This is a genomic window from Sphingomonas faeni, from assembly GCF_023195535.1.
In the GTDB taxonomy this organism is placed as follows: domain Bacteria; phylum Pseudomonadota; class Alphaproteobacteria; order Sphingomonadales; family Sphingomonadaceae; genus Sphingomonas; species Sphingomonas faeni_B.
This window is the reverse complement of record NZ_JALPNF010000003.1, coordinates 513,242-557,922: the sequence shown is the minus strand read 5'-3', so window position 1 is coordinate 557,922 and position 44,681 is coordinate 513,242. Positions and strand designations below refer to the sequence as shown.

47 protein-coding genes and 1 tRNA gene are annotated in these 44,681 nt (G+C 64.2%); 33 read left to right on the top strand and 15 right to left on the bottom strand.

The annotated features are described in order from the left end of the window. Positions 1–180: 180 nt before the first annotated feature. From rutA to dnaE, 6 genes are all read right to left on the bottom strand, one after another. On the bottom strand, positions 181–1,251 hold the full coding sequence (rutA, locus tag SPHN_RS09870) for a pyrimidine utilization protein A (protein ID WP_248522965.1): 1,071 nt from the start codon (positions 1,249–1,251) through the stop codon (positions 181–183). Positions 1,252–1,261: 10 nt separating this feature from the next. Then, positions 1,262–2,050 (bottom strand): pyrimidine utilization protein D, encoded by a 789-nt coding sequence (rutD, locus tag SPHN_RS09865; protein WP_248522964.1) that lies wholly within the window; start codon positions 2,048–2,050, stop codon positions 1,262–1,264. Then, a complete protein-coding gene (locus SPHN_RS09860; protein ID WP_248522963.1) occupies positions 2,050–2,433 on the bottom strand; it encodes a Rid family hydrolase in 384 nt (127 codons plus the stop codon). Before SPHN_RS09860 ends, rutD begins: the two co-directional genes overlap by 1 nt. Before the next feature lie 114 nt (positions 2,434–2,547). After that, the gene (gene rutB, locus SPHN_RS09855; protein ID WP_248522962.1) at positions 2,548–3,276 is read right to left on the bottom strand and encodes a pyrimidine utilization protein B; all 729 of its coding nucleotides are present in this window, start codon (positions 3,274–3,276) and stop codon (positions 2,548–2,550) included. A 341-nt stretch (positions 3,277–3,617) separates the two neighbouring features. Further along, positions 3,618–5,210, bottom strand: coding sequence for a long-chain fatty acid--CoA ligase (locus tag SPHN_RS09850; protein WP_248522961.1), 1,593 nt, complete (start codon positions 5,208–5,210; stop codon positions 3,618–3,620). 18 nt (positions 5,211–5,228) lie between these two features. Then, a complete protein-coding gene (dnaE, locus tag SPHN_RS09845) occupies positions 5,229–8,672 on the bottom strand; it encodes a DNA polymerase III subunit alpha (RefSeq protein WP_248522960.1) in 3,444 nt (1,147 codons plus the stop codon). Positions 8,673–8,823: 151 nt separating this feature from the next. Here dnaE and SPHN_RS09840 point away from each other — a divergent pair, with 151 nt between their 5' ends. Then, on the top strand, positions 8,824–9,417 hold the full coding sequence (locus SPHN_RS09840) for an HdeD family acid-resistance protein (protein ID WP_248522959.1): 594 nt from the start codon (positions 8,824–8,826) through the stop codon (positions 9,415–9,417). A 207-nt stretch (positions 9,418–9,624) separates the two neighbouring features. Here the strand turns inward: SPHN_RS09840 and SPHN_RS09835 are convergent, their stop codons facing one another. The 4 genes from SPHN_RS09835 to SPHN_RS09820 are packed head-to-tail and all read right to left on the bottom strand — an operon-like array spanning position 9,625 to position 12,675. Continuing rightward, complete coding sequence (locus tag SPHN_RS09835) at positions 9,625–10,104, bottom strand: glutathione peroxidase (RefSeq protein ID WP_248522958.1); 480 nt, start codon at positions 10,102–10,104, stop codon at positions 9,625–9,627. A 27-nt stretch (positions 10,105–10,131) separates the two neighbouring features. Beyond that, positions 10,132–10,722, bottom strand: coding sequence for a GNAT family N-acetyltransferase (locus tag SPHN_RS09830; protein WP_248522957.1), 591 nt, complete (start codon positions 10,720–10,722; stop codon positions 10,132–10,134). Continuing rightward, positions 10,719–11,432, bottom strand: coding sequence for an ABC transporter ATP-binding protein (locus SPHN_RS09825; protein ID WP_248522956.1), 714 nt, complete (start codon positions 11,430–11,432; stop codon positions 10,719–10,721). The genes SPHN_RS09830 and SPHN_RS09825 overlap by 4 nt, the downstream gene beginning before the upstream one ends. Further along, positions 11,425–12,675, bottom strand: coding sequence for a lipoprotein-releasing ABC transporter permease subunit (locus SPHN_RS09820; protein ID WP_248522955.1), 1,251 nt, complete (start codon positions 12,673–12,675; stop codon positions 11,425–11,427). The genes SPHN_RS09825 and SPHN_RS09820 overlap by 8 nt, the downstream gene beginning before the upstream one ends. Before the next feature lie 889 nt (positions 12,676–13,564). On the opposite strand from SPHN_RS09820, the gene SPHN_RS09815 reads away from it, so the two are divergent. The 9 genes from SPHN_RS09815 to SPHN_RS09775 all read left to right on the top strand — a co-directional run bounded on the left by SPHN_RS09815 (position 13,565) and on the right by SPHN_RS09775 (position 20,975). Further along, on the top strand, positions 13,565–14,716 hold the full coding sequence (locus SPHN_RS09815) for a tyrosine-type recombinase/integrase (protein ID WP_248522954.1): 1,152 nt from the start codon (positions 13,565–13,567) through the stop codon (positions 14,714–14,716). 131 nt (positions 14,717–14,847) lie between these two features. After that, positions 14,848–15,207, top strand: a complete 360-nt coding sequence (locus SPHN_RS09810; RefSeq protein WP_248522953.1) for a hypothetical protein — start codon at positions 14,848–14,850, stop codon at positions 15,205–15,207. Between the two features lie 361 nt (positions 15,208–15,568). Then, on the top strand, positions 15,569–15,733 hold the full coding sequence (locus tag SPHN_RS09805; protein ID WP_248522952.1) for a hypothetical protein: 165 nt from the start codon (positions 15,569–15,571) through the stop codon (positions 15,731–15,733). Beyond that, the gene (locus SPHN_RS09800) at positions 15,726–16,283 is read left to right on the top strand and encodes a hypothetical protein (protein ID WP_248522951.1); all 558 of its coding nucleotides are present in this window, start codon (positions 15,726–15,728) and stop codon (positions 16,281–16,283) included. The genes SPHN_RS09805 and SPHN_RS09800 overlap by 8 nt, the downstream gene beginning before the upstream one ends. Further along, positions 16,280–16,714, top strand: a complete 435-nt coding sequence (locus tag SPHN_RS09795) for a hypothetical protein (protein ID WP_248522950.1) — start codon at positions 16,280–16,282, stop codon at positions 16,712–16,714. The genes SPHN_RS09800 and SPHN_RS09795 overlap by 4 nt, the downstream gene beginning before the upstream one ends. A gap of 705 nt (positions 16,715–17,419) precedes the next feature. After that, positions 17,420–17,584, top strand: a complete 165-nt coding sequence (locus tag SPHN_RS09790; RefSeq protein ID WP_248522949.1) for a helix-turn-helix domain-containing protein — start codon at positions 17,420–17,422, stop codon at positions 17,582–17,584. Between the two features lie 127 nt (positions 17,585–17,711). Then, the gene (locus SPHN_RS09785) at positions 17,712–17,987 is read left to right on the top strand and encodes a hypothetical protein (RefSeq protein WP_248522948.1); all 276 of its coding nucleotides are present in this window, start codon (positions 17,712–17,714) and stop codon (positions 17,985–17,987) included. A gap of 295 nt (positions 17,988–18,282) precedes the next feature. Then, positions 18,283–20,352 (top strand): AAA family ATPase, encoded by a 2,070-nt coding sequence (locus tag SPHN_RS09780; RefSeq protein ID WP_248522947.1) that lies wholly within the window; start codon positions 18,283–18,285, stop codon positions 20,350–20,352. A gap of 197 nt (positions 20,353–20,549) precedes the next feature. Further along, positions 20,550–20,975 carry a hypothetical protein gene (locus SPHN_RS09775; protein WP_248522946.1) on the top strand — a complete coding sequence of 142 codons (426 nt, stop codon included), beginning with the start codon at positions 20,550–20,552 and terminating at the stop codon, positions 20,973–20,975. A gap of 171 nt (positions 20,976–21,146) precedes the next feature. Here the strand turns inward: SPHN_RS09775 and SPHN_RS09770 are convergent, their stop codons facing one another. Then, positions 21,147–22,145 carry a hypothetical protein gene (locus SPHN_RS09770; protein WP_248522945.1) on the bottom strand — a complete coding sequence of 333 codons (999 nt, stop codon included), beginning with the start codon at positions 22,143–22,145 and terminating at the stop codon, positions 21,147–21,149. Between the two features lie 179 nt (positions 22,146–22,324). Between SPHN_RS09770 and SPHN_RS09765 the strand changes: the two genes are divergently transcribed. The 10 genes from SPHN_RS09765 (at position 22,325) to SPHN_RS09720 (ending at position 29,000) form a co-directional block, all read left to right on the top strand. Continuing rightward, the gene (locus SPHN_RS09765; RefSeq protein WP_248522944.1) at positions 22,325–22,819 is read left to right on the top strand and encodes a hypothetical protein; all 495 of its coding nucleotides are present in this window, start codon (positions 22,325–22,327) and stop codon (positions 22,817–22,819) included. 37 nt (positions 22,820–22,856) lie between these two features. Then, positions 22,857–23,489, top strand: coding sequence for a hypothetical protein (locus SPHN_RS09760; protein ID WP_248522943.1), 633 nt, complete (start codon positions 22,857–22,859; stop codon positions 23,487–23,489). 140 nt (positions 23,490–23,629) lie between these two features. Further along, positions 23,630–24,055 carry a hypothetical protein gene (locus SPHN_RS09755; RefSeq protein WP_248522942.1) on the top strand — a complete coding sequence of 142 codons (426 nt, stop codon included), beginning with the start codon at positions 23,630–23,632 and terminating at the stop codon, positions 24,053–24,055. Beyond that, entirely contained in the window at positions 24,048–24,482 is a 435-nt protein-coding gene (locus SPHN_RS09750) for a hypothetical protein (RefSeq protein WP_248522941.1), read from the top strand. Before SPHN_RS09755 ends, SPHN_RS09750 begins: the two co-directional genes overlap by 8 nt. Further along, on the top strand, positions 24,475–24,717 hold the full coding sequence (locus SPHN_RS09745; RefSeq protein ID WP_248522940.1) for a hypothetical protein: 243 nt from the start codon (positions 24,475–24,477) through the stop codon (positions 24,715–24,717). The genes SPHN_RS09750 and SPHN_RS09745 overlap by 8 nt, the downstream gene beginning before the upstream one ends. A 172-nt stretch (positions 24,718–24,889) precedes the next feature. Further along, entirely contained in the window at positions 24,890–25,180 is a 291-nt protein-coding gene (locus SPHN_RS09740; protein ID WP_248522939.1) for a hypothetical protein, read from the top strand. Further along, complete coding sequence (locus SPHN_RS09735; RefSeq protein ID WP_248522938.1) at positions 25,177–25,392, top strand: hypothetical protein; 216 nt, start codon at positions 25,177–25,179, stop codon at positions 25,390–25,392. The genes SPHN_RS09740 and SPHN_RS09735 overlap by 4 nt, the downstream gene beginning before the upstream one ends. 327 nt (positions 25,393–25,719) lie before the next feature. Further along, positions 25,720–26,124, top strand: a complete 405-nt coding sequence (locus tag SPHN_RS09730) for an HK97-gp10 family putative phage morphogenesis protein (protein WP_248522937.1) — start codon at positions 25,720–25,722, stop codon at positions 26,122–26,124. A 3-nt stretch (positions 26,125–26,127) separates the two neighbouring features. Beyond that, positions 26,128–28,731, top strand: a complete 2,604-nt coding sequence (locus SPHN_RS09725) for a tape measure protein (protein WP_248522936.1) — start codon at positions 26,128–26,130, stop codon at positions 28,729–28,731. 11 nt (positions 28,732–28,742) lie between these two features. Then, the gene (locus tag SPHN_RS09720; protein WP_248522935.1) at positions 28,743–29,000 is read left to right on the top strand and encodes a hypothetical protein; all 258 of its coding nucleotides are present in this window, start codon (positions 28,743–28,745) and stop codon (positions 28,998–29,000) included. On the opposite strand, the gene SPHN_RS09715 is transcribed toward SPHN_RS09720, so the two are convergent. Together SPHN_RS09715 and SPHN_RS09710 are read right to left on the bottom strand one after the other, a co-directional pair. Continuing rightward, the gene (locus SPHN_RS09715; protein WP_248522934.1) at positions 28,990–29,586 is read right to left on the bottom strand and encodes a hypothetical protein; all 597 of its coding nucleotides are present in this window, start codon (positions 29,584–29,586) and stop codon (positions 28,990–28,992) included. The two genes, SPHN_RS09720 and SPHN_RS09715, sit on opposite strands and share 11 nt — an antisense overlap. A 191-nt stretch (positions 29,587–29,777) precedes the next feature. Continuing rightward, a tRNA-Ser gene (locus SPHN_RS09710) sits at positions 29,778–29,867 on the bottom strand. A 155-nt stretch (positions 29,868–30,022) separates the two neighbouring features. On the opposite strand from SPHN_RS09710, the gene hspQ reads away from it, so the two are divergent. The 4 genes from hspQ (at position 30,023) to SPHN_RS09690 (ending at position 32,034) form a co-directional block, all read left to right on the top strand. Next, positions 30,023–30,418 carry a heat shock protein HspQ gene (gene hspQ, locus SPHN_RS09705; RefSeq protein WP_248522988.1) on the top strand — a complete coding sequence of 132 codons (396 nt, stop codon included), beginning with the start codon at positions 30,023–30,025 and terminating at the stop codon, positions 30,416–30,418. Between the two features lie 244 nt (positions 30,419–30,662). Then, positions 30,663–31,010 (top strand): 50S ribosomal protein L21, encoded by a 348-nt coding sequence (gene rplU / locus SPHN_RS09700; RefSeq protein ID WP_248522933.1) that lies wholly within the window; start codon positions 30,663–30,665, stop codon positions 31,008–31,010. A 13-nt stretch (positions 31,011–31,023) separates the two neighbouring features. Further along, positions 31,024–31,314, top strand: a complete 291-nt coding sequence (gene rpmA, locus SPHN_RS09695; RefSeq protein WP_132738101.1) for a 50S ribosomal protein L27 — start codon at positions 31,024–31,026, stop codon at positions 31,312–31,314. 174 nt (positions 31,315–31,488) lie between these two features. Beyond that, the gene (locus tag SPHN_RS09690; RefSeq protein ID WP_248522932.1) at positions 31,489–32,034 is read left to right on the top strand and encodes a GNAT family N-acetyltransferase; all 546 of its coding nucleotides are present in this window, start codon (positions 31,489–31,491) and stop codon (positions 32,032–32,034) included. A 269-nt stretch (positions 32,035–32,303) separates the two neighbouring features. On the opposite strand, the gene SPHN_RS09685 is transcribed toward SPHN_RS09690, so the two are convergent. Further along, the gene (locus SPHN_RS09685; RefSeq protein ID WP_248522931.1) at positions 32,304–33,173 is read right to left on the bottom strand and encodes a metal-dependent hydrolase; all 870 of its coding nucleotides are present in this window, start codon (positions 33,171–33,173) and stop codon (positions 32,304–32,306) included. A gap of 63 nt (positions 33,174–33,236) precedes the next feature. Here SPHN_RS09685 and SPHN_RS09680 point away from each other — a divergent pair, with 63 nt between their 5' ends. From SPHN_RS09680 to lptG, 9 genes are all read left to right on the top strand, one after another. Then, positions 33,237–33,836, top strand: a complete 600-nt coding sequence (locus SPHN_RS09680) for a TetR/AcrR family transcriptional regulator (protein WP_248522930.1) — start codon at positions 33,237–33,239, stop codon at positions 33,834–33,836. Positions 33,837–33,913: 77 nt separating this feature from the next. Further along, complete coding sequence (obgE, locus tag SPHN_RS09675) at positions 33,914–34,960, top strand: GTPase ObgE (RefSeq protein ID WP_056055836.1); 1,047 nt, start codon at positions 33,914–33,916, stop codon at positions 34,958–34,960. Between the two features lie 118 nt (positions 34,961–35,078). After that, positions 35,079–36,176, top strand: a complete 1,098-nt coding sequence (gene proB, locus SPHN_RS09670) for a glutamate 5-kinase (protein WP_248522929.1) — start codon at positions 35,079–35,081, stop codon at positions 36,174–36,176. Positions 36,177–36,210: 34 nt separating this feature from the next. Beyond that, positions 36,211–37,122: an NAD-dependent epimerase/dehydratase family protein gene (locus SPHN_RS09665; RefSeq protein WP_248522928.1), complete on the top strand. Its 912-nt coding sequence runs from the start codon at positions 36,211–36,213 to the stop codon at positions 37,120–37,122. A 58-nt stretch (positions 37,123–37,180) separates the two neighbouring features. Next, positions 37,181–37,426 carry an acyl carrier protein gene (locus SPHN_RS09660; protein WP_031394130.1) on the top strand — a complete coding sequence of 82 codons (246 nt, stop codon included), beginning with the start codon at positions 37,181–37,183 and terminating at the stop codon, positions 37,424–37,426. Between the two features lie 125 nt (positions 37,427–37,551). Next, positions 37,552–38,814 carry a serine palmitoyltransferase gene (gene spt, locus SPHN_RS09655; RefSeq protein WP_248522927.1) on the top strand — a complete coding sequence of 421 codons (1,263 nt, stop codon included), beginning with the start codon at positions 37,552–37,554 and terminating at the stop codon, positions 38,812–38,814. Between the two features lie 216 nt (positions 38,815–39,030). Next, positions 39,031–40,995, top strand: a complete 1,965-nt coding sequence (locus tag SPHN_RS09650) for an ATP-binding protein (protein WP_248522926.1) — start codon at positions 39,031–39,033, stop codon at positions 40,993–40,995. 87 nt (positions 40,996–41,082) lie between these two features. Next, positions 41,083–42,288 (top strand): LPS export ABC transporter permease LptF, encoded by a 1,206-nt coding sequence (lptF, locus tag SPHN_RS09645; protein WP_248522925.1) that lies wholly within the window; start codon positions 41,083–41,085, stop codon positions 42,286–42,288. Further along, positions 42,285–43,385 (top strand): LPS export ABC transporter permease LptG, encoded by a 1,101-nt coding sequence (gene lptG, locus SPHN_RS09640; RefSeq protein ID WP_248522924.1) that lies wholly within the window; start codon positions 42,285–42,287, stop codon positions 43,383–43,385. Before lptF ends, lptG begins: the two co-directional genes overlap by 4 nt. Positions 43,386–43,471: 86 nt before the next feature. On the opposite strand, the gene SPHN_RS09635 is transcribed toward lptG, so the two are convergent. Continuing rightward, the gene (locus tag SPHN_RS09635; RefSeq protein WP_248522923.1) at positions 43,472–44,569 is read right to left on the bottom strand and encodes a fatty acid desaturase family protein; all 1,098 of its coding nucleotides are present in this window, start codon (positions 44,567–44,569) and stop codon (positions 43,472–43,474) included. Positions 44,570–44,681 lie beyond the last annotated feature (112 nt).

Genomic DNA, 44,681 nt, shown 5'->3' with positions numbered 1-44,681 from the left:
ACCAGCCTCGGCCTCCTTCAGGATGCCGATGATCTGCTCTTCCGAAAACTGCTTCCGCTTCATCTGTCCGTCCCTTTCCGGGGTCGGACTCTAGCTCCAACTGGAGGAAAAAACGGGGGTCACGTCATGGGTCCCCGCGTTTGCGGGGAAACAGGCTTTTTTGCTGGTCCTCGACGCTGCCTAGACCTCCAAGTTCTCGCGGCTTTTCATCAGTGGCTGGATGCGGGTGCCGAATGCCTCCACGCCCTCGAGAAAATCGTCGAAGGTCAGCAACACGCCGCCGGTGTTGGGGACCGCGGCCATCTCGTCGAGCATGCGCGCGACGCTTTCGTACGAGCCTACCAATGTCCCCATATTGATGTTCACCGCACCTTCGGGGGCGGCGAGTTGGCGGACGTTGGTGTCCTTGTTGTGCGTGTCCTTCGCGCCCTGGTCCATCAGCCAGGTGATCGCGTCGACGTCGACGCCGGCGTTGTAGTGCTGCCATTTCGCCATCGCCTCTTCGTCGGTTTCGGCGGCGATGATCATGATCAGGACGAAGATCTGCACGTCGCGGCCCGTCTTCGCGGTCGCAACGGCTAGGCGTTCGTTGTTGAACGCAAAGGCGGTCGGGGTATTGACGCCCTTGCCAAGGCAGAAGGCATAGTCCGCCCATTTGGCCGAGAACGCCAAGCCGTCGTCGGACGATCCAGCGCAGATGATCTTCATGTCGCCGGTCGGCTTGGGCCAGACGCGGCAGTCGGTCATCTGGTAATAGTCGCCCTTGAAATCGGATGTCCCCTCCTCCCACAGCTCGCGGAGGATATGGGCGTATTCGTCGAGCATCGTGTAGCGATTGCGGAAATGCTCGTCGCCGGGCCACATCCCCATCTGCGTGTATTCGGGCGGCTGCCAGCCGGTGATGAGGTTCAGCCCGAACCGACCGTGGCTAATCGAATCGATCGTGTTGCACATTCGCGCGGCGTAGGCGGGCGGGACGAGAAGCGTCGCGCAGGTCGCGTAGATCTTGATGCGCTCGGTGACGGCGGCGAGCCCGGCCATCAGCGTGAAGCTTTCCAGCCCGTAATCCCAGAACTCGGTCTTGCCGCCGAACCCGCGCAGCTTGATCATCGACAGCAGGAAGTCGAGGCCGTGCTTCTCCGCCGCCTGCGCGATCGCCTTGTTGAGATCGAAGCTCGGTTTGTACTGCGGCGCGTTCTCGCTGATCAGCCAGCCATTGTTGTTGATGGGCACGAAGACGCCGACCTGCATTTTATGCCCCCTATTCGCCGTCGAGCCAGTCGAGCAGCCACATGTTGAAATGCTCCGCGCGCGTCACGTTGCAGGCGTGCGCCCCCGCCGCCATCCGGGCAAGCTGCGCGCCGGGGATGCCCGCGGCAAGCTTTTCGGACGCGGACGGCGGCACCAGCATGTCGTCGTCAGAGGCGACCAGCAGCGTCGGCACGCGGATCTCGTCGAGTCGACCGGCGATGTTGAACCGCCGGACCGCGGCCACGCGACGCTGGATCATTTCCGCGCCGGGGAAATGCGCGAGCATGTCCTCTTCCTCGTCCTGGAGCCGGTCGTGGTGGTCGGAAATCCATTGCGGCGGGTAGAGGAACAGCGGTTGCGCGTGGAGATATGTGCGGGGGCCGCTGTCGCTCAGCAACGCGAGCCGCGTGTCGAAGCAGCGCGCGGTGTGCGGGTCGAGCTTGGCCCAGCCGTTGATGACGACAAGGCGGTCGAGGCGTTCGGGCGCGGCCAAGGCGAGCGCGAGGCCGATATGGCCGCCGAGTGCGTGGCCTATGAAGGTGCAGCTTTGGAGGCCGATCGCGTCCATGAGCGCGACGACGTCGGCGGCCATCGCGTCGACGGTGAGGTCGCCGGGGACTTGGCGCTCGGAGCGGCCGGTGCCGCGGTGATCGTAGGTGATGACGCGGTGGCTGGCTCCGAGGGCGGCGAGGTTGGGCTGCCAGTAGCTGCCGGAGCCGCCGAGGCCGCTCGACAACAGGATCGCGGGGCCTCCGGGCTGGCCGTGCTCTTCCCAGTGGATGCCGCCCGCGATTGCCATCAGGCGAGGTGGGCGATGCTGGCGATCTCGACGAGGCACTCGGGCTTCACGAGTTCGGTCTTGATGCAGTAGCGCGCGGGCTTGGGGCCGGGGAAATACTCGGCGTACACGCTGTTGAAGGCGGCGTAGTCCGCGAGGTCTTTCAGGAAGATGTGGTTGAAGGCGACATCGGCCAGCGTTGCGCCGGCGGCTTCGAGTGTGGTCTTGATGGTGTCGAGTACTGCCCGCGTCTGCGCGGCGGCGTCGCCGGGGTGGAGGACGATGCCGCCTTCGCCCAGTGCCAGCACGCCCGAGACGTAGACCGTGTTGCCGGCTTTCGCGGCGGCGGAATAGGGCGCGATCGGGGTGGGGAACTGGGGTGGGTTGATGGCTTCGAACGGCATTGTCATCCTTTCAGGTCATCACCGTTCCCCCGCGAAAGCGGGGGTCCAGGGTCGCAGGCATCCTCGTTCGTGATCCTGGGCCCCCGCGTTCGCGAGGGAACAGAAGGATGCCGGTCACTTCGGCAACTGCCCGAACGAACCGCAGAAATCGCGGACCGTGCTGACCCAGCCGAAGAACTTCTCGACATTATAGACGGTCGCCGACTGCATCTCGGGCGGGCCGAGATGGTGCGTCGCGTCCTCCAGCATCACGCCGAAATATTCGAGGTGGAAGCCGTCGCGCAGCGTGCTCTCGACGCAGACGTTGGTGGCGATGCCGACGAAGACGATGTTGCGGATGCCTCGACTGCGCAGGATGCTGTCGAGCTGCGAATTGAAGAACGCGCTGTAGCGGGTTTTGTGAACACGGATGTCGCCAGGTTGCGGTTTCAGCGCGTCGACGATCTCGTAGTCCCAGCCGCCGCGGGCGAGGAACTGGCCGTGGAGTTCGGGGCGAGCGCGCATCGTCTTGAGCGCGTTGGACTTGTGCCAGTTGGGCGAGCCAGGGCCGCCGGCCTCGACATAGTCGGGGTCCCAGCCGTTCTGGAGGAACACGACCGGCATTTTTGCTGCGCGGGCGGTGTCGAGGACCTTGGCGATCTGGGCGATCGTGGCAGCCGAGCCGGCGATGTCAAAGCCGGCCGTGTCGACGTAGCCGCCGGGGGAGGCGTAGGCGTTCTGCATGTCGATCACCACGACCGCGGTTTCGGCAGGGTCGAGGCGCAGCGCTTCCGGCCGTGCGGGCAGCGTGACGGCGTTGGCCTCGTTCGCGCCGGTTCGGATGATCGGTGGGGCCGCTGTCATGTGCACAAGCTGCCGGATCGTAGGAATTGTGCAAGTGCGAAATGAATTGGCGTGTTGGGTAAGGGTCCAGATCCCTTTCGCGGCAGAAACCTTGTTTCCCCGGCGAAGGCGGGGATCCAGACTGGGCTCCCGCCTTCGCGGGAGAACAAGGGGCGTGGGCCGTTGGGCATTTCACGAATCGATGGGAAATGCGCTCCGTTGTTGCGTGGCGCGCTTCCCCCCTGGAAGGGAGGGGTTGGGGGTGGGTCGGGTTCCGCATGCTCGGACGTTCGGGCTCAGGCGGGCCGACCCACCCCCGGCCCCTCCCTTCCAGGGAGGGGGGAAGTAAGACGATGGGGACGTCAGGCGGCGGCTAGTTCGAAATCTTTGAAACGTTCTCGCAGGGCCGTCTTCAGCAGCTTGCCCGTGGCGGTGTGGGGCAGGTCTTCGACGAAGACGATCGCGTCGGGGAGCCACCATTTGGCGACGTGCTTCGCGAGGTGCTCGCGGATCGCGGCCTCACTCACGTCGCTGCAGGGCTTGCGGACGACCAGCAGCAGCGGGCGCTCGTCCCATTTCGGGTGATGCACGCCGATCGCCGCCGCCTCCGCGACGCCCGGACAACCGACCGCGGCGTTCTCCAGGTCGACTGAGCTGATCCATTCGCCGCCGGACTTGATGACGTCCTTCGAGCGATCGGTGATCTGCATCGTGCCGTCGGCGTGGAGCATCGCGACGTCGCCAGTGTCGAACCAGCCTTCCGCGTCGACCGCATCCTCGTCGGCGCCGAAATAGCGTTGGACGACCCAGGGGCCTCTCACCTGCAACCGGCCGGCGATCGAGCCGTCGCGGGGCAGGACCACGCCTTCGTCGTCGATGATGCGAAGTTCGATACCGAAGGGGACGCTACCTTGCTTGCCGACTAGGTCGAGCTTTTCGTCGTGCGTCATGTCGTCCCAGTGTGGCGGGGCGAAGCCGGCGGTGCCGATCGGCGAGGTCTCGGTCATGCCCCAAAGGTGCTTGACCGTGGCGCCCATGCCCATGATCCGCTCGATCATCGCGCGGGGGGCTGCCGAGCCGCCGATCGTCACCTGCTTGAGGTGGCGCGGGGCGTCGCCGGTCGCGTCCATGTGGCCGAACATTGCCAGCCAGACGGTCGGCACACCGGCGGAGTGCGTGACCTTCTCGTCGTTCATCAGGCGGCATAGCACGGCGGGATCGTTGACCGCGGAATAGACGACCTTCGCCCCCGACAGCGCGCAGGCGAACGGGAGGCCCCATGCGGCGGCGTGGAACATCGGCACGACCGGCAGCACGACCGCGTTGGGCGAGAGATCGAACACCCAGGGCGCGACTTCGGCCATTGCGTGGATCATCGTCGAGCGGTGCGTGTAGAGGACGCCCTTCGGATTGCCGGTGGTGCCGCTGGTGTAGCAGAGCATGCACGGGTCGCGCTCGGGGCCTTCGACCCACTCGTAATCGCCGTCCTCGGCGTCGAGTATCGCCTGGAAACCGTCAGGGCCGAGATCGTCTAAGCAGATGTAATGGCGGATGCTGGTCCACTGGCCGCGGAGGCGATCGACGAGCGGCTGGAACGCCTTGTCGTAGAGCATCACGCGGTCTTCGGCGTGGTTGGCGATGTAGACGAGCTGTTCGTCGAACAGCCGCGGGTTGATCGTGTGGATCACGCCGCCCATGCCGATCGTGCCGTACCAGGCGACGAGGTGATGCGCGTGGTTCATCGCCAGCGTCGCGACCCGGTCGCCGGGGGCTACGCCGAGCTTTTCGAGCGCCTGTGCGAGTTTGCGGGCGTCGCGGGAGATGCCGGCCCAGTCGGTGCGCGTCTCGCGGCCATCGGCCCAGTAGCTGACGAGTTCCCTTGCGCCGTGTTCGCGTGCCGCGTGGTCGATCAGGCGGGGAACACGAAGCTCGAAATCCTGCATTCCACCCAACATTCTCGCTCTCCCAAGCTGCTATCCGACCAGAGCGAGCCTCGTTTCCGAGGTCTTCATCTCCACCTTGGCGACACCGTGCAACGACTCGATGTGCTCGACAAGCTCTCCGTCGAGCAGGAAGTCGCGGCCGAGCAGGATGCAGACCTCGCCTTCGGGCATTGGCGCGCGGACTCGCACCTCGCCGCGGGCGCCGCGATGTTCGGCGAGCAGCGAGGCGAGGCCGGCGAACGCAGCCATGTCGGAGATCGTCACGACCACTTGGAAGCGGGCGAGGTTGGCGAGGCCTTCGAACGGCTGGATGCGCTTGATGCTGACGCGCGGGGTGTCCTCGCCGGGTTTGCGATCGAGCTCGACGGTGATCAGGCCGCAGCCGCCGGCCTTGGCCGCCTCTTCGAGGTCGCGCGAGACCTGTTCGTCGAAGCAGGTCGCCATGAACTGACCGCTGGCGTCGGAGCATTGCGCCATCATGAAGCGCTTTCCGCGGGCCGACGTGCGGTAGCGGGCGTCCTCGACCAGCACGGCCATCGTCGCGCCGGCGCGGCTGCCGTCGTCGGGGATGTTGAGCTCGGACAGCGCGGTGTAGGCGCGAGCGCCGTGGCTGTTGGCGATGTGGCGGTGGCGATCGACCGGGTGCGCGGAGAAATAGAAGCCGAACGCCTCCTTTTCCTGGTCCATGCGCTGGCTGAGCGTCCAGCGGACCGAGGGGGGGAGCTTGATCGCGTCGCCGGCGGGCTCGGCGTCACCGAAGAGACCGCCCTGCCCGCTGGTCTTCTGTTCGTGCGTGCGCGCGGCGATCGCTAGGATCGTTTCGGCGGTGGCGTGGATGCCGGCGCGGTTGGGCTCGAACGAGTCGAACGCGCCGGCGGCGGCGAGCGTCTCGAGCTGGCGCTTGTTGAGCAGGCGCGGGTCGACTCGCTTGGCGAGATCGTCGAGGCCGGCGAACGGGCCGTTCTGGACGCGCTCGACGATGAGCTTCTCCATTGCGCCTTCGCCTACCGATTTGAGCGCCCCGAGCGCGTAGCGGACGGCCAATTCGCCATCCTTCTCCTCGACGTCGAACTCGGCCTGGCTCGCGTTGATGCAGGGCGGCAGCGCCGTGATACCCAGGCGGCGCATGTCGTCGGTGAAGATCGCGAGCTTGTCGGTCTGGTGGAGGTCGTAGCACATCGAGGCGGCGAAGAATTCGTGCGGGTGGTGCGCCTTCAGCCACGCGGTCTGGTAGGCGAGCAGCGCGTAGGCGGCGGCGTGGCTCTTGTTGAAACCATAGCCGGCGAACTTGTCGATCAAGTCGAACAGCGCGTTCGCCTCGGCTTTCTTGATGCCGTTGACCGTGAGACAGCCCTCGACGAAGCCCGCGCGCTGCGCGTCCATCTCGGCCTTAACCTTCTTGCCCATCGCGCGGCGCAGCAGATCGGCGCCGCCTAGCGAGAAGCCCGCCAGCACCTGCGCGGCCTGCATGACCTGCTCCTGATAAACGAATATCCCGTAGGTCTCCGACAGGATCGGTTCGAGCAGCGGGTGCGGATAGTCGATCGCCTCGGTGCCGTTCTTGCGGCGGCCGAACGACGGGATGTTGTCCATCGGGCCCGGTCGATAGAGCGACACGAGCGCGATGATGTCGCCGAAATTGGACGGACGCACCGCGGACAGCGTGCGGCGCATGCCTTCCGACTCGAGCTGGAACACGCCGACCGTGTCGCCCTTTTGCAGAAGCGCGTAGACGCCCGCGTCGTCCCATTCGAGCGCGTCGAGATCGACGACGATGCCGCGCTTGGCGAGCAGCTGCACCGCCTTCTGGAGCACCGACAGCGTCTTCAGCCCGAGAAAATCGAACTTCACCAGGCCCGCACCCTCGACATATTTCATGTCAAACTGGGTAACAGGCATGTCGGACCGTGGGTCGCGATACAGCGGGACGAGCTGCGCCAAGGGCCGATCGCCGATCACCACGCCGGCGGCGTGCGTCGAGGAATGGCGCGGCAGGCCTTCCAGCTTCATCGCCAGATCGAGCAGCTTCCGCACGCCATTGTCGTTGGCGTATTCCTTGGCCAGCTCGCCGACGCCGTTGAGTGCTCGCTCCAGCGTCCAGGGGTCGGTCGGGTGGTTGGGGACGAGTTTCGCGAGACGATCGATCTGGCCATAGCTCATCTGCAGCACGCGGCCGGTGTCCTTGAGCACCGCGCGTGCCTTCAGTTTCCCGAAGGTAATGATCTGCGCGACCTGATCGCGGCCGTATTTCTCCTGGACGTAGCGGATCACCTCGACGCGGCGGGTTTCGCAGAAATCGATGTCGAAATCGGGCATCGACACGCGTTCCGGGTTGAGGAAGCGTTCGAACAGCAGACCGAGCTTGATCGGATCGAGATCGGTGATCGTCAGCGACCAGGCGACGACCGAGCCTGCGCCCGAGCCGCGGCCCGGACCGACGGGGATGTCGTGATCCTTCGCCCATTTGATGAAGTCGGCGACGATCAGGAAATAACCAGGGAAGCCCATCTGGACGATCACGTCGACCTCGAACGCGAGGCGCTTGCGGTATACCTCGCGCCAACCGTCCTCGCCTTCGCCGTGGAGTTCGGTGATGCGGGCGAGACGCGCTTCGAGGCCGGCTTCGGCGTCGTCGCGGAGGAGCTTGGCCTCGCCCTCGATATCGCCGGCGAGGCTGGGGAGGATCGGTTTGCGGTACGGCGCCATCACCGCGCAGCGCTGTGCTACGACGAGCGTGTTGGCGATCGCCTCGGGCAGGTCGGAGAACATCTCGTGCATCATCGGCGCGGGCTTCATCCAGGCTTCGGGGCAGCTGCGGATGCGGTCCTCGGTTTCGACATAGGTCGAATGCGCGATGCAGAGCATGGCGTCGTGCGCGTCGCCGAATGCACTCTCGGTGAAGCAGCACGGGTTGGTCGCGACCAGCGGCAGGTTGCGCTCATAGGCGATGTCGATGAGGTCGTTCTCGGCCGCCATTTCGGTGGCGTCGTTGCGGCGGGAGAGCTCGATGTAGAGGCGGTCGCCGAACAGGCTCTGGAGGCGATCGAGATAGGCGCGGGCGCGATCGGGCTGGCCTTCCGCGAACAGCCGGGCGAGACCGCCCTCGCCGCCGGCTGTCAGCGCGATCAGGCCGTCGGTATGGCGTTCGAGGGCTGCGAAATCGACGTGCGCGGGCATTTCGATCGGGCGGTCGAGATGCGCCATCGAGACTAATGCGCAGAGGTTGTCGTAGCCCGTCATGTTCTGCGCGTAGAGCGCGATCCAGTCGAACTGCGTCGCGACGCTGTCGGGCATGTCGGGGCGACCGACGCCGAGCATCACGCCGATGATCGGCTGCACGCCGTCCTTCTTGGCCGCGTCCGAATAGGCCATCGCCGCGTAGAGCCCGTTGCGATCGGTAAGGGCCGCGGCGGGAAACCCCAGCGCGCGGGCCTGCTTGGCGATCGCCTTGGGATCGATGGCGCCGTCGAGCATGGTGTAGCAGGAGAAAACGCGGAGGGGGACGTAACCGGAATGCATCGACCGGAGGTAGGCGCTGCCGCGTGATTCGACCAGCCGGGATGAGTCCGATCGGAACCCCGGACACGACGAGCCGTTGCGGCGGGGACTTCTGGGAGCTTTATTTATGACGGATCCACGCGGGCGCTTTGCCGAGACTGAAACCACGGCTGCAGGGACGCCTCGCGCGGGCGCTGGTTGGGGGTGGATCCTGGCATATGGCGTGTTGTCGGTGGTGCTGGGGGTGATGGCGTTCGCGTTGCCGTTTTCCGCGACTTATGCTGCGACGCTGGTGATCGGGGCGTTTCTGATTGCGGCGGGGATCGTGTCGATCGTGTCGGGGTTTGCCGGCAAGGGGCATGAGGGGCGCGGCTATGCGATCGGGTTCGGGCTGGTGTCGCTGGTGATCGGGCTGATCATGGCGTTCGAGCCGGCGACGGGGGCTATTTCGCTGACGTTGCTGATTGCGGTTTGGCTGGGTGTGCGTGGTGCGTTGGAGATCGGGCTTGGGGCGCGGTTTCGTCGGGGCAAGGGGCTGATGATTGCACTTGGCTTGGTGAACATCGTGCTGGCGGTGATCGTGCTGGCGACGCTGCCATGGTCGGCGCTGACGTTGCCGGGGTATGTTTTGGGGATCAGCTTCTTGTTTGGTGGGGTTACGTCGGTTGCTTCGGCGCTGGCGCACAAGAAGGGCGCGCCGGCTTTTTCGGTGATCGCGTAATTGGTCTCCCGCGAAGGCGGGAGTCCAGTCTGGGCCCCCGCCTTCGCGGGGGAACCAGCTTGCTCTTGGTATCCGCAGCCGGCCCCATACTACACCACCCCGGCGGAGGCCGGGGTCCAACTGGAGAGGTTGTAGTAACGGAGCGCAGCGGACTTCACTGCTGTCTCCCAATTGGGCCCCGGCCTTCGCCGGGGTGGGGGCAGATCGTTACAGCAGCTTCTCGATATCCTTGCGGATATCCTCGGGTTTGGTCGTTGGCGCGTAGCGATCCACAACAGCCCCATCCCGCCCGACGAGGAATTTGGTGAAGTTCCACTTGATCGCCTTCGACCCCAGCACGCCCGGCGCGTCGGATTTCAGGCGCTCGAACAGCGGGTCCGCCCCTGCCCCGTTGACGTCGATCTTCGCAAACACCGGGAACGTCACGTCGTACGTCAGCGTGCAGAAATTCGCGATCTCCGCCGCATCGCCCGGCTCCTGCCCGCCGAACTGGTTGCACGGGAACGCCAGCACCTCGAACCCGCGCTCGGCATAGATGCGGTGGAGCGCTTCGAGGCCTTCATATTGCGGCGTGAAGCCGCATTTCGACGCGGTGTTGACGATCAGCAGCACCTTGCCGCGATACGGCTCCAGCGACGCCGCGCTGCCGTCGGCGGTCTTCACGGTGAAGTCGGTGATCGCGGTCATGGGCGGGTCCTCAAGTCAGGCGGGCAGTCAGACGGGGTGTCGGGCCAGCAGATACGCAAGGTTCTGACGCACGCCCGGCCATTCGTGGCGGAGGATGCTGTAGACCACCGTGTCGCGCAAGCGGCCGTCGGCCATGACCTGGTGTCCGCGCAACATGCCATCGCGCTTTGCGCCGAGTCGTTCGATCGCGCGCTGCGAATTCTTGTTGAGCGAGTCGGTGCGGATCTGGGCGCATTCGCAGCCTAGCGAATCGAAGGCGTGGTTCAGCAGCATCAGCTTCGCTTCGGTGTTGACGCCGGTGCGCTGAACGGCCTTGGCATAGAAAGTGCCGCCGATCTCGAGCCGCTTGTTACTCTCGTTCATCCGCATGAACCGCGTGGTGCCGACGACCGTCCCGTCGGCGACCACCGCGAACAGCCGCGCGCGCCCGAAATCCTGTTCGCGCATCGCGGCGGCAAGCCAGCGGTCGGGCGCCTTCATCATCGACACGTTGGCGTAGAATGTGTCCCAAAGGTTGTCCGCCGACGCCGCCGCGACCAGCGCGTCCATGTCGTCGGCGACCAGCGGGCGGAGCGTGACGTGACGCCCGGTGAGCGTCGGCGTCTCGCCCCAAGTCATGCCAGCCGCCCCTCGTGCAGCCGCAGCACGCGGTCCATGCGAGCCGCGAGCCGCTCGTTGTGCGTCGCGACGACCGCCGCGGTGCCCTGTTCGCGGACCAGCCGGATGAACTCGGCGAAGACGATGTCGGCGGTGTGTTCGTCGAGGTTGCCGGTCGGCTCGTCTGCCAGCACCAAAGCCGGCTTGTTGGCGAGCGCGCGGGCGACTGCGACGCGCTGTTGCTCGCCGCCGGAGAGCTGGCTCGGGCGATGCGTAAGGCGGTGGCCGAGGCCGAGCTGGGTCAGCAATTCCGCCGCCCGCCGGTCCGCCTCGGCCCGCGTCGCGCCGTGGACGAGCTGCGGGAGGACGACGTTCTCGGTCGCGTTGAAGTCGGGCAGCAGGTGATGGAACTGGTAGACGAAGCCCAAGCTATCGCGGCGCACCACGGTGCGCTCATGCGCGTTCAGCTTGGCCGCTTCGGTGCCGGCGATCCTGATCGATCCCTGGAAGCCGCCTTCGAGCAGCCCGACGGCTTGCAACAGCGTCGACTTACCCGAGCCCGAGGGCCCGAGCAGCGCGACGATCTCGCCCGGTGCGATCGCGAGGTCGACGCCGCGCAGCACGTCGATGGTCGCGCCACCTTGCGTGAAGCTCTTGGTCAGTCCGCTGGTCTGGAGGACGTAATCGTCGAACTTCTCGATCTGGCGATCGATTTTGAGGCCTTCATTCATAACGCAGCACCTGCACGGGGTCGGTACTCGCCGCTTTCCAGGCCGGATAGAGCGTCGCGAGGAAGCTGAAGACGAGCGCCATCAGCGCGATCACGATGATCTCGACGGGGTCGGTCTTCGACGGGAGTTCGGTCAGATAGCGGATCGACGGATCCCATAAATTCTGGCCGGTGACGAGCTGGACGAAGTTCACGACCCCCTGCCGGTAGAACAGGAAGATGAAGCCGAGCCCCAGCCCCGCCAGCGTTCCCAGCGCACCGATCGTAGTGCCGACGACGATGAAGATCCGCATCATCGAGCCGCGCGTCGCGCCCATCGTGCGCAGGATCGCGATGTCGCGCGTCTTGGCGCGGACCAGCATGATCAGCGACGACAGGATGTTGAACACCGCGACCAGGATGATGATCGACAGCACGGTAAACATCGCGACGCGTTCGACCGCAAGCGCCTCGAACAGCTGCGCGTTCATCATCCGCCAGTCCTGGATGACGGCGCGCCCGCCGACCTTGTCCGCCAGCGGCTTGAGAATTTCACCGACCCGGTCCGGATCGACCGTATTGACCTCAACGATCCCGGCCGCGTCGCCCATCAGAAGGAGCGTCTGCGCATCCTCGATCGGCATGATGATATAAGCTTTATCATAGTCGTAGACGCCGATCTCGAAGATCGCGCCGACGGTATAGCTGACAATCCGCGGGACCGTGCCGAACGGGGTCGTTTGCCCCTGCGGACTGAACAGCGAGATATCCGAGCCGACCTGCGCGCCGAGCGACTCTGCCAACCGTGATCCGATCGCGATCCTTCCACTGCCCGCCGTGATCGACTGGAGCGATCCCATCAGCACCTTTTCGCGAATCGTCGAGTTGCGGCGGATGTCGTCGACGCGCATCCCGCGCACCATCACCGCCTCGGCGCGGCCGTTATAGGTGGCGGCGAGCGGCTGTTCGATCAACGGCACCGCGCTAGTCACGCCGGGGGTCGCCCGCGCCTGGGCGACGATCTCGCGCCAATCGGGCAGACGGCCGCCGACGCCCTGCACCACTGCATGACCGTTGAGCCCGACGATCTTATCGAACAGTTCGGCGCGGAAGCCGTTCATGACGCTCATCACGATGACGAGCGCGGCGACGCCGAGCATGACCGCGACCAGGCTGATCGAGGCGACGAGAAAGATGAACGCCTCCCCTTTGCCCGGCAACAGATAGCGACGGGCTATCATCCGTTCGTAGCGGGACAGGATCATGGGCAGCCGGGTTCGATCGTTAGGGAAACTATGCTCAGGCTCTAGGACGCGTCCCCGTGCGAGGCAACACATGCGAGACAGCCGCGCAAAGCAGCGCGAGCGTGGGGAAGCGAGCCGGAACGCGAGCCGGGATCGCGGCGTCATGGGCATGATCTTGCCCGATGGTTAGATTGGTATGTTGCGTAATCGCCACAGGGCTTATCCAATCGTGCCGCCAGACGCGCAAATACCGTGACAAAGCCCGCTCATATAACTAGCAAAAACCTTGCTGAGACACAGGCAACGGCCGTGGTTCGGGGACTGCTTTTACGCCGCACCAAAGGTGCTGAGCGAAAGCGCCAAAATGGGGGCTGACGAGCGATCGTCACGCAGGCGCCCGGGTCGGCAACGGCCCGGGCGTTTGCTTGTCCGGCTCGGTTCTTCCGACATTCTATGCTTTGGCTACACTATCCGGCGCGAGAGGTTGCAACTACCAAGTCACTCCGTTGCCTACCGCCAGTGACCGAACTCAAATAAAATCGCGCCTTGGAGCTCTGAAATCTGACAGTCGTACCGGCGACGCGATCGGGAGACGCGTGCAGGATCGACTGTCCAAGGCATAGTTCGATACACGCGCAATCGCGGCCGGGGACGGCCGCGCCCAAGGGGCAGTTTATATAGCGATGTCAGAAATAAATGGCGGAGAGGGTGTCCGCCTAACCTACGGCATCGGACGTTTGCTAACGGCCCTGCATGCCTCGGGAAACATGGGATTCTACGCCGCCATCGTTTGTGGCCGTTTGCCGATGTTTGTTGACAGCCCCACTGCGAAGTGTGCATATCAGTGGGTATGGAAACAGCGACCACCACCCGCCGAAAAGCTCCAGCCACCGTCCTAGAGGTGAACGCGATGCGCGAGCCCGGTCGGTATTCTGTTGGCGATGGTCTGTTGCTGGTCGTGAACACAGGCGGTTCGCGTTCATGGCTTGCCCGAGTTCGTGACGGCAACGGACGGCGCCGGGACATTGGCCTTGGTCGCTATCCCGAAGTCACGTTGAAGGAGGCGCGCGATCGCGCTGCCGGCCACCGTAAGATCGTCCGCGACGGGCTCGATCCGGTCGCCGAGAAGCGCAAGGCGAAACAGACGACGCCGACCTTCAAGGAGGCAGCGACCAGCGCGCACGACGAGCGCAAGGCCGGCTACAAGAATGAGAAGCACGCAGCTCAGTGGCTATCGACGCTTAAGGATTACGCGTTCCCGGCATTCGGCGCGCTACCTGTCGACCAAGTCACCGGCCCGATGATCGTTACGGCCATGAAGAAGATATGGCTTTCCAAGCCGGAGACGGCACGGCGGACCCTCCAGCGGATCGGCACGGTCATTTCCTGGGCGACCGCACACGGCTTCCGCGAGCATGACGCACCGATGCAGGCTATCCGGATGGGCCTGCCGCCACAGCCGCACGGTCAGAAAGGCCACGCTGCTATCCCGTACAAGGATGCCGCCGCCTTTGTGAGCGAGCTGCGCGCAGCCCAAGAGACGAACGGGCGCAATGCGCTCCTGTTCCTAATCCTAACCGCGGCGCGCTCGGGCGAGGCCCGCGGCGCACGTTGGGACGAGATCGATCTAGATGCCGCGACGTGGACCGTTCCAGCCGAGCGGATCAAGATGGCGCGTGAGCATGTGGTGCCGCTGTCCGCCTCTGCCCTAGCGCTGGTGAAGCGGTTGCACGCGGTCCGTAGTTCGGAGTTCGTATTCGCCTCCTATACCGGCAAGCAGATCACCGACGCGGCACTGTCAAAGGTGATGCGCGACATGGGCAGCACGGACACGGTGCACGGCTGGCGATCGGCGTTCCGCGACTGGGGAGCAGAAGAAACCAACTTCCCGAGTGAGGTCCTGGAAAAGGCACTTGCTCACCAGATCGCGAACGCTGTCGAGCGGGCGTACCGTCGCGGCGATCTACTCGACAAGCGCCGGCAGCTCATGGACGCTTGGGCCGCGTATCTTGACCAGCGCGCGGTAGGAAACGTCGTGCCGCTCAAGACTGCGGTGGCGTAGTGGGACAGGATGGCCCGAAACTCTCCGCCAGCGGTCAGGATCGTGCGAGATTCCTTGCCCAGTATGGCTGGCACGATCGGGACAACCCTGGGCGACCCGGGCGGCCGCGGAAACCGGCAAGCCTGATCGCTATGGATGGCCGTAAGAGCAAGCGTACGATCAATCGGCAATTCAAGGCGGCGCGCGCCCTTGCCGAGCTAGGTGCGGGTCCCGGCGACTTGGTGCCGACTTCGTTATCGAGCGCGGCTGAGCAAAGCGCATTATTGAAGCTTCCGAGCAGAGAGGCGGCAACGCTGATCCTCGCAGCGAAGCGAGGGAAACAGGTTTCAGCTAAGAGGCGGCTGCGGGCGATCACTACGCCCGAGGCTGTGACCCACCGCGAGGTCGCCGCGCTCATACAGCTTTTCAATCGGAGCGGCATCGCTGCCCGTACCAAGTTTCAGGAATTGCTGCTGGCTAGCGTCACGCAGCGCACGACCTCTTCGCCATAGCGGCGGGAGCGGCCCGACGCACACCCCTGGCAGGGTGACGTCGAGCCTGATCACCAACGGCTGTTCTAGGAGCCACTGATGACTAAGACCCCCTTACGGGCGATCCTCGCTCGCGAGAATACCCGCGTAAACACTACCAGCCGGTTAATTCCCGGAATGGTTCATGCCTTCTCCCTCGATCGGGAGGGCTGACATGCAGCATTTCAGGAGCAACCCGCCGTCGCGCCAGATCGCGCCACGCCCCCTTTACGTCCCGAGCCTTACGACAGTCGGCGCATCCATGTCCGCCGCTGAGGCACATTCCCCAAAGAGCGGCCCGAGCGCCAAAGGCTTACCGCAGCTGCGGCGGCTCGAAGCATTCATGGCGGTTCGCCCTGTCGCGCCGTCCGCGCTTGGCCGGATGGTTGCGAAGGACCCGCGCTTGGTGTTCGATCTGCGCAACGGCACATCGCCACGCGACGGACTGGCGGACAAGATCACCGCGTTTTTCAAGATCGTTGAGTTCACGGAGGCGCGCAATGCTTGAGCTTCGTATCTTGAACGGTGCGCAGGCACTGCCGCTATTCGACCTCCCCTCCCTATTGGGGCGCAAACGAGCAGCGAAGGAGGTTGGCGACCAGATCGAGTCCCTAATTGCCTTCATGGATACACTGGGGGGAGATCCCGACCTTGAAGACGGCGGGGACGACGAACCCTGTGGCGACGCCAACGACCTGTCCTATCCAGAGTGGCACACCCGGAGCCGCAAGACGACCAGCGCCGGCTACGAGATGTCAGAGACGGCCTATACGACCGAGGACGACGAAGACAGCGACCCGGCCGAGGACGACGACGCCGATACGTGCGGTGCAGGTGAAGACCATATCGCGGGGCAGGAAGACCTTCTGCTTTCGATTGGCCGATACTGGGATACTCAGACGATAGCCGACATCGACCGAGAGCCGAGTTCGTGGCCCGAAAACATCCGCCAGCCGTCAGACATGGGCAGTCACGGCTTCGAGGATGATGAAGCGCGCTTGTGCGGCAATTTCGCAATGGACGTGGAGGCCGGCACGTTCGCCGCGAACGATCGATGACCGACTGGAACGCTGCCACGTGGCGCGCATCGTTCCTGGCAGTCGGAGGCACCCTGACCTTGCACGACGGAGAGCTGATCGCAGGCTGGCGACTCGACAATCCCGAGCAGGACCGAGCCGCGGCCGACGTGTTCCGGGAGATCTACGACAACCCGGCTCGGTTCGCGATCGTTCGCAAAATGGTCGAGGCGGTCGACAGGATCTATCCGAACGCCGACGCCTTCGATGCAACGGCATGGCTCCGAAGCTTGGCGGCGATCGGCGGGGGCTACGCGCTCGGTGCCGGCCGCTTATGGCTGATAGTCCACGAATGCGACTGGATAGCGCTGGGGGACGTCATGCGGCCACTTATTGGGCATCCTGAACGTGTCGAGGCCGTCCGCGCCACCGTTGCAGCGCTCCAGCTCCACGAAGCGGAGGCTCCTAGCTGATGTGGTTCGTGTTCGCGCGGCGGTGCATTTGGCCGCCACATCGCTGGCCTAAAGAACGATTAGAGAACGGAAAATCGGAGGCCTAGGCTAGCGCAACGTTGGCTATTTGTTCGCCGCCTCGTACACCATGTCTGGTATCGCATACTGGCTGGCGGTGTTCGCCGGCCTTTGATGTTTTAGGTTTCTGCCGCGCTCTATGGGCGATGGTAATCGGTGCAGGGTTCTCCAGCGCCGTGGACGGTCGGAAGGGTTCAGCTTCCTAGGGCACGCGCCCTTCCGACCGCCTCTCCCCCATCAACACGAACGGCTGTTCACGGCCGAACGTATCACTGCGGAAAGGCACTTTTGATGCCCAGGCGTAGCCATACCCCTATCGGCGGGGCTCTTACAACGACGTTCGCTACCGACCTCGACTTGGAGATCCGCGAACGATTCCGTTCTAGATCGTCCTCAAGCGCGCCGGCGATCTGTTCCATGTCGGCTGCGACTGCTGCCAGCGCACACAGTTGCGGACTGGTGATCCGCCATCGGGGCCCAACTTTTCGGCGGTTTCTCGCGGCTTTCGCCTCGCGTGTCGGCATCAGCCCCACCACCGTCCCCAACTGACGCGCCGCGTTCGCACGCCGATACGTCGCGCTGACGGTGGTAAACGCCCCGCACGCGCCCCGGTATTTGTGCAAACGCAGACAAACCGAAGGCACCGCAATGGAACCTGTCACCGTATCAATCGCAGACGCCTGCAAGGCTACCGGCCTCGGGCGTAACTCGATTTACAATCTCATCAATGGTGGGACGCTTAGCACGGTCAAGATCGGCCGGCGCCAGCTCGTGCACGTCGAGAGCATCAAGAAGCTCGTCGGTGCAGCATGAGTAATGCCCCAAACGAAAAAGCCCCGCACCGGATCAGGGTGCAGGGCCAATTTCATCTTGGGTGTGGAGACCGTCGACGGCCTTTGTTTTACGCAAAGCTCCGCGAACGCGCAAGCGCGGTGTCGGAATGAGCGCCGATCGAAAGGACTCGTGGAAGTCCTACCTCGGCGTTTTTGCGGAGCAGGCTGGCAACCTTCCCGAGGGATGGGCGGACACGTTCTGGATCGCGGCGCTGGTCGACTTAGCGAAGACCCTCAATGCCGCACAATCGGTGCTTACAGACGAACAAAAGAGTGCGCTTGTCGCCGTTGGCGCGTGCATCGTTCGGCAGCTTGAGAAAGAGGCCGAAGCTCGGGACCTTGCTGCTACGATGATCGCGCGGGCGCGAGGGGGCACGGCATGACCGCCGTTCTACATCGCCTTGGCAGGCCACCCGTTCGAGCGCTTGTGATCAAGCAGGTCCCGCGTGGGCAGTGGTGCCTGGAATGGTTCGGTGCCAAGCCTGAAGGCAAAGTCGCGTCTATGGCAATGGGGCCGTGCGCGATGCCCTACGCTTCCGCGGAATCGCTCGCGATGCGCGTCCACCGGGCTAGCGGTATGCCGCTGGTCTATAAGCTTGAGGGTCAACCATACCGGCCACTAAACCTTACCGGCGCTCAGCAACGGCCTGGGCAGGTTTACGGGCGCGAGGTTCGCTGATGGCTTCGGTAGCGGAGAACATCACCCGGCATTATCGCGGCGAATGGCACGGCAGCTATGGGCTGTTCCCGACGCCTGGGCATAGTTCGAAGGATCGGGGAATGAAGGTGATGGACGGCGCCACTGGCGACGTCGTCATATCATCGTTCAACGGCGGTGACTGGCGCGAGATCAAGGATGAGTGCCGCAAGGCCGGGTTGCTGCCCGATCGCGAGCGCAGCGCAGACCATCCCGCTTGGCGTGATGTCGCGCGGTACGAATACGCGGACGCCAATGGCGCGGTGCTGTACCGGACCGTCCGGCGTGAGAAGCCCGGTGAGGCCAAGCGGTTCGTGGCGCAACGCCTTGAGGGCACCGCCTGGATGACCGGACTCGAGAAAGTCGAGCGCGTGCCATACCGCCTGCCCGAGTTGCTTGCAGCCGATCCGGACCAGGTTGTCTATTTCGTCGAGGGCGAACGGAAAGCTGACAAGCTGGTCGAAATGGGCTTCGTTGCCACTGCGATCGCGTTCGGGTGCAAGGGCTGGCGAGACGACTACGTTTCGTACCTTGCCGGCCGCAAGGTCGCGGTGCTGCCCGATAATGACGATGTAGGCCGCGTATTCGCCGACCAGGTAGCCGCCGCGGTGCGCTCCGCTGGGGGCGTGGCCGCTATCGTCGAGCTTCCCGGCCTGCCTCCCAAGGGCGACGTAATCGACTGGGTAAAGGCGAAGTGCAGCATGGGGGCTGGCGGTTCGGCGTTCGACCTGCGGGCACTAACCGACATCGCTTTCAACCCTGTCGTCGAGACGTTCGACATTGCCGACCTGACGGCCTGGGCGAACACTACGCCAACGCCCAAAGCCTTCGTCATGCCCGGCTTCATCCCGAAGGATGACGTGGTGATCATCACCGGCGACGGCGGCACGAACAAGTCCACCCTCGCCCTCCAGATTAGCGCCTGCGCAGCCGCGGGGAAGCCGTTCCTGGGTGTCGACGTGGTAGCGAGCCCCGCGCTCTACATCACGGCTGAGGACGACAATCGAGAGAACCATTGGCGCCTTGCCAAGATCGCGACGACGATCGGCACGACGTTGCAGGCCCTCGCTGGCCGGCTGCATGTCGTCAGCCTTCGCGGCCGGCTGAACAACGAGCTGGCGACGTTCGAAGATGGTGGCAAGCTCCGGGTGGCGACGGCGTACAAGCTGCTGCGGTCAACGATTGAGAAGACAGGCGCCAAGCTAGTGACGCTCGACAACGTGGCGCACTTGTTCCCCGGCAACGAGAACGACCGCGGGCAAGTCACGGCGTTTATCAATCTGCTGTATCAGCTATGCGGCGACTTCGGTGTGACGATCCTGCTGATCGCGCACCGGAACAAGGCAGGCGATACCTATTCGGGCAGCACGGCTTGGCTCAATGCAGTCCGGTCGCAAGTGCTTATGGAGCGCTCGGAAGACGACGCGGACGTGCGCCGCATATCGCTGGGCAAGGCCAACTATGCGCGCGCTGGGGAGGAAATGTCCTGTCGGTGGCATGACTTCGCGCTGGTGCGTGACGCGGATCTGTCGCCGGATATGCGGGCCCAGATCGCAGAGGTCGCAGCGACCAATTCGGCAAATCAGGCCTTCCTCGACTGTCTCGCGGCTGCGGTGAAGCAGGGTCTTCACGTCTCCGCCAATGTCAGCCCGAGCTATGCCCCCAGCCGGTTCGAGGGAATGCCAGAGGCTAAGGGGATGAAAAAGGACAAGCTCGCGCTCGCGATGAAGCGCCTGCTGTCGATCGGCAAAGTCGAACAGATCGAGGTTTACGACACGACAAAGGGGCGTTCATCCGGACGCTTGCAAACGACCCCCAACGCCACCCCCGAACGCTTCCCACAGACGTTCCCGAACGACCCCGAACTGCCTTCCCAAACCACCCCCCCCACATACGGTTATATAAATATACCGGACGCGGCACTTGGGGTGCCCGCGCCCTCCCATGAAGAAGCAGCCGAGCAGCCAAAGGGTAGGCCCCGCGGTAAGCAGATCCTTGCCCCCGGTGAGACTGGCAACGAGCCGGTTCCGGGGTTCGAGGACTTCGGGTGATGCTTAGGTGCGCGGCCGATAATCCGGGGTTTTTACGGGGCGCGAACCTGACGGCGGTAAGCGCACTTTACCGCCACGAGAATAACCGTCGCATGGTCGCCCCCTCGCTCCCTACGCCCGAACTAGCCGCGCAGTATGACGACTGGCTCGACACCTTCCGAAGCCATTCGACGGCGCGCGATGCGGCGAACTGGGCAATGGGCGACCTGATCGCGGACGCCCGGTGCAAGGGGATCGGGGCGACGACAACCGAGATGGCCGGGGTGTTGGACATTGCGCGGGTGAAGCTGAGCAACAGTGTTCGCATCGCCACTGCATTCCCACCAGGCAAGCGTGACGATCGGCTATCGTTCGAGGTGCACGCGCAACTTTCCTGCCTGCCCGACGAAACTCGGTTCGAGACGCTGGCGACCGCGGTTGCGGAAGGCTGGGGCGAGCGTAAGGCGAAAGCGGCGGCAGTCGCCTACCGGCAGGAGCGCGCCGGGTTCGTTGACGAAGATCGGGAAACGACGCTGGCTGTCCACATCATGCGAGCTTGGAACCGCGGCACGCCGGAAGCCCGCGAGTATTTCAACGAGCTGCGCCAGATCGCCGGTCTTGGCATCATTGATGAGGACGCCTGACACCGTGCGTAAGGCTCAGTCGACCAAGATTGCCGAACCGATCCCAGTTGAGTTTGAACGGGTATTCGTCGAGCTGGGTTGGGAGCGCGCCAATCGCATATTCGGGAAGCGCGCGACGACGCGCTACTTCACGGCGTTGGGCGCCGATCGCCTTCGCGCGGCACGAATAGATTATAGCAACTCTGTCTGACCTAGATTCTCGAATCTCAAGCCCATTGGTTCAACGCGATGAAAATGAGCTTTTTCGAAGTTCTCGGAAGACTCGGACACCTCGAAAGCAAAACGCTGAGCTTTGTCTGATTCAGATATAAAAGCCCCGCTAATAAAAACCACCATCTCGATCACGCTCCTCTCCAGGAGGCCCGAAAGCATAACAGTATCTGAACGCAATACCACCGGCTCTGCTGTCGAGGGTATAGGCTTAAAGCATGAGCTGCCTAGATAAATACTGCTTTGGGAATCTTTAGGTCGCCAAGTGAATGCTAGCTTTTCAACCACACAACCGGTCCCGCCAACATTTGCGCAGACAATATCGTAGGTAAGCCACAACGCCTCAATCTTGAAGTTTGCTAGGCTGATGACAACTACCGGGCGGGCGGCGCTCTGATATGCGACGTTGGACTGCTTTGTACCTTCCGCCGCCTGTCGGGCATACCAAGCGGCCGCGATCGCTGCTATCATCGTCAGCGCGCCCAGAGACAAACTCAAGGCCGCTATCCGGGTTTGCTCGAATGCTGAAACCGCGCTGGCGCTGGCAGCATCGGCCGCACGACGAGCCTCCAAGATACTATTCGACTGATCTCGCTGTTTTTGTTCGGCGTCGAGACAGTCGGCAGCACGACGTTCGATACGGCTAGGAATTTTAAGCCGCCGAATGACTTCCGCCTGACATCTTTGTCCACCTGGCCGGAAGCGTGCGACCTCCTGTTTGAAAGCGTTGTCCGGAGTTAGTTTTGGGGCTTGTGGATAAATGACCCATGTCGATGCGATGAGCAAGACGCTGCCTAGCAAAGCCGCCAGAACGTACCAAAGCACTCTTTGCATCAATGAGTTCGACCCCTGCGGCTTGCCCGCAAACAGCTTGTTTCCGATCGGGCCTGAGAAGTCTATACTGGCCTGACAGAGCAGACGCCGAGTTCCGAGTTGGACAAACCGACTGCGGGCGGACATGGCCTCCGCCGAACTGCCGAGAGCATTCCCTCAGATTTGACGGTAACCCCACCACGTTGCACCAACATGGCAGTGACCGTCCAAATCTGAATGACCGATGACGGCGGTAACCGCTGGTCTTACCTACCGATAGCTCCTGATCATTGGCCTGCGATCGACGCTGGCACCAGGAGACGACAATGCCCTATCGCCGCGTTTCAGATGGCACAATGGTCGCAGATAGCGAGGCCCTAGACGCTTCGGGCGCGCTGCGATCCGGTTACGCCGCCAGCATGGCGAGCGCCTGGATGGGGCCGGGGGATTACATCGGCTTCGACGTAATGATGACCGACACCGGCAAGACCGTCCGGAGCCGCAATTTCTGCGATACGGCGAACCCTGGCGCAGTGTCCCTTACCGACGCCGAGCGGACGTTTGCAGACAGTGGCGCCGGCCGCTCTGAGATCGCGCACGCCCGCTATGTTCACGACCTTTCGCAGAGCCACTTGGGCGCCAATGCGCAGCCTTGGAGCGAAGCGATCGAAGCGCAAACCGTTCGTAAGTTGACCGGTAACCATGCGCGCACCGCCGCGACGTTGGCGGACCAGACGCATCAGGCCGCGGCCCTCAGAATTGAGGCGGATGCCGCACACAAACGAATGTCAGACGACTTGCACAACGGCTGGCGCAAGTAACCGGCCGCGCTTCGGCGCCGCCAATGGGAGACGAAACATGCCTAAACCGACCGACGAACGTATTGGCGCCGCACTTGCGCAGGGCGCGCGCCTAACCGACGTCAATATTCTAATCGCAGATATGCAGGCTGAGATCGCGGAAGCGACCGCTGAGGCCGCGCGCCTAGACGCGGTTTCGATCGCGGTAGAGACCGCCGAGGCGGACGCTGACGACGCCGCAGACGAGGCAGCTAAGCAGCGGCGGCGGGCAACCCGGATGACCGCCAAGCTAGAGCTACTTCACGCCCGCGTGACGGAGCTTGAGGATTCGAACCGCCGCAAGCTCGCGGAAACCGCCTACGCTGGGGCGATGCAGCGGCGAGATGATCTAGCCGCCGACATTCGGAAGCAATGGCCTGAACTAACTGCGAGCATGATCGCGCTCTTTACGCGGATCCAAGAATCCGACGCCGAGTGCCGTAAGCTGGGCAGTTGCTACGGCAAGCCCGCGCTAATCAGTGCCGAGGCGGTTGCGCGGGGTTGCTCCAACATCTTTGTTGTGCCGGTCGGCGGATGTGGTGGTCAGCACGTACCGAGGCTGACTGATACTAGGCTGACGTGCTTGGAAGCGTCGGATTCCTTCGCGGTAACCTACGGCATATGGCCCCCTCGGGACATGATGCATGGTTAGATTTCCAGAGATACCGGGTGCTCTCCGCCCGGTAGCCGCGGTCGGAGGGTGGGTTGGTGGTCACCTCACCTGCCCGATCGCGGCAAACTTCCTCACCAGCGCGCCCATGACGGCAGCGCGGTCTATCGAAAGCACCAGCCATGAACACTGATCTGACGCTCGACTTCGCTGGTGGCAAGTTCCGCTTCCACTTGAATGATCAGCAGATGTGGAACCTCGAGCGAGGCCTTGGCGGGCCACAGTCATTGCCTCAGCCGCCGCTACTGATCGGTCCCGCCTACGCCCGGTTACTGCGCGGCCGGTTCATCCGCGACGGCGAGGAAATTGCCTCGCCTGCCCACGCCGAGTTTTCCGCGGTCGAGCTAAGCCAGATCATCCGCGCCGGACTTATCGGCGGCGGCGGCGGCGACGTTGGCGACGAGCACATCTCGTGGGACGAGTACGACGTCGACAGCTACATGCGTTGCTATGTCAGCCCTATGCCGCTGGTCGAGCGCTGGGAACTGGCGTTGGCTATCATGGGGGCGGCGGTCGAGGGTATCACCCCGCCTGCTAGCGATGGCTGATAACGAAGCCTCCGCCGACCGCCTCGCAAACGGCACGTTCGCGCCTGGCAACCCGGGGAAGGCAAAGGGCACGCGCTGGCGCCAGTCGCGCGCGGCCGAGCTGTTGCTCGAGGGTGAGTCCGAAGCGCTAACCCGCAAGGCGATCGACCTTGCCAAGGCGGGCGATACCACCGCCCTCCGCCTTTGCCTGGAACGGCTGGTGCCGGTGCGGAAAGACCGGACGATTGAGTTCGAGTTGCCCAACGTAACCACCGCCTCCGATCACCCTGTCGCGCTGGGGGCTATCCTTGCCGGGGTGGCGACAGGCGAGATCACACCAGCAGAGGCGCAGGCTCTATCGGCCGTGCTGGAGCAACACCGTCGTGCGCTGGAAACCGCCGACATCGACGAACGCCTACGGGCAATCGAGGAGCGCCAAAATGGTTAGTCGCACCGAACGTCTTTCCCGGCTGGAGGCACCGAAGCGCGCCGACGCCCTACTAGCTCGCCAGATCACGAACGACCGCGCCGAGTTCGACGTCTTCACCGCAGCAGCTCGAGCGGCCGGGGAGAGTGACGACGACCAGGAGCGCGCATGGGTAGCAACCCGGCAGATGCTCGTGCGCTACCCCGGATGCGCTGTCGCCTTCGCTGGCATGACGATGACGGATTTGATGGCATGATCGTGCCGACAGCTATCGAGCGCATTGCCGCCGCCTATCCACCGGAAGCTGCGCATACACTTGCTGCCGATCGGGAACGCTACTTCACGGCTGAGCAGCTGGCCGCGTGGGAGCTTCGCTTTGCGGGCCATCGTGTCCCGAAACCAGGCGCCCCCAAATCTGGGGCCGCCGCATGAAAAGCGATTGGGCGAAGCGCCTAGCTGCGGTCGAGGCACACCAGATCCAGAAGAACCGCCGGTTTTTCGTCGTGCTGCCTTGGGATCTGGAGCCCGACGCGACGGAAGATGACATGGTCTGTTATTACCGGATCGTCGCGCCCAACGGCGAATATGGCGGCGTGCCTGTCGAATACGAACGTACTGGCGTCCACCCGTCGCAGGACCATCCCGGCTCGCGCAATCGGGAGCTCTATTACGGCGAGCATCCCGCCGCCTGCGAGCCATCAACGGAGGGCGCAGCGTGAACGCCAAGCTACTCGCGCGCCTGGAGCGCGCCGAAGTCCAGTTCCCGCCGATCGTACACCACTGGGATATGAGCGGCCTTACCGAACGAGAGTTAGAGATCCTGGAATCCCTGCCCGCGACCGAGGCAGAGTTGTGCGCTGTTATCTACGCACCGGACTATGACTTTATCGGCCTAGCGCTGATCGTCCGCCGGTTGCAGCGCGGGCAATAATGGCGTTGGTGGATACCCCGTCCGCCTAAACTTCGTGCTTTCATGCGGGAAACGGGCGTTTGTAGCACCAAGCAGCGACCAACCCCACCGCACGACCAACCGCTTCCTTCACGGCGGTAAAGCTGGCCAGCTTTTACCGACACCTGTCGGGGATGCCGAAGACCGCCCCCAAGCCACAGCCGGATAGCGTGCCGGTTACATTCGACGCCCCTTGGACGTGGTGTACGCCACTGGCGACTGTCGAGTTCCAAGCCGGAGTGCCCGTCACCCTCGACGCCCTCGCGCGGTACGGCGACATCCATTCGGCCGCTGCGGCGCAGGCGAGCCATGATGGGCCGTAAGTTTAGCGATAAGCTTCGGACATTGGCCGCAGCGATCAAGCGCGATGTGGCCAAGGAAATGTACGCCGCTGCGGACATCGTCGCGACGGAAGCACATATTTCAATAACGACAGGGTCAGTTGGCGGCAAGAATCATGTCGCCTCTCAACCTGGCGAGGCGCCGAACTCTGACACCCAAGTCCTTAACCGCGGCATTCATGTTCTCCAGCTTGCGCCATTGCATGTCCAGGTCGTTTCAACTGCACCTTACTCAGTCGACTTAGAATATGGGACAAGTAAGATGGCGGCTCGACCTTTCATGCGCCCCGCCGCTGACAAGTCTAGCGACAAAGTTGATAAGATGCTGCGCAACGCTGCCTTCCGCGCCGCCCGTCGACATTTCAAGGATTAAGCTATGGGCTCTCTCTCCGTTGCCGAGATCGCTGTCGATCTTCGCGCCAAATATGACAAACTGGATCGCGAGCTTGGGACCGCGAGCAGCCGTGTAGACCGAAGCCTGAGTGCAATGGAGCAGCGTGGCAGCGCTTTCGCGTCTAAGTTCTCCGGGGCTTTGGGCGCGGTTAGCGCCGGCCTCCTAGTTGCGCAGCTTAGTAAGATCGCGGACACGTCTAAGCAGCTCGACGCGCAGCTTCGGTTAGCCACGAACGGTTTCGGTTCGTTCAACAAGGCGCAGGACGATACCAGGAAGATCGCGGCTAGCACGCGATCGTCATTAGAAGCCACGACGGCGCTGTACGGCAACTTCGCGCGCGCCTCGCAGCAAACCGGACGATCGCAGGCCGACGCTGCCCGCGCGACTGAGACATTCTCGAAGGCCCTCAAGATCGGCGGGGCGGACGCCAACGCCGCGGCATCGGCAACCCTCCAGTTTGGGCAGGCGCTTGCGTCTGGCGCGCTACGCGGCGACGAATTTAACAGCATCGCCGAAGCCTCCCCGCGCATCGTCAAGCTAATCGCGGATTCGATGGGCGTAACGCAGGGCGCGGTTCGCAAGCTAGCGGCAGAGGGGAAGCTTACCAGCGACGTTCTATTTCGCGCTCTCACTGATCCAAAGTTCACGGCCTCTATCGATAGCGACTTCAAACAGCTTCCCTCAACGTTTGGCGAGGCGATGCAGCAAATCGAAAATGCGGCTGTCATCACCTTCGGCGCGTTTGACAAAGGGGGCCAGTTCTCTAACGCGATCGTCAATATCCTAGCCGATGGCACTACGTCATTCGCTGGCCTTGAGGATCTAGCGCGCGACTTTGGCGTTGAGACACGCGCGATATTCGACGGCTTGGGGAACGTATTCGATCCGTTGACTAATGGCGCCGACTTCGCGTTTGACAACATCATCGTCAAAACCCGCAGCGTCAAAGAGCAGATCGAAAGCCTGCTAGGCAGTTTCGACCGCGTGGGTACGGCGGGGGCTAACTTTGCCAACTTCCTCAACGCACCTGGAAACTACCTCCGAAGTTTCACCGGAGGGCAGCAAGTTACAGTCGCGCCGCCGTCGCTTCGCAGCAACTTCCGTGTGGCAAGCGCACGCAGCGCAGAGCAGGCACAAGCGCGCCGCGTCGAGTCACAGCTTGCCGATCGCTTCCCCGGCACCAATCGTGACGGCTCGCTAAACCTGACTGGCAACCGGCAAGCGCCGGCCGTTGTGCGGGCACCGTCTGCCGGCGGGGGAAGGCCAAGCGCAGCACGCCGGACGAGCGCGCCTAAGTCGCCACTCAATGAGGATGCGTTCACCCGGCAGGAAGCGCAGCTTAACGACCGCATCCTTCGCGCCCGTGGCGATGAAGCTGACACGGCCGAGCAGCGCGCCGCCGTAGAGGTTGCTCGCATTGAAGCGCAGCGCGTCAAGAATGATGACCTGATCAAGGGCGATAAGCGGATTACGGACGTTCAGCGGATACGGCTTACCGCTTTGACCGATCTAGCCGCGGCGACCGAGAAAGCGGCAGTCATTCGCGAGCGCGACGTTGCGATCGAGCAGCGTGCATCGGCCGCGATCCGTCGTTCGGCGCAATCGGCGGAGGCGGGCAACCGTAATGAGCAAGACACGCTTCGTTCGCGCCTCGACCTCGCCAAGACGGCGAACGAGCGCAAAGAGATCGAGCTTCGCCTATTGGCGCTCGCGCAGCAGCAGGAACGGGCCGACCAGGAGCAGCTAATTGCCGATCGTCGCCGGGTGCTTGCGGACAAGAACACAGGTCCCGATGCGCGAGCAACCGCAACCGCCGACATTGGCGATGCGGAGCGTCGGCTGGGTACGTTGAAGCAGACGCAACCGAACGAGCGGGCGGCAGTCGAGCAGCGCTATGCGTCGCGCGGGCAGCAGTACGCAGACGGCTTCAATGCGGATCGTCTGAAAGAGGATATTCAGGGCATCGAGATTAACGGCCTCGAGTCTTTGAACGATGGCCTGGCGGACGCAATCACCGGGGCGAAGTCGCTTGGTGACGTGTTCCACGACGTCGCCGGCGGCATCGTCCGCGACCTTTTGCGCATCGCAATCCAGCAAGCCATCATCAAGCCGATCGCCAATTCCTTGTTCGGCGCTGGCGCTTCTGGCGGGGGCGGCGGAGGATTCGCGTCAATCATCGGTTCAATCGGTACGGCGCTGGCGGGCGGCGGCTCAAGCTCTGGCCTGCCTCGCCTCGCCAATGGAGGCCAGATCCGCGCAGGCGGGATGGGTGGCGTTGATAAAAACGTGCTGAGCGTCAACGGCGTACCTCGCGCGATGATCGGAGCGCACGAGCGGCTGAGCGTCGCCAACCCGAACCTGTCGAGCATCAACACGAATGCGAGGGCAGCTCGACCTTCACAGCATGTGACGAACCACTATTCGATTAGCGTCGACGCAAAGAACTCAGTCAATCCAACTGGGTTCGCGCGCGAGTTGTCGAGCGTCATTCTAGCAGAGGCTGCAAGGATGGACGGGAGGACTTACAAGAACGCGGTTCGAGATACACCCGGTCATATGGCCTCTTACGAGCGGCTTAAGTCGTGACGGAGTTGGTTGTGGTTCAATCCGCCCGACGCAGTACCGCGCGCTCAAAGCCGGCCGACTTCCGTGCAGTCTACATCGCGATCGGCTGGGGCGGCATCGAGGCGCATTACGGTACGAATTGGCGCGTCGTGAAGCGCTGGATAGACGAGGAAGGGCGAGAGGAACTGATCGCAGCTCGCGCCGTCGCGGTAGACAGGCAGCGCCGCCGCGCGCGGTTCCGGCAATACGTCCTGCAGAACCGGCCCGAGGGCGCCGGCCTTATCGCTTAAGCGCTGCAACCTCGCGATCGATGACGGCCACAAAAGCGGCCATCTCATTGCCCGGTAGGCCTTCGTCTATGTTCGTGCCCGACTGCCCGAAGATGCGATACTTGATCCCGAACAGCGGTGTCGCAGGATTGAAGGCTTTCGCCGCCGCGCGCAGCACCTCGACCTTTATAGGGAACACGACGTCGGCATAGTGCGTGCAGCCGTAGCGGGAGCATGAGACGTCGCTAGACACCTGGGAGACGGAGGCTTCCTCGATGCCATCGGGGGCTTCGTAAGTCGCCCGAGAGAACGTGTCGAAGCCCCGACCGCCGTAGGTCATGGAGTGATAGACTTGCGCCGACACCGCGCCAGTCTTTCGGTTAATGAAGGCGCGCAGGAAGCTGTTCTCGGAGGTGGTGCTGGCGAGCAGGCCCTTGCTGGTGATCGCTGTCACGTCTCGCGTGCTAATCGTGATTTGCGGATCCAAGCTATCGCCGGTGACCGCGATCAAACCGACCAGCTCAGCCGGAGGACGCGCGAGCAGGGCCAGCGTTCGCTGTTCGGACTTGGACTGCGCAGCCGCAATCGCTGGTGACATGATCGACAACGCAATCGCAGCACTCGCCGCCCAACCTACTCGTGACATTCCCGCCCCCAGAATAATTCAGGCAAGGCTAGGCGCGGACGATTCGCTTATCAACTGAACAGCGGCGGCGTTTTTGCCGTGTTGGGTGGCCAGTGGGGCCGATATTCTAGGGTTACCTAAGCAGCTGTTTTAGCACGCTAAATCTAGGTAAATGGCGGAGAGGGTGGGATTCGAACCCACGGTACCCTCGCGGGTACGCCGCATTTCGAGTGCGGTACATTCGACCACTCTGCCACCTCTCCGCAGGTCATCCAAAACACTGCGAACAGCGCCTCCGATCGGTCGAAGGGGCGCCTCTAATGAACTGCCCCTGGGGACGCAAGCGGATTTCGAGCTTGCGGGCACTGTCCGGCGCGTTTTCCTTGTGCGGCGCAAAACAGACCCTAAATTGGCCGATATGCCCCGACACGACAGTATCGCTCACCACATCACGAGCCCGCTTATCCCCGCCGAGGTGGTCGCGCCGCCGATCTCGCACGCGAATTTCTCGATCGGCGACGTCGTGCGGCACCGGCTGTTCGATTTCCGCGGGGTGATCTTCGATGTGGATCCCGTCTTCGCGAACAGCGACGAATGGTATGCCGCGATTCCCGAGGACATCCGTCCGCGCAAGGATCAGCCCTTCTACCATCTGCTCGCCGAGAACATGGAGTCGAGCTACGTCGCCTATGTCAGCCAGCAGAACCTGGTGCCCGACGACAGCGATGAGCCGGTCGATCATCCGGCGATCTCGGGGTTGTTCAGCGACTATGCGGATGGCCGGTACGCGCTGCGGCAGGTTCACCGGCACTGAGGCGAATCGCGCCGTCGTCTAAAGACGCTTGTTCTTCCGCGAAGGTGGGAGTCCAGTCCGGGTCCCCGCCTTCGCGGAGAAACAATCTTGCGACGGTGCGGTAGACGACACCATACTCTCCATCTTTACCACCCTCCCGCGCCCCTTCGCGGTTGACAACTCTGCCCCCCTCCCTTAGCTGCCCGGCTTCTCCCGGCGGACCTTGCGTTCGTGGGGCACATGTATTTGGAAAGTGACAAGGGCCATGTTCGCAGTCGTGCGCACGGGCGGCAAGCAGTATCGCGTCGCCGCCGGAGATAAGATCGTCATCGAGAAGATCGAGGGCGATGCAGGTGCGTCGGTGACGCTGGGTGACGTTCTGCTGGCGGGCGATGGCTCGGAGCTGCGGTCCGTCGAGGGCTTCGTCGTCGCTGCAGAGATCATCGCGCAGGCGAAGGCGGACAAGGTCATCGTCTTCAAGAAGCGTCGTCGTCATAACTATCGTCGCAAGAACGGCCATCGCCAGCAGCACACGATCCTGAAGATCGTCAGCGTTGGTGGCCAGACCGCCAAGAGCAACGAGGGCGACACCGCCCCGGCCGCTCAGGCATAAGGAGTAGCTTCAGATGGCACATAAGAAAGCAGGCGGCTCTTCGCGCAACGGTCGCGATTCGGCCGGTCGTCGTCTCGGCGTAAAGAAGTTCGGTGGCCAGGCGTGCGTCGCCGGCAACATCCTCGTGCGTCAGCGCGGGACGAAGTTCTACCCGGGCACGAACGTCGGTATTGGTACCGACCATACGCTGTTCGCGTTGGTCGATGGCCGCGTCGTGTTCAGCCAGGGCAAACTCGGGCGCAAATTCTGCTCGGTCGAGCTGGCAGCGAACGACACGGCAGAGATGCCGGTAGCAGCCGAATAACATCGGGTAACCATCCGGGTTGCCCACCAGGGTGACCCGGGTCGCGAAAGCGAACCTGAACAAGGGAGACGGGTCACCCCGGCTCCCTTTTTTATTGCTCCCTCCACGCGGCTGTCGCGGTCCCGTCATCCCGACGTGGCATGCGCGCAGCCAATGACGCGATAGGAGAGAGCCGTGTTCGCGCGCACCAAGAGACTGACGTTACGGCCGGGTTGGCCGGAGGATGCGCCTGCTTTGGCGCGGGCGATCGGCCACCAGTCGGTGGTCGCCAAGCTGGCGCGAGCGCCCTGGCCGTATGCGCTGGGCGACGCCGAGGCGTTTCTGGCGCAGCCGCGTGGGCCGCACGACCCACATTTCATGATCGAGACAATGGAAGCGGGCGCGCCGCGACTCGTCGGCGGGATCGGTATCCGCGCGGCGGATGCGGGGCATGAGCTCGGCTATTGGCTGGCGCCGGACGCCTGGGGTCGCGGCTATGCGACCGAGGCTGGCGAGGCGGTGGTGGCGATCGCCCGGCATGCGCTGGGCCTGCGGCGGCTGGATGCGTTTCATTTCGTCGACAACCCGGCGTCGGGGCGCGTGCTGGCGAAGCTCGGGTTTCGACCGACCGGGCGGGTCGAGCCGCGGACATCGCGTGGGCGGGGTGGCGAGGCGCCGGCGGTGATGTTCGAGCTGGATCTGGATGACGACCGATGTGCGCCGATGCCTTTGGCGGCGTGATTTAGACCGCCGTTTCCTGAGCACTTACCACCGCCCCGGCGAAGGCCGGGGCCCAATTGGAAAGGTTGCAGTAACGGAGCGATGTCCCTCGTTAGCACCGTCTCCGAATTGGGCTCCAGCCTCCGCCGGGGTGGATTGATGTCAGTTGGCAGCCTGCGAGTCATGTTCCACAAAGCTCCGTCATCCTGACGAAAGTCAGGATCGAGGGTAACGGGTGCAGTCGCTAATGGCTCTGGATCCTGACTTTCGTCAGGATGACGGGAAAAGGCTCAGGCCACCGCCGCCACCCGCTTAGCCACCGGCAGCACCGCCGCCTCATACTCGCTCTCCGCCAGCCCGATCAGCGCGCGGTCGTCATGCTTCCACGGATGGAACCCCGGCAGGAAATAGGCCGCCCACACACCCGCGACTTTTCGCGCCATCCCCGGATTGCCGAACGCGTACCACGCCATCCGCGCCCACACGCGCGGCCCGGTCAGTCCGTCCTGCCGCAGTAGTTCCGCCATTCCGCGCGCACGCCCGGTGAAGAAGCGCCACGTCGTGATCAGCATCACCTTCGACTTGATCCGCCACCGCAGCAACCGCGGCCAGTCGCGAGTCGCGTGCAGCCAGGTGTCGTAGGCGACGCCCTTGTGCTCGATCTCCTCGGCTGCGTGCCACAGCCACAACGCCGCCGCCTGCTCGTCGCCACCGGCCAGATGCTTCGGGTTGGCGATCAGTTCGTGCGCCAGCATCGCGGTGAAATGCTCGAGCGCAGTCGTCGCGGCGAGGCTGGCGATCTCGGGCTTGTCCTTGGTGATCGCCAACTGCGCATCGACATCGGCCATCAGCGGCGCGACGTCATAGCCCTGGTCGGTGACGTGGCGGTTGAAGGCGACATGCTCGCGGGTGTGGATCACCTCCTGCTTGATGAAGGCGTTGATCTCGGCGTGCAGCTTCGGCGGCGTGCCCTCGCGAAACTTCCGGACGCTATCGACGAAATAGCCCTCGCCCTTGGGAAACGTCACCGACAACGCGTTGTAGAACGCGGTCGCGATCGGATCGTCGTTCAGCCACCAGCGGCGAATCGCGGCGCCACGACCGAAGCGGCGGTCGCGCGGGGTGATCGTCAGATCGGCAGGCGTGGTTGCTTTCGCCACGGAAACCTCCAAACAGGAGTGAACACTCGTTACTTACATTGATGTAAATAGGTTTCCCGGTCTGTGACGTCAACACCGCGCAAGCGCCTCTCCCCTACCGAATCGCGTGAAGCTGCCGTCGAGGCTGCGCGTGCACTGCTCGTCGAGAGCGGGCCCAGCGCGGTCACGTTGAAGGCGGTCGCGGGCCGGATCGGGCGGACGCATGCCAATCTGCTTCACCATTTCGGCTCGGCGGAGGCGCTGCATACTGCGCTGATCACGCGGATGGCGGCGGACATCGTCGGCACGATCGGTGCCGCGGTGCTGCGCGTGCGGGCCGGCGAGCTGGACCCACGCGAAGTCGTCGAGATGACCTTCGATGCGTTCGGCAAGGGCGGCGCGGGGGCGCTGGCGAGCTGGATGATCCTGTCGGGGAATACCGATGCGCTCGACCCGATTCTCACCGCGATCCACGATCTGGTCGACGAGCTCGCGGAAGGCGACATGCCCGGCGACCAGCCGATCCAGGAACAGACGTTAACGCTGGTGCTGATGGCGCTCGGCGATGCACTGATGGGGGCGCCGATGGCGCGCGCGCTGGGATTGCCGGTCGGCAAGGCACGCGAACTGGCGCTCGACGCGCTGCTCGCCAGCAAGGACGCTGCCACCCCTCCCCGCTGCTGACACGCTCGGATCGGGGGCGAATCGCGAGCCGAATCGCAGAGGGTAGAAATTTTTGCCCATTTCGCTATGGGGCGGCGATGCATTTTCTAGACCAAGCCAAGATCTACGTACGTTCGGGTGAGGGCGGCCCCGGTGCCGTCAGCTTCCGCCGCGAGAAATATATCGAATATGGCGGCCCCGACGGCGGCAATGGCGGCAAGGGCGGCGACATCGTGTTCGAATGCATCGCCGGCCTGAACACGCTGATCGACTTCCGCTACACGCAGCATTTCCGCGCGCCCCGCGGCTCGGGTGGATCGGGCTCGAACCGCACCGGCGCGGGCGGCAAGGACCTCGTCATCCGCGTTCCGCTCGGCACGCAGGTGCTGTCGGAGGACAAGGAAGAGGTGCTGATCGACTTCACCGAGGTCGGCCAGCGCGAAGTGCTGTTCCGTGGCGGCGACGGCGGGCGCGGCAATGCGAGCTACAAGACGTCGACAAACCGCACCCCGCGCCAGCACGGCACCGGCTGGCCGTTCGGCGAGGCGTGGGTCTGGCTGCGGCTGAAGCTGCTCGCCGACGCGGGCTTGGTGGGCTTGCCGAATGCGGGCAAGTCGACCTTCATCAACCAAGTGACGAACGCGCAGGCCAAGGTCGGCGAATACGCCTTCACGACGACGCGGCCGCAGCTGGGCGTGGTGCGCCACAAGCAGCGCGAGTTCGTGGTCGCGGATATTCCGGGGCTGATCCAGGGTGCGGCCGAGGGTGCGGGGATCGGCGACCGGTTCCTCGGGCATATCGAGCGCTGCCGGGTGCTGCTACATCTGGTCGATGCGAACGACCGTGACGTGGCCGAATCGTACCGGATCGTGCGCGACGAGCTGGAGAATTACGGCGAGGGACTCACCGACAAGAAGGTGATCGTCGCGCTGAACAAGATCGACATGCTCGACCCGGAGCTGATCGCGGCGCTGTCGGCGGAACTGGCCGAAGCCAGTGGTGCCGAGGTGATGGCGATTTCGGGCGCGAGCGGCGCTGGGATCGAGGCGGTGCTGGACCAGCTGATCGAGGCGATCGGGCCTGCTCCGGGCGCGGCGAAGGAACTGGAAGAAGGCGAAGTGCCGGTCGCATGGTCGCCGCTCTGACGTCTTGCTTAGCCCTCTCCCCTGCGGGGAGAGGGTTGGGTGAGGGGCTGTTCCGGGCGATGTGCTGCTCGGCCGCCCCTCACCCCGGCCCTCTCCCCGAAGGAGAGAGGGAGCAGTGATGTTTCCGCCTTCGTCTTGTACGCGGCTGATCGTTAAGATCGGGTCGGCGTTGCTGGTCGATCCTGACGGAAGCGTTCGGCGGGACTGGCTTACGGGCCTTGTGGCCGACATTGCTGCTCGGACTGGTGAAGGCCAGCAAGTCGCGATCGTGTCATCCGGCGCGATCGCGCTCGGCGCTCGGCGTCTAGGTCTCCCCAAGGGCGGCCGGGCGAGTCTCGAAGACGCGCAAGCCGCAGCCGCCACGGGGCAGATCGCACTCAGCCAGGTCTGGGCCGAACTGCTCGCCGCGCAGGGGCTGAACGCGGCGCAGATGCTGGTCACGCTCGACGACCTCGAAGACCGCCGCCGCTATCTCAACGCCGCCGCGACTCTCAACCGGCTGTTGTCGCTCAAGGTCATCCCCGTCATCAACGAAAACGACAGCGTCGCTACCGAGGAGATCCGGTTCGGCGACAATGATCGTCTCGCCGCACGCGTCGCGCAGGCGGCCGGCGCGCAGGGTGTGATCCTGCTGTCCGATGTCGACGGGCTCTACACCGCGAACCCGCATGCCGATCCGTCCGCAACTCATATCGCCAGCGTCCCGCGCATCGACGCGGTCGCGGGGATGGCGGACGACGGGTCCGGCTCGGGGATGGGCTCGGGCGGGATGGCCTCGAAGATCGCCGCCGCGCGGATCGCGACCGGTGCCGGCATCCCACTATCAATCGCGTCGGGGCGGATCGAGCATCCACTCTCCACCCCTGCCCGCCACACGATCTTCACTGCCGAACGGACTGCATCTGCGCGGAAGGCTTGGCTGGCGGGCGGACTGACCGCGAAGGGTGCGATCCATGTCGATGCGGGGGCTGCGGCGGCGCTCGGCCAGGGGCGGAGTTTGCTTGCTACCGGGGCGACTCGGATTGAGGGCGGCTTCACGCGCGGGGATCTCGTGACGATCGAGGGGCCTGCCGGGACGGTCGCGCGGGGGCTCGCGGAGTATGACGCGGCGGAAACTGCGCGGCTGCTCGGACGGCATAGCGAAGAGCATGCGGCGATCCTTGGCTACGCGCCCCGGTCTGCGCTGGTGCACCGGAATCACTTGGCGCTCCTATGACTAGCGTCGCGGTGTTTACCTCTGGAGCGCTGTCATGATCCTGGCCATCACCGGCGGCACCGGGTTCGTCGGCAGCCACCTGATCGACCATGCGCTGGAGACCGGGCACATTGTCCGTGCGCTCGCCCGGAAGCCCCAGGCCAAGCGTATCGGCGTGACCTGGATCGAAGGCGCGCTCGATCGCCCCAAGAGCCTCGCGACCTTGGTCGAAGGCGCGGACGTGGTGATTCACGTCGCCGGTGTCGTCAACGCCCCCGACCGGGCCGGCTTCGGCAAGGGCAATATCGCCGGCACCGAAGGCATCCTCCAGGCGACGCGGGCGGCGGGCATCCGCCGTTTCGTCCACGTCTCCTCGCTCGCCGCGCGCGAGCCGACGCTGTCGAATTATGGCTGGTCGAAGGCGGAGGCGGAAACGCGCGTCCAGACATCGGGGCTGGACTGGACGATCGTCCGCCCGCCCGCGATCTTCGGCCCGCGCGATCACGAGCTGCTCGACGTCTTCAAGGCGGCACGGTCCGGCTATGTGCCGATGCCCCCGGCCGGCACGCGCGTCTCGTTGCTCTATGTCGAGGACCTGACCGCGCTGCTGCTCGCGCTCGCCGATAGTGCCGATGCGCCGTCGATCATGGAGCCCGACGACGGCGTACCGAACGGTTGGGACAATCGCGACTTCGCACGAGCGATCGGCGCTGCGGTGAACGGGGCGGTGGGCAAGTCGGTCAAGGTTTTCTCGACACCGCGCGCGCTTCTTAAACTGGCATCCGCCGCCGACAGGCTTATCCGCCGCCGCAAGGCCAAGCTGACACGCGACCGGGTCAGCTATTTTTGTCATCCCGACTGGGTCTCGCACAAGCCGCCGCTGGCTGCGCTCTGGACGCCTTCGGTCCCGACCCCACAGGCGCTTGCGCAAACCGCGGCGTGGTATCGCGCCGCCGGGCTGCTATAGCGCCGAAAAGCCGCCGCAATTTCCTGTCAGGGATGTGTGCGACACCGAAGGGAATAGCATGAGCGACCGTCAGCAGATCTACGACACCGTCACCGCGCAGATCGAGCCGTTCAACAAGAAGGGCGTCGCGCTCAGCGATGCGACCACGTTCCAGGGTGACCTGGAGTGGGACAGCCTGACCGTCATGGATTTCGTCGCCGCGATCGAGGACGAATTCGACATCATCATCACGATGAACATGCAGGCCGAGATCGAGACGGTCGGCCAGCTGGTCGATGCGGTCGCGAAGTTGAAGGCCGCCTAACACTACCCTCCCCCGTTCGCCCTGAGCGAAGTCGAAGGGTGCCCCGTGAGGCGAGGCTTCGACTTCGCTCAGCCCGAACGGGGTGGGGGGAAAAGACGACACATTCCAACCTCGTGGAATCTAACATGACCGAAGCCGCCACCACCGCCCACGCCCTCCCCGTCGACGCTCCCGAGGTCGCGCCCGAACGCGATCTCATGTCGAAATTCGAAGCGCTCATCGCCGAACGCGAGGCGCTGATCGCCAGTGGCGTGCGCAATCCGTTCGCGATCGTGATGGACGAGGTGAAGTCGCCCACCCAGGCGGTGATCCGCGGCAAGGACACGATCCTGCTCGGCACCTACAACTACATGGGCATGACCTTCGACCCCGACGTGATCCAGGCGGGCAAGGACGCGCTCGACGCGTTCGGGTCGGGCACCAACGGCAGCCGCATGCTCAACGGCACGTTCCACGATCATGTCGACGTCGAACAGGCGTTGCGCGACTTCTACGACATGACCGGCGCGATCGTGTTCTCGACCGGGTACATGGCCAATCTCGGAATCATCTCGACGCTCGCCGGCAAGGGCGAATACGTCATCCTCGACGCCGACAGCCACGCCTCGATCTACGACGGCTGCAAGCAGGGCAACGCCGAGATCGTCCGCTTCCGCCACAACGACGTGACCGATCTCGACAAGCGCCTCGGTCGCCTGCCGAAGGAGGCCGGCAAGCTGGTGGTGCTCGAAGGCGTTTATTCGATGCTCGGCGACATCGCCCCGCTGAAGGAGATGGTCGCGGTCGCCAAGAAGCATGGCTGCATGGTGCTGGTCGACGAGGCGCATTCGATGGGGTTCTTCGGCCCCAACGGGCGCGGCGTGTACGAGGAGATGGGGCTTACCGACGAGGTCGATTTCGTCGTGGGGACGTTCTCGAAGTCGGTCGGCACGGTCGGCGGGTTCGTCGTGTCGAACCACCCGAAGTTCGAAATGGTGCGGTTCGCCTGCCGTCCGTACATCTTCACCGCCTCGCTGCCGCCGTCGGTGGTCGCCACCGCCGCGACGTCGATCCGCAAACTGATGACCGCACACGACAAGCGCGCACAGCTCTGGAAGAATGCGCGCCGGCTGCACGGCGGGCTGAAGGCGATGGGGTTCAAGCTCGGCACGGAAACGTCGGATTCGGCGATCATCGCGGTGATCCTGACCGACCAGCAACAGGCGATCGCGATCTGGCAGTCGCTGCTGGAGGGCGGGCTGTACGTGAACATGGCGCGCCCGCCCGCGACGCCTGCGGGGACGTTCCTGCTGCGGTGCTCGCTGTGCGCGGAGCATACCGACGAGCAGGTCACGACGATTTTGGAAATGTTCGAAGCGGCTGGACGTGCGGTTGGGGTGATCGGCTGACCCGCTAACGATCAGGAGGTAAGTCTCGTACTGAAACCTCGTCATCCTGACGAAAGTCAGGACCCAGGGTCACGAACGCCGCGATGCTTGGCTCTGGGTCCTGACTTTCGTCAGGATGACGGCGTCTTTGGGTCGATGCGTGCGCCAGAAAAGCCAATCCCCCCAAAAAATCGAAATCATTGCGCGACTGCGACGGCGCGCTAGGGTGCGTGCGTGATGCGAAGCGAGGCCCAGACCGCGGCCCTGGGGGGCGGAGCGACCTGGCGGACCGTCACGCTGGTCGTGATGGGGCTGCTCGGCGCGATGGTGCTTGTCGCCCTCATCGTGACGCTCGGCAACGCCAACCGCCAGCGCGACCGCGCACTCGAACTGCAGGCGCACAGCTACGACGTGATGATTCTGGCGCGCACGCTGTCGGGAACGATCGCGCGGTCGGAGGCGTCGCTCGGGCGGTACGTGATCAGCGGCGACAAGCAGCTCGGCCAGTTGTATTTCGACGAATGGCTGCTGGCGGGCACGCAAATCGACCGGCTCGACCGCATCACCAACGACAATCCCGAACAGCAACCGCGGATCGACCGCCTGCGCGCCGCTTATGATGCGCGCGGGCGAGAGCTGTCGATGACCGCGCTCAACACGAGCTACGGCAAGAACGGGCAAGCGCTCGCGCGCTATTACCAGGCGCGGAAAGCACCGACGCTCATCGAGATCAACACGACGCTCGACACGCTGATCGCCGGCGAGCGCGCGCTGCTCGATCAGCGGACGGCGGCGGCGATGGGGTCGGTCGAGCGGTCCAGCTGGGTCGCGGGCGTGCTCGCGATATTCGGCGTACTGATCGTGCTGGGCGCGATCCTGCTGGGCTGGTTCACGATCCGCGCGGTCGGCGAGCGTGCCTCCGCGCTCGCCGACGCCGAACTGGAACGCAAGCGGGCCGACGAGCTGACCGCCGCCGTCGCAGCCGCCACCGCGGAACTGCGCGTGCAGGAGGCCAAGCTGCGTCAAATCCAGAAAATGGAAGCGGTCGGCCAGCTCACCGGTGGGATCGCGCACGACTTCAACAACATGCTGGCGGTAGTGCTGGGCGGGCTGGAGCTTGCCCGGCGCAGCGTCGCCGCCGATCCGATGACGGCGCGTCGGCACATCGACAGCGCCACCGAAGGCGCAAACCGCGCTGCTGCGCTCACCCGCCGCCTCCTCGCCTTCAGCCGCGAGGATTCGCTGAAGCCCGAGCCGATCGACGCCGCCGCGCTGGTCGCGGGCATGTCCGACCTGCTCGACCGGACGCTGGGCGATGCGATCACATTGGTGGCGCGAGACGAAGCTGCAGGCTGTTGCGTGCGCGCCGATCGTGTCCAACTGGAGAACGCGGTCCTCAACCTCGCGGTCAACGCGCGCGATGCGATGAACGGCCGAGGCACGCTGACGATCGTTACCGGCGCAACCACGCTGGCGGCGGAACAGGTCGGGCGGTGCGCGGCGGGCGATTACGTGACGATCATGGTTGCGGACGATGGCTGCGGCATGACACCCGACGTCGCCGAGCGCGTATTCGAGCCGTTCTTCACAACCAAGGAAGTCGGCAAGGGCACCGGGCTCGGCCTCAGCCAGATCTTTGCGCTCGTCCAGCAGTTGCAGGGCGAGGTCGGGATCGTCTCGGCGCCAAATGAAGGGACTGCGGTCACGCTCTATTTGCCGCGCGTCGTCGACGTCATGGCCGCCCCCACGCCCGCGCTGCCGACCGAGGTCGTACCCGCCGTACCGGCGCCCCCCGCGATGCTCGATATCCTCGTCGTCGAGGATGATCCGCGCGTCCTGACCGCGACGATCGGCGCGCTGGAGGAGATCGGCCACCGCGCAATTCCCTGCGACGACCCGCTCGCCGCACCCGCCCTTCTGGCGGCGAACCCGGCGATCGGGCTGATCATCTCCGACGTGCTGATGCCGCGCCAGACCGGCCCCGAAATGATCGCCGCGCTCTCCCCGCTCTATCCGCACATCGCCGTGCTGTTCGTCACCGGCTTTGCGGGCGAGGTGAACGTCGCGCAGTTCGGTGGCCACGACGTGCTGCGCAAACCCTTCACGTTGAACGGTCTGGAGCGCGCCGTGGCGACGGCAATCGCAGCGGATCGCACCAACTCCACGGCCACCGCTCAGCGCGATCCGGTCGCCGCGGAATGATCGTTCACTGATGCGGCGATAGGGGATGACGCTTCGCCCCTGCCCCTCTATACCCGCGCGACCCAGCAGACCGAGCCCAACCCGCGCATGAAATCCATCGACCGCTACATGGCCCGGCTGATCGCGGTGCCGCTGTTCTCGACGCTGCTGATCGCCGTCATGCTGTTTGTGCTCGATCGCATGCTCGGGCTGTTCAATTTCGTCGCGACGCAGGGCGGTCCGATCAGCGTCGTGTGGCGAATGCTCGCCAATCTGCTGCCCGAATATCTCGGGCTCGGCATTCCGATCGGGCTGATGCTCGGCATCCTGCTCGCGTTCCGCCGGCTTTCGACTTCGTCCGAGCTGGACGTGCTGCGCGGTGTCGGCATGAGCTACAACCGGCTGCTGCGCGTGCCATACATGTACACGATCGCGCTGGCGCTGCTGAACCTGGCGATCGTCGGCTACGTCCAGCCGATCGCCCGCTATTATTACGAGGGGTTGCGGTTCGAGTTGCGCACCGGTGCGCTCGGCGCGTCGATCAAGGTCGGCGAGTTCACCAATCTCGGCCAGCGGATGACGCTGCGGATCGAGGAGAGCAAGGACAAGGGCCGCGAACTGTCGGGCATCTTCGTCCATGCGTCGACCCAGACTGGCGATTGGCTGGGCGTCACCGCGGAGAAGGGCAAGTTTCTGGCGACCGACGATCCCAACGTCATCACCTTCCGGCTCGCGAACGGCACGCTCGTCCACAACAAGCCCGAGTTCAAGACACCCCGCGTTTTGACCTTCACCAGCCACGATCTGCCGATCAACCTGCCCAAGTTCGAGAGTTTTCGTGTCCGTGGCGGGCGTAATCTCGAATATACGCTGCCTGAGCTGGCCAAGCAGGGTCAGCGCGGCGCGACGCTGGAGCAACGCGACGGCAGCCGATCGGAGTTCCACTTCCGCCTTGCCGAGGTCGCGACGATGTTCCTGTTGCCGCTGCTCGCGCTCGCGCTCGGGGTGCCGCCCAAGCGATCCTCGTCCGCGCTCGGGGTGTTCCTGTCGATCGTGATGATCGTCACCTATCACAAGGTGAACCAATATGCCGCGGACGTCGGCGAACTCGGCCGGATCGACCCGATCATCGCGCTGTGGGTGCCGTTCACGATCTTCGCCGGGCTGATCCTGTGGATGTACTACACCATCGCCTACGTCCCCGGCGGGCAACCGATCGGCGCGCTCGAACGCGTCTTCTCGAAGACGTTCAAGGCCATCACCAAGCGCATTCCGGGCTTCCGGCCTAAGTCGCAGACGAGCAAGACCGCATGAAAACCGTCAGCTTCTTCCCGTCGCGCACGGTCGCGATCTACATGGGGCGGATGTTCCTGGTGCGGACGTTCGCCGTACTGGCCGCGCTCGTCCTGGTGCTCCAGGCGCTCGACCTGCTGAGCGAGTCGGGCGACATTCTCGCTTTTCCCGGCAATGGCGACGCGCAGATCTGGCAATATGTCGCTCTGCGCGTGCCGCAGATCGTGTCGCGGTTCCTGCCCTTCTCGGTGCTGCTGGGAACGATCCTGACGCTGATCACGATGAACCAGAATAGCGAGATCGTCGCGCTGAAGGGCTCGGGGCTCTCCGCGCATCAGGTGCTCGCGCCGCTGCTGGTGGCGAGCCTCGGCGTGGCGGTGATCAGTTTCGTGTTCAACGACCGGGTCGTGGCGCGCTCGACCGCGACACTGAACCAGTGGCAGAAGGTGAATTACGGCAAGCTGCCGATCGATCGCGGCGACCGCGCGAACGTGTGGGTGCGCGACGGCGACGATTTGATCGAGGTCGCGCAGATCCGCGGGCGCGGCGATGCGACCCGGCTTGGCGGGATCACGCTGTACGATCGGACCGGCGGCAACCTCGTTGCCATCCTGCGCGCCGATCACGGCAAGCTCGCGCCCGGTGGCGGCTGGCTGATCGGGCCGGCGACGCGGTTCGACGTAGCGCGCGGTTCGGTCACCAATCTCGGCTCGGTGGTGATCGCGAAGGACGTGCGACCGGATCAGTTCACGCTGGCGAGCGTCGATGCGGACGGGCTGTCATTCGGTGCGCTGAAGGCGGCCATCGGCGACCTGTCCGACGCGGGGCGGCCGACCAAGGCGCTCGAGGGGTCGTTGTGGCACAAGCTGTCGGGGCCGCTGTCGTCGGTGCTGATGCCGTTGCTCGGCGCGGTCGCGGCGTTCGGCATCGCCCGATCCGGCAAGCTGTTCGTGCGCGCGGTGATCGGTATGGGGCTGGGGTTCGCGTTCTTCGTCGCGGATAATTTCGCGTTGGCGATGGGCAATCTTGGGGCTTATCCGCCGTTTCTCGCCGCTTGGGCGCCGTTCCTGCTGTTCTTCCTGATCGGCGAAGCTGTGCTGATCCGGTCCGAGGAATGACCGGACGGCATCCTGCTAGTCCTTGTTCTCCCGTGAAGGCGGGAGCCCAGTCTGGGTCCCCGCCTTCGCGGGGAAACAAGCTTAGATCAGCGGCGCACCATCGTGCTGCGGGCGATCTTGCTCACCAGCCCCGGCAACCCCGGATAGCTCGCCTTGTGATACGGCGACATCGCGTCCAGCTCGGCCGAAATCCGGCGATGCGCCTCGCCCAGCGCATGATAGGGCAGCCCCGGCAGCAGGTGATGCAGCGCGTGGTAGCGCAGTCCGACCGGCGCCCACAGCGCGGGCAGCAACGCCGGCGGCGGCACGTTGACCGTGTCGAGATACTGCGCCGTCACCGTCATCGGCTCGCCGTCATTCTCCCAAAGATGCGCGACGAGGGTGCGGACCTGATTGAGCACCGCGAACGCAGAGGCGACGCCCAGGATCGTCAGGAACGCACGCAGCGGCAGCACGCCCGTCACCGTGATCGCGATCAGCGTGATCGCCCACAGGCTCGCCGCAACCTCGAGGCGGTTCCAATAGGCCTTCGCCTCACCCTCGGGCGCACGACGGCGGAATTGCGGGTTGATCGCCAGCGCCGAATAGCGCTCGACGACCATCGTCCGCAGCTTCGGCGAGAGCAGCGAAAGCGGTGACAGGATCGCGAACCGGATGATCAGCGCGATCGGCGCCAGAGCCGACACGACGATGAACAGCGGCAACGTCCACGGCTTCATCAGCGCCAGCGGCAGATATTCGGGATCCTCAACCGTGCCATAGCGCGTCTTGGCGTGATGGAGGTTGTGCACCCCCTCATACATGAATGACGGCGTCAGCATCGGCACGCCGACGAGAATGTTCCAGCCGAGCCGGAAGTTCGGTACCGAGGCATGCTTCATGTGGCTGACTTCGTGGATGAAGCTCAGCCCGCGGTACAGCCCGAGCACCGACGCGATCGCGGCGATCACCGCCACCGCCGTCGAGTCGCTCGTCGCCGCCACGAACAGCGCGCCATAGCCCAGCACCATCGACGCGATAAGGTCGCCCCAATACACCGCCGGCCGTGGCTTCACGAGATCGCGCGTCAGGTCCGCCGCAGCGCGCAGCATCGGCTTGTCGTCGGCGATACGCACAACACCCGCACCGGGTGTTGCTGGGGCTGGAGCGGCCGTGCCGCGAGCGAGGCTGAGCGAGGTATCCATGGGCATGTCCATTGCCCGAAGATAGTGGCCGCAGCGTGGCATTTACAGGTTGCGCGCTTGTCTCGGCGCGAGGAAACCCGATCACTCTGACCGGCTGCCGCGATGACGCACG

Bases quoted from the DNA above. Each gene is read 5' to 3' on its own strand.
- rutA (WP_248522965.1), bottom strand. From the start codon at position 1,251: ATGCAGGTCGGCGTCTTCGTGCCCATCAACAACAATGGCTGGCTGATC.
- rutD (WP_248522964.1), bottom strand. From the start codon at position 2,050: ATGGCAATCGCGGGCGGCATCCACTGGGAAGAGCACGGCCAGCCCGGA.
- SPHN_RS09860 (WP_248522963.1), bottom strand. From the start codon at position 2,433: ATGCCGTTCGAAGCCATCAACCCACCCCAGTTCCCCACCCCGATCGCG.
- rutB (WP_248522962.1), bottom strand. From the start codon at position 3,276: ATGACAGCGGCCCCACCGATCATCCGAACCGGCGCGAACGAGGCCAAC.
- SPHN_RS09850 (WP_248522961.1), bottom strand. From the start codon at position 5,210: ATGTTGGGTGGAATGCAGGATTTCGAGCTTCGTGTTCCCCGCCTGATC.
- dnaE (WP_248522960.1), bottom strand. From the start codon at position 8,672: ATGCTCGACGGCGCCATCGATCCCAAGGCGATCGCCAAGCAGGCCCGC.
- SPHN_RS09840 (WP_248522959.1), top strand. From the start codon at position 8,824: ATGACGGATCCACGCGGGCGCTTTGCCGAGACTGAAACCACGGCTGCA.
- SPHN_RS09835 (WP_248522958.1), bottom strand. From the start codon at position 10,104: ATGACCGCGATCACCGACTTCACCGTGAAGACCGCCGACGGCAGCGCG.
- SPHN_RS09830 (WP_248522957.1), bottom strand. From the start codon at position 10,722: ATGACTTGGGGCGAGACGCCGACGCTCACCGGGCGTCACGTCACGCTC.
- SPHN_RS09825 (WP_248522956.1), bottom strand. From the start codon at position 11,432: ATGAATGAAGGCCTCAAAATCGATCGCCAGATCGAGAAGTTCGACGAT.
- SPHN_RS09820 (WP_248522955.1), bottom strand. From the start codon at position 12,675: ATGATCCTGTCCCGCTACGAACGGATGATAGCCCGTCGCTATCTGTTG.
- SPHN_RS09815 (WP_248522954.1), top strand. From the start codon at position 13,565: ATGCGCGAGCCCGGTCGGTATTCTGTTGGCGATGGTCTGTTGCTGGTC.
- SPHN_RS09810 (WP_248522953.1), top strand. From the start codon at position 14,848: ATGGATGGCCGTAAGAGCAAGCGTACGATCAATCGGCAATTCAAGGCG.
- SPHN_RS09805 (WP_248522952.1), top strand. From the start codon at position 15,569: ATGGCGGTTCGCCCTGTCGCGCCGTCCGCGCTTGGCCGGATGGTTGCG.
- SPHN_RS09800 (WP_248522951.1), top strand. From the start codon at position 15,726: ATGCTTGAGCTTCGTATCTTGAACGGTGCGCAGGCACTGCCGCTATTC.
- SPHN_RS09795 (WP_248522950.1), top strand. From the start codon at position 16,280: ATGACCGACTGGAACGCTGCCACGTGGCGCGCATCGTTCCTGGCAGTC.
- SPHN_RS09790 (WP_248522949.1), top strand. From the start codon at position 17,420: ATGGAACCTGTCACCGTATCAATCGCAGACGCCTGCAAGGCTACCGGC.
- SPHN_RS09785 (WP_248522948.1), top strand. From the start codon at position 17,712: ATGAGCGCCGATCGAAAGGACTCGTGGAAGTCCTACCTCGGCGTTTTT.
- SPHN_RS09780 (WP_248522947.1), top strand. From the start codon at position 18,283: ATGGCTTCGGTAGCGGAGAACATCACCCGGCATTATCGCGGCGAATGG.
- SPHN_RS09775 (WP_248522946.1), top strand. From the start codon at position 20,550: ATGGGCGACCTGATCGCGGACGCCCGGTGCAAGGGGATCGGGGCGACG.
- SPHN_RS09770 (WP_248522945.1), bottom strand. From the start codon at position 22,145: ATGTCCGCCCGCAGTCGGTTTGTCCAACTCGGAACTCGGCGTCTGCTC.
- SPHN_RS09765 (WP_248522944.1), top strand. From the start codon at position 22,325: ATGCCCTATCGCCGCGTTTCAGATGGCACAATGGTCGCAGATAGCGAG.
- SPHN_RS09760 (WP_248522943.1), top strand. From the start codon at position 22,857: ATGCCTAAACCGACCGACGAACGTATTGGCGCCGCACTTGCGCAGGGC.
- SPHN_RS09755 (WP_248522942.1), top strand. From the start codon at position 23,630: ATGAACACTGATCTGACGCTCGACTTCGCTGGTGGCAAGTTCCGCTTC.
- SPHN_RS09750 (WP_248522941.1), top strand. From the start codon at position 24,048: ATGGCTGATAACGAAGCCTCCGCCGACCGCCTCGCAAACGGCACGTTC.
- SPHN_RS09745 (WP_248522940.1), top strand. From the start codon at position 24,475: ATGGTTAGTCGCACCGAACGTCTTTCCCGGCTGGAGGCACCGAAGCGC.
- SPHN_RS09740 (WP_248522939.1), top strand. From the start codon at position 24,890: ATGAAAAGCGATTGGGCGAAGCGCCTAGCTGCGGTCGAGGCACACCAG.
- SPHN_RS09730 (WP_248522937.1), top strand. From the start codon at position 25,720: ATGATGGGCCGTAAGTTTAGCGATAAGCTTCGGACATTGGCCGCAGCG.
- SPHN_RS09725 (WP_248522936.1), top strand. From the start codon at position 26,128: ATGGGCTCTCTCTCCGTTGCCGAGATCGCTGTCGATCTTCGCGCCAAA.
- hspQ (WP_248522988.1), top strand. From the start codon at position 30,023: ATGCCCCGACACGACAGTATCGCTCACCACATCACGAGCCCGCTTATC.
- rplU (WP_248522933.1), top strand. From the start codon at position 30,663: ATGTTCGCAGTCGTGCGCACGGGCGGCAAGCAGTATCGCGTCGCCGCC.
- rpmA (WP_132738101.1), top strand. From the start codon at position 31,024: ATGGCACATAAGAAAGCAGGCGGCTCTTCGCGCAACGGTCGCGATTCG.
- obgE (WP_056055836.1), top strand. From the start codon at position 33,914: ATGCATTTTCTAGACCAAGCCAAGATCTACGTACGTTCGGGTGAGGGC.
- proB (WP_248522929.1), top strand. From the start codon at position 35,079: ATGTTTCCGCCTTCGTCTTGTACGCGGCTGATCGTTAAGATCGGGTCG.
- SPHN_RS09665 (WP_248522928.1), top strand. From the start codon at position 36,211: ATGATCCTGGCCATCACCGGCGGCACCGGGTTCGTCGGCAGCCACCTG.
- SPHN_RS09660 (WP_031394130.1), top strand. From the start codon at position 37,181: ATGAGCGACCGTCAGCAGATCTACGACACCGTCACCGCGCAGATCGAG.
- spt (WP_248522927.1), top strand. From the start codon at position 37,552: ATGACCGAAGCCGCCACCACCGCCCACGCCCTCCCCGTCGACGCTCCC.
- SPHN_RS09650 (WP_248522926.1), top strand. From the start codon at position 39,031: ATGCGAAGCGAGGCCCAGACCGCGGCCCTGGGGGGCGGAGCGACCTGG.
- lptF (WP_248522925.1), top strand. From the start codon at position 41,083: ATGAAATCCATCGACCGCTACATGGCCCGGCTGATCGCGGTGCCGCTG.
- lptG (WP_248522924.1), top strand. From the start codon at position 42,285: ATGAAAACCGTCAGCTTCTTCCCGTCGCGCACGGTCGCGATCTACATG.
- SPHN_RS09635 (WP_248522923.1), bottom strand. From the start codon at position 44,569: ATGGATACCTCGCTCAGCCTCGCTCGCGGCACGGCCGCTCCAGCCCCA.